The 57,671-nt window shown below is 55.5% G+C and carries 51 protein-coding genes and 1 pseudogene (2 of these 52 cut by a window edge); 39 read left to right on the top strand and 13 right to left on the bottom strand.

Annotated elements, in window-relative coordinates:
• From HZB60_12605 to HZB60_12595, 3 genes are all read left to right on the top strand, one after another.
• Positions 1-66, top strand: partial view of a T9SS type A sorting domain-containing protein gene (locus tag HZB60_12605; GenBank protein ID MBI5060606.1) — the end only. Its footprint begins 948 nt before the window's first position; 66 of the gene's 1,014 nt are visible here — the last part of the coding sequence; its start codon lies off the left edge, out of view; the stop codon is at positions 64-66.
• A gap of 354 nt (positions 67-420) precedes the next feature.
• Positions 421-2,994 carry a right-handed parallel beta-helix repeat-containing protein gene (locus HZB60_12600; protein ID MBI5060605.1) on the top strand — a complete coding sequence of 858 codons (2,574 nt, stop codon included), beginning with the start codon at positions 421-423 and terminating at the stop codon, positions 2,992-2,994.
• Positions 2,995-3,467: 473 nt separating this feature from the next.
• On the top strand, positions 3,468-4,910 hold the full coding sequence (locus HZB60_12595) for a T9SS type A sorting domain-containing protein (protein ID MBI5060604.1): 1,443 nt from the start codon (positions 3,468-3,470) through the stop codon (positions 4,908-4,910).
• Positions 4,911-5,011: 101 nt separating this feature from the next.
• On the opposite strand, the gene HZB60_12590 is transcribed toward HZB60_12595, so the two are convergent.
• A complete protein-coding gene (locus tag HZB60_12590; GenBank protein MBI5060603.1) occupies positions 5,012-7,336 on the bottom strand; it encodes a sodium-translocating pyrophosphatase in 2,325 nt (774 codons plus the stop codon).
• A 1,068-nt stretch (positions 7,337-8,404) separates the two neighbouring features.
• Here HZB60_12590 and HZB60_12585 point away from each other — a divergent pair.
• The 7 genes from HZB60_12585 to HZB60_12555 all read left to right on the top strand — a co-directional run bounded on the left by HZB60_12585 (position 8,405) and on the right by HZB60_12555 (position 19,232).
• The gene (locus HZB60_12585; GenBank protein MBI5060602.1) at positions 8,405-10,105 is read left to right on the top strand and encodes a T9SS type A sorting domain-containing protein; all 1,701 of its coding nucleotides are present in this window, start codon (positions 8,405-8,407) and stop codon (positions 10,103-10,105) included.
• 20 nt (positions 10,106-10,125) lie between these two features.
• Positions 10,126-11,946 carry a T9SS type A sorting domain-containing protein gene (locus HZB60_12580; protein ID MBI5060601.1) on the top strand — a complete coding sequence of 607 codons (1,821 nt, stop codon included), beginning with the start codon at positions 10,126-10,128 and terminating at the stop codon, positions 11,944-11,946.
• Between the two features lie 117 nt (positions 11,947-12,063).
• Positions 12,064-13,860 carry a T9SS type A sorting domain-containing protein gene (locus HZB60_12575; GenBank protein MBI5060600.1) on the top strand — a complete coding sequence of 599 codons (1,797 nt, stop codon included), beginning with the start codon at positions 12,064-12,066 and terminating at the stop codon, positions 13,858-13,860.
• A 72-nt stretch (positions 13,861-13,932) separates the two neighbouring features.
• Complete coding sequence (locus HZB60_12570; protein ID MBI5060599.1) at positions 13,933-16,830, top strand: T9SS type A sorting domain-containing protein; 2,898 nt, start codon at positions 13,933-13,935, stop codon at positions 16,828-16,830.
• Positions 16,831-16,833: 3 nt separating this feature from the next.
• The gene (locus tag HZB60_12565; GenBank protein MBI5060598.1) at positions 16,834-17,490 is read left to right on the top strand and encodes an ATP-binding cassette domain-containing protein; all 657 of its coding nucleotides are present in this window, start codon (positions 16,834-16,836) and stop codon (positions 17,488-17,490) included.
• Positions 17,487-18,332 carry a hypothetical protein gene (locus tag HZB60_12560; GenBank protein ID MBI5060597.1) on the top strand — a complete coding sequence of 282 codons (846 nt, stop codon included), beginning with the start codon at positions 17,487-17,489 and terminating at the stop codon, positions 18,330-18,332. The genes HZB60_12565 and HZB60_12560 overlap by 4 nt, the downstream gene beginning before the upstream one ends.
• Before the next feature lie 6 nt (positions 18,333-18,338).
• A complete protein-coding gene (locus HZB60_12555; protein MBI5060596.1) occupies positions 18,339-19,232 on the top strand; it encodes a DMT family transporter in 894 nt (297 codons plus the stop codon).
• Between the two features lie 423 nt (positions 19,233-19,655).
• Here HZB60_12555 and HZB60_12550 read toward each other — a convergent pair whose 3' ends face one another.
• The 7 genes from HZB60_12550 to HZB60_12520 are packed head-to-tail and all read right to left on the bottom strand — an operon-like array spanning position 19,656 to position 25,991.
• Positions 19,656-20,834, bottom strand: coding sequence for a cation:proton antiporter (locus tag HZB60_12550; GenBank protein MBI5060595.1), 1,179 nt, complete (start codon positions 20,832-20,834; stop codon positions 19,656-19,658).
• Positions 20,835-20,857: 23 nt separating this feature from the next.
• A complete protein-coding gene (locus HZB60_12545; GenBank protein ID MBI5060594.1) occupies positions 20,858-21,244 on the bottom strand; it encodes a hypothetical protein in 387 nt (128 codons plus the stop codon).
• 37 nt (positions 21,245-21,281) lie between these two features.
• Entirely contained in the window at positions 21,282-22,739 is a 1,458-nt protein-coding gene (locus tag HZB60_12540) for a trehalose-6-phosphate synthase (GenBank protein MBI5060593.1), read from the bottom strand.
• A 19-nt stretch (positions 22,740-22,758) separates the two neighbouring features.
• Positions 22,759-23,556 carry a trehalose-phosphatase gene (otsB, locus tag HZB60_12535; protein ID MBI5060592.1) on the bottom strand — a complete coding sequence of 266 codons (798 nt, stop codon included), beginning with the start codon at positions 23,554-23,556 and terminating at the stop codon, positions 22,759-22,761.
• Entirely contained in the window at positions 23,553-24,797 is a 1,245-nt protein-coding gene (locus tag HZB60_12530; GenBank protein MBI5060591.1) for a glycosyltransferase, read from the bottom strand. The genes otsB and HZB60_12530 overlap by 4 nt, the downstream gene beginning before the upstream one ends.
• Positions 24,772-25,455 (bottom strand): hypothetical protein, encoded by a 684-nt coding sequence (locus tag HZB60_12525; GenBank protein MBI5060590.1) that lies wholly within the window; start codon positions 25,453-25,455, stop codon positions 24,772-24,774. The genes HZB60_12530 and HZB60_12525 overlap by 26 nt, the downstream gene beginning before the upstream one ends.
• A complete protein-coding gene (locus HZB60_12520) occupies positions 25,452-25,991 on the bottom strand; it encodes a MarR family transcriptional regulator (protein ID MBI5060589.1) in 540 nt (179 codons plus the stop codon). Before HZB60_12520 ends, HZB60_12525 begins: the two co-directional genes overlap by 4 nt.
• Positions 25,992-26,291: 300 nt before the next feature.
• Between HZB60_12520 and HZB60_12515 the strand changes: the two genes are divergently transcribed.
• From HZB60_12515 to HZB60_12505, 3 genes are read left to right on the top strand one after another with little or no spacing between them, the layout of a single operon-like run.
• Positions 26,292-26,600 (top strand): hypothetical protein, encoded by a 309-nt coding sequence (locus tag HZB60_12515; GenBank protein ID MBI5060588.1) that lies wholly within the window; start codon positions 26,292-26,294, stop codon positions 26,598-26,600.
• Positions 26,601-26,607: 7 nt separating this feature from the next.
• The gene (locus HZB60_12510; GenBank protein ID MBI5060587.1) at positions 26,608-26,721 is read left to right on the top strand and encodes a hypothetical protein; all 114 of its coding nucleotides are present in this window, start codon (positions 26,608-26,610) and stop codon (positions 26,719-26,721) included.
• A gap of 4 nt (positions 26,722-26,725) precedes the next feature.
• Positions 26,726-27,049, top strand: coding sequence for a hypothetical protein (locus tag HZB60_12505; GenBank protein MBI5060586.1), 324 nt, complete (start codon positions 26,726-26,728; stop codon positions 27,047-27,049).
• Positions 27,050-27,651: 602 nt separating this feature from the next.
• Here the strand turns inward: HZB60_12505 and HZB60_12500 are convergent.
• Both HZB60_12500 and HZB60_12495 read right to left on the bottom strand, forming a co-directional pair.
• Positions 27,652-28,419 (bottom strand): zf-HC2 domain-containing protein, encoded by a 768-nt coding sequence (locus HZB60_12500; protein MBI5060585.1) that lies wholly within the window; start codon positions 28,417-28,419, stop codon positions 27,652-27,654.
• Positions 28,416-28,970: an RNA polymerase sigma factor gene (locus HZB60_12495; GenBank protein ID MBI5060584.1), complete on the bottom strand. Its 555-nt coding sequence runs from the start codon at positions 28,968-28,970 to the stop codon at positions 28,416-28,418. Before HZB60_12495 ends, HZB60_12500 begins: the two co-directional genes overlap by 4 nt.
• Before the next feature lie 200 nt (positions 28,971-29,170).
• Between HZB60_12495 and HZB60_12490 the strand changes: the two genes are divergently transcribed.
• From HZB60_12490 to HZB60_12400, 19 genes are all read left to right on the top strand, one after another.
• On the top strand, positions 29,171-32,398 hold the full coding sequence (locus tag HZB60_12490) for an efflux RND transporter permease subunit (protein MBI5060583.1): 3,228 nt from the start codon (positions 29,171-29,173) through the stop codon (positions 32,396-32,398).
• Between the two features lie 21 nt (positions 32,399-32,419).
• A complete protein-coding gene (locus HZB60_12485) occupies positions 32,420-33,598 on the top strand; it encodes an efflux RND transporter periplasmic adaptor subunit (GenBank protein ID MBI5060582.1) in 1,179 nt (392 codons plus the stop codon).
• Positions 33,595-34,974, top strand: coding sequence for a TolC family protein (locus HZB60_12480; GenBank protein MBI5060581.1), 1,380 nt, complete (start codon positions 33,595-33,597; stop codon positions 34,972-34,974). The genes HZB60_12485 and HZB60_12480 overlap by 4 nt, the downstream gene beginning before the upstream one ends.
• A gap of 105 nt (positions 34,975-35,079) precedes the next feature.
• Positions 35,080-35,703: a Crp/Fnr family transcriptional regulator gene (locus tag HZB60_12475; GenBank protein ID MBI5060580.1), complete on the top strand. Its 624-nt coding sequence runs from the start codon at positions 35,080-35,082 to the stop codon at positions 35,701-35,703.
• Positions 35,704-35,879: 176 nt separating this feature from the next.
• Positions 35,880-36,926 carry a cytochrome P460 family protein gene (locus HZB60_12470; GenBank protein ID MBI5060579.1) on the top strand — a complete coding sequence of 349 codons (1,047 nt, stop codon included), beginning with the start codon at positions 35,880-35,882 and terminating at the stop codon, positions 36,924-36,926.
• Between the two features lie 223 nt (positions 36,927-37,149).
• Positions 37,150-37,623, top strand: a complete 474-nt coding sequence (locus HZB60_12465) for a hypothetical protein (GenBank protein ID MBI5060578.1) — start codon at positions 37,150-37,152, stop codon at positions 37,621-37,623.
• A gap of 48 nt (positions 37,624-37,671) precedes the next feature.
• The gene (locus tag HZB60_12460; protein MBI5060577.1) at positions 37,672-38,247 is read left to right on the top strand and encodes a fasciclin domain-containing protein; all 576 of its coding nucleotides are present in this window, start codon (positions 37,672-37,674) and stop codon (positions 38,245-38,247) included.
• 669 nt (positions 38,248-38,916) lie between these two features.
• On the top strand, positions 38,917-39,666 hold the full coding sequence (locus HZB60_12455) for an NAD(P)H-hydrate epimerase (protein MBI5060576.1): 750 nt from the start codon (positions 38,917-38,919) through the stop codon (positions 39,664-39,666).
• A gap of 168 nt (positions 39,667-39,834) precedes the next feature.
• Positions 39,835-40,611, top strand: coding sequence for a TVP38/TMEM64 family protein (locus HZB60_12450; GenBank protein MBI5060575.1), 777 nt, complete (start codon positions 39,835-39,837; stop codon positions 40,609-40,611).
• A gap of 16 nt (positions 40,612-40,627) precedes the next feature.
• Entirely contained in the window at positions 40,628-42,136 is a 1,509-nt protein-coding gene (locus HZB60_12445) for a mercuric reductase (GenBank protein MBI5060574.1), read from the top strand.
• Positions 42,133-42,795: a TIGR04283 family arsenosugar biosynthesis glycosyltransferase gene (locus HZB60_12440; protein ID MBI5060573.1), complete on the top strand. Its 663-nt coding sequence runs from the start codon at positions 42,133-42,135 to the stop codon at positions 42,793-42,795. The genes HZB60_12445 and HZB60_12440 overlap by 4 nt, the downstream gene beginning before the upstream one ends.
• Positions 42,792-43,328 (top strand): DUF547 domain-containing protein, encoded by a 537-nt coding sequence (locus HZB60_12435; protein MBI5060572.1) that lies wholly within the window; start codon positions 42,792-42,794, stop codon positions 43,326-43,328. Before HZB60_12440 ends, HZB60_12435 begins: the two co-directional genes overlap by 4 nt.
• A gap of 236 nt (positions 43,329-43,564) precedes the next feature.
• Positions 43,565-43,897 (top strand): carboxymuconolactone decarboxylase family protein, encoded by a 333-nt coding sequence (locus tag HZB60_12430; GenBank protein MBI5060571.1) that lies wholly within the window; start codon positions 43,565-43,567, stop codon positions 43,895-43,897.
• A gap of 31 nt (positions 43,898-43,928) precedes the next feature.
• The gene (arsS, locus tag HZB60_12425; GenBank protein MBI5060570.1) at positions 43,929-44,960 is read left to right on the top strand and encodes an arsenosugar biosynthesis radical SAM protein ArsS; all 1,032 of its coding nucleotides are present in this window, start codon (positions 43,929-43,931) and stop codon (positions 44,958-44,960) included.
• Positions 44,911-45,561 carry a TIGR04282 family arsenosugar biosynthesis glycosyltransferase gene (locus HZB60_12420; GenBank protein ID MBI5060569.1) on the top strand — a complete coding sequence of 217 codons (651 nt, stop codon included), beginning with the start codon at positions 44,911-44,913 and terminating at the stop codon, positions 45,559-45,561. Before arsS ends, HZB60_12420 begins: the two co-directional genes overlap by 50 nt.
• Before the next feature lie 16 nt (positions 45,562-45,577).
• Positions 45,578-45,823 carry a peroxidase gene (locus tag HZB60_12415; protein ID MBI5060568.1) on the top strand — a complete coding sequence of 82 codons (246 nt, stop codon included), beginning with the start codon at positions 45,578-45,580 and terminating at the stop codon, positions 45,821-45,823.
• A gap of 30 nt (positions 45,824-45,853) precedes the next feature.
• The gene (locus tag HZB60_12410) at positions 45,854-46,111 is read left to right on the top strand and encodes a hypothetical protein (protein MBI5060567.1); all 258 of its coding nucleotides are present in this window, start codon (positions 45,854-45,856) and stop codon (positions 46,109-46,111) included.
• Positions 46,112-46,265: 154 nt separating this feature from the next.
• Positions 46,266-46,985, top strand: coding sequence for an AhpC/TSA family protein (locus HZB60_12405; protein ID MBI5060566.1), 720 nt, complete (start codon positions 46,266-46,268; stop codon positions 46,983-46,985).
• 29 nt (positions 46,986-47,014) lie between these two features.
• Entirely contained in the window at positions 47,015-47,386 is a 372-nt protein-coding gene (locus HZB60_12400; protein MBI5060565.1) for a hypothetical protein, read from the top strand.
• 726 nt (positions 47,387-48,112) lie between these two features.
• Here the strand turns inward: HZB60_12400 and HZB60_12395 are convergent.
• The 3 genes and pseudogenes from HZB60_12395 to HZB60_12385 all read right to left on the bottom strand — a co-directional run bounded on the left by HZB60_12395 (position 48,113) and on the right by HZB60_12385 (position 50,653).
• Positions 48,113-49,411 (bottom strand): annotated as a pseudogene (locus HZB60_12395) (IS1182 family transposase).
• Positions 49,412-49,501: 90 nt separating this feature from the next.
• Positions 49,502-49,888: a hypothetical protein gene (locus tag HZB60_12390; protein ID MBI5060564.1), complete on the bottom strand. Its 387-nt coding sequence runs from the start codon at positions 49,886-49,888 to the stop codon at positions 49,502-49,504.
• A 147-nt stretch (positions 49,889-50,035) separates the two neighbouring features.
• Positions 50,036-50,653, bottom strand: coding sequence for a T9SS type A sorting domain-containing protein (locus HZB60_12385; GenBank protein MBI5060563.1), 618 nt, complete (start codon positions 50,651-50,653; stop codon positions 50,036-50,038).
• Between the two features lie 111 nt (positions 50,654-50,764).
• Here HZB60_12385 and HZB60_12380 point away from each other — a divergent pair, with 111 nt between their 5' ends.
• From HZB60_12380 to HZB60_12350, 7 genes are all read left to right on the top strand, one after another.
• On the top strand, positions 50,765-51,064 hold the full coding sequence (locus tag HZB60_12380) for a hypothetical protein (GenBank protein ID MBI5060562.1): 300 nt from the start codon (positions 50,765-50,767) through the stop codon (positions 51,062-51,064).
• A gap of 229 nt (positions 51,065-51,293) precedes the next feature.
• Positions 51,294-51,791: a hypothetical protein gene (locus tag HZB60_12375; protein ID MBI5060561.1), complete on the top strand. Its 498-nt coding sequence runs from the start codon at positions 51,294-51,296 to the stop codon at positions 51,789-51,791.
• Between the two features lie 19 nt (positions 51,792-51,810).
• The gene (locus tag HZB60_12370) at positions 51,811-52,203 is read left to right on the top strand and encodes a hypothetical protein (protein MBI5060560.1); all 393 of its coding nucleotides are present in this window, start codon (positions 51,811-51,813) and stop codon (positions 52,201-52,203) included.
• Positions 52,204-52,214: 11 nt separating this feature from the next.
• Positions 52,215-52,490, top strand: coding sequence for a hypothetical protein (locus tag HZB60_12365; protein ID MBI5060559.1), 276 nt, complete (start codon positions 52,215-52,217; stop codon positions 52,488-52,490).
• On the top strand, positions 52,447-55,035 hold the full coding sequence (locus tag HZB60_12360; GenBank protein MBI5060558.1) for a hypothetical protein: 2,589 nt from the start codon (positions 52,447-52,449) through the stop codon (positions 55,033-55,035). Before HZB60_12365 ends, HZB60_12360 begins: the two co-directional genes overlap by 44 nt.
• 348 nt (positions 55,036-55,383) lie before the next feature.
• Positions 55,384-55,575 carry a hypothetical protein gene (locus HZB60_12355; GenBank protein ID MBI5060557.1) on the top strand — a complete coding sequence of 64 codons (192 nt, stop codon included), beginning with the start codon at positions 55,384-55,386 and terminating at the stop codon, positions 55,573-55,575.
• Between the two features lie 784 nt (positions 55,576-56,359).
• A protein-coding gene (locus HZB60_12350) for a hypothetical protein (GenBank protein ID MBI5060556.1) crosses the window boundary here: on the top strand, positions 56,360-57,671 show its beginning. The gene runs 2,399 nt beyond the window's last position; only the first 1,312 of its 3,711 coding nucleotides appear in the window; the start codon lies at positions 56,360-56,362; its stop codon lies off the right edge, out of view.

Genomic DNA, 57,671 nt, shown 5'->3' with positions numbered 1-57,671 from the left:
TCCTACTATGCCCGCGTATCGCGGGGGTCCGACGTGAACACGATCCGCATGAGCCTGCTCAAGTAGCAGTCGTCGGTCTCCGTTGTCCCCAGCCCACTCTGTGGCGGGACCAGGGGCCTATCCTGAGATAAGGGTGGTAATCGTGCTTGCCCGCCGGGCCGGGTAAAGTCATCGCAACCCGGCCGGAAACAGTAACCGCGGCGATTCTACAAGCGGGCGACCCATCCGGGCCGCCCGTGTTCGATCTCGGCTCTCCCCCAAAATCTTCGATTCGGGGGGACCAAGGGGGGGTCCGCCTTTCAGGTTTCAAGTTTCACGTTTCGAGTTTGTCTCTCCCCCTCTCTTGACTTTCAGCCATTCCCGCGCTAACTTGAGCAATCAAGGTGTCCGTCGCGTCCATTCCAACCCTGCGAACCGATCATGAAGCACTTCATAATCTTATTCGTCTGCCTCTGCGCCAATATCGCCTCCGCCGTCACGGTCGATGGCTTCTGTTATCTCGAAGGTCAGCAGAGCCACGCGGGCACCAAAGTCAAGTTCATCAAGGTCAGCCCCTCCGCCGTCACGGACTCGACCTTCACGCAGGCGAATGGGTTTTTTGCGAAGAACGTGGTGCCGGGGATTTACCATGTGGCTTATGTCCACGACCCGTATCGCAGCGACAGCCTGTACAGTCAATTGTATATCATGGACGCAACGCTGGCCAGCCACACATTGATTCGCCCCCTTTCAGGATCAATCAGCGGAAGCATTGGACCAGGCTACTATAGCGTGATTGGAAACGTGGTGGTCGGTCCGTATAGTTCTGTTTCGATCGCAGCGGGAACCATCATAGATTTTGACAGCGCCTTTGTCTTTGATGTCTATGGCTTCTTGCACGCGTACGGAACAGTGTCCGATTCTGTCCACTTCACTTGTGACCTGGGATTGAATCTGAACCGATGGCGCGGGATTAGACTACTTTCCGACAGCAACCAGAGTCATTTCGACTATTGCGTGTTTGAAAATGCTCTGCGTACCGATAGTGGAGGTGCAGTCTATATCCGAAACAACCCCCCAACATTCACTGACTGCAGCTTTCGCAATAACACGATGTCGGGAGTCAGTTATTTCACTGTAGGGTCAGCCGTATACGGACGCCACTGTTCACCTACATTTGTACGTTGCATGTTTGCGGCCAACACTGGGCCATATTCAGGCGCTGCGGCGGTATACTTCGTAGGTGGCGCTTCGGCGTTTTTCGATTCATGCACAATCTCAAATGGGTCCGGGGGCGGGGTAAGTATGAGCGGCGCATCAGTCGGCTCGTTCGCGGGGAGCCAGTTCATTGATAACACCGGTGCCGCAGTCTCGTTTGATGGAGCTGACTTCTTCATGTATGATTGCGTCGCCTCGCACAATGGCGGGGGTGTAACAGCCAGCAGCCTGAGTATCGACGTTCAGCGTCTATCATGCACGTCGAATCAGGGCACCGGATTGACAATCTGGGGCGCGTCCGGTCAAGTTGTAGACTGCGATTTCTCATCAAATTCCGGCAGTGGTATTCGATGCGGAGGTGTCGGGCTGACCGCTGAGTTCTCACGGTGCCGGATCTCCGGAAATAGAGGCACGAATAGTGATGGCGGAGGCATTTGGTGTTATGAAGGCTCTCCATGCTTCCGTGACTGCCACATTGACAGCAACAAGACGTTGTCCAGTTATTCTGGAGACGGCGGAAAGGGAGGGGGCTTGTACTGCGCGGATGGCGCTACACCGAAGTTTGACCAATGCACATTTTTGCGGGACTCAGCCAACGGGTTCAACAATTCGGGTTCGGGAGGAGGAGCCTACAGTAAGGACTCCCGGCCTTCACTTACGAACTGCACAATAGCCAACTGCTATTCAAACAATGCAGGACATTCCATTTACACAGAGACTACAACCTATGTGAACAGTCCGAGTTTCATCGCAAATTCTTGCACACTTTTCGGTCACGGAGTTGACGCAATCTACTTCATTTCAGGCTCCACCTGCCAGATAGCGTACTGCGACTTCTACGGTAACGACTCGCCATTTCGGCCTCGATTTGGCCCATCGGATATGCCTCCCGCCATCGGCCTAAAACTCGTCACCAATGCCAACGGCGACAGTGCCGACATCTACGAGAACATCTTCGAAGACCCCATGTTCGCCGATACATCAAACGGCGACTACTCGCTGCTGCCCGGTTCGCCCTGCATTGACGCGGGTGATCCTGAATTGCCGCGCGATCCGGACTCGACCATCGCGGATATCGGCGCGTCGTTCTTTATGCAGGACCTGAGCGTGTGGCCGGGAGCGCTCGCCTTCGGCAGCATTCCCGTCTTGAACAGCGATACGCTCACCGCCACGCTCCGCAACATGACCAGCGAGAGTATCATGGTGTTCGGTTTCTATTCCAGTGACTCGGCGGCGTTCATCGCCTACGGCAGCGACAGCGGAAACGTGATTGCGCCCCACGACAGCCTGCAAGTCCACGTCGTCTTCACGCCGACCGCGCCCGGCGGTTACGCGGCGACACTGGTGATTGCCTCGGATGCCCCGATCAACAATGTGCTGACCGTCGCGCTCTCCGGTGAGGGCGGCATCACGCCTCCGGCGGTCGATGATGTCGTGCTGCAAGTCATGGGCAACGACGCGCACGTGTGCTGGTCGGTCGTGGATTCGTCGGAGTATGGTAGCCCGATCAGCGTGGACGCGTATCTTGTCTATTTCTCCGAGCAGTTCGTCGGCCCCTTCTACTTTCTCGGCCTGACCACCGATACCTGTTACGTGCACGCGTACGCCGCTCAATTTGCCAGCGCCATGCACTATCAGGTGAGCGCGTTCATCGGCAATATTGGAGCAGTGCAGCAGATCGTCGCCGAGCACGACGGCACGATCACCCGCGACGAACTGCGAACGGAACTCGCCTCCGGTCTCTGGCGCTTTCCGCCCGAAGCGCGCGCCGTCATCGCCCGTCGATTGAGCAGATAAGCTCGTCATTTTGATCGCGGCGGCACATCTCTTGAGTATTGATGTGCCCCGCTCGGTTTCCAGTTACCGATTCATAGTCTCTCTTTTCGGAACGCACAGCGGGCGACCCATCCGGGCCGCCTGTGCTCGTTCTCGGCTATCCCCCCAAATCTTCGATTTGGGGGGACCAAGGGGGGGTTGAGTTTCTCCTCGCCGAGTTACGAGTCCGCAGATTCCACGGGCTCGGCTGTCTTTGAAAGACCTCGCGCACTTGACAATCTTGAAACGATGTCGTATTGTATCTCTGTAATATGCCTACCATTGCGGACAAGATCTGTCCGCCTTCGCATGATCTTCCGGCAGTCTAATCTTATCAGGAGGTTAGCATGAGAGCAAATGCTTTGCGGCAGGGGAGGACGACAGCCGTAGTTTTGGGACTTGTGTACTTCCATTTCGCCGGTACCACGCTTGCAGTTTCCTGGACCAAGTAGAAGATGCGACTCAACAGTAGCATCTCAGGGTTCTGCCTGTCGTTGCTGTTCTGCGTGGCCTCCGCACACGGCCAACCCGCAATTGACACTCTGTGGACCCGCCACTACGGCTCCGAATTACGGGATTTTCCGGGCGCTCTTGTCCGCCTCTCCGATGGCAGCTTCTTGATGGTCGGATCCGTCGAGAACAACCTCGGCCATGCGGACAGTGACATGCGAATCATTCGTGCCGATTCATCTGGAACCCTGCTCTGGATGCGGCAACTCGGTGACCGATCCAGAGTGGAATCGCTTTCGGAAATTGCGCTCACGCAATCGGGGCGGGCCGTCGCCTGGGGCGGCTCGACGGATCTTGCTTTTCAAGACCCGCTGGCATTTCTCACCGTCGTCAGTGATTTCGGTGACACGCTGCAAACTGCTTACTTTCCCACCACAATCGTGGTCAAGCGGATTCTACCACTGTCGTCGGGAGGTCTCGTATTGGCGGGATCATCACTTGCCAACTACGACTCCACTGGCTATGACTTTGCCCTTGAGTTTGTTGATTCTGCGTTTTCGATCGTTCGCCAGAGGGTTTTCGGCGGTGCTTTCGATGAAGACCTGCACGATGCAATTTCGCTGCGTGATCACGGACTTCTGCTGGTTGGTTCGGGGATGTCTTTCACCCCTGAGCACAACGGATCGTGGATAATCCGGTGCGAAGAGAACGGAGATTCGCTGTGGTCGCGGGTACTGGGTCGGCCTGAGGTTGGTGGGGCGATCAATGCCGCGATCGAGACACCAAATCATCAATTCAGTCTTGCCGGGGAAGCCCTCTGCTACTACAGTTCAGGCTGGCTGAACCGAATTGCCTCCAACGGCGACACGCTTTGGTCACGCTGCACCTATGTTGGCTTCATTCCCACCGATGCAATCGCTACCGCCGACAACGGAATGATCATGGTTGGCTGGCGCGGCGGTCCCACACAGGGACTGGTCGTCATGCAAACGAATGCGAACGGTGACTCCGTCTGGTCACATTTCTATCAGGACCTTGGTGGTCTCGACGCGCGCATGGTGCCACTGCCCGATGGTGGCTTCGCTGTCCTGACATCGAGCTACTCCGACGCGGCTTGGATTGACTTTCATCTGATGCGTTTCACCGTCGGCAATTCAGCGGCGGAGCAGTCCCCCTCTGTGTCTCACAAGTTCGATTTGCTGCCGAGCTATCCCAACCCGTTCAACTCCGGCACGGTTATCGAGTACATAACCGAGACAGACGGCGACGTTCTGCTCGAGGTCTTCGATCTCACCGGTCGCCATCTGCGCACGCTGGTGAACGACCGGCAACCCGGCGGTGCCCATCGCGTCATGTTCTCTGCCCCGGATCTCCCGTCCGGCGTCTATTTCTATCGCCTGCAAGCCAACCAGCAAGTCAAATCCCGCAAATTGCTGCTCATCAGGTAGCGAAGAGACCTCCTTCGGAACGCACAGCGGGCGACCCATCCGGATCGCCCGCTGTTTCTTATTCCCCCGTTCACCGGAAGGCAGGGGGGCGTCTCGGTCTCTCAGTGTCTTTGCACCGCCTGCGATTCTTCGCCACCGGTTGCCAGACCACCGCGCTTTGAGAACATGATTGCGCCCGTGAGTACCAACAGCGCGACCACCGTGGCCACATAGCCACCGGTCTCGCCGTGCATCGTGACCGTACTCGGTGCAATCAGAATCGCGACGAGGTTCATCACCTTGATCATCGGATTCAGCGCCGGACCCGCGGTATCCTTGAGCGGATCGCCGACCGTATCGCCGATCACGCCGGCCTTGTGCGCTTCGCTGCCCTTGCCGCCGAGATAACCGTCTTCGATCTTCTTCTTCGCGTTATCCCACGCGCCGCCGGCATTGCTCATGAACACCGCCATGAGCTGTCCCACCAGAATACAACCCGCAAGGAACCCGCCCAGCGCGTACGCTCCCAGCCAGAAGCCCACCAGAATCGGCGCAAAGATCGCGAGTAATCCGGGTCCCAGCAATTCCTTCTGCGCTGCTGCCGTCGCAATCGCCACGCACTTCGCATATTCCGGCTTGCCCTTCTCGCCGACGCCGGTATATTCCCAGATGCCCGGAATCGTCTTGAACTGCCGCCGCACTTCTTCTACCAGCAGCACCGCCGCCCGCGATACCGCGCGAATCGCAAAGCTGGAGAATAAGAATGGAATCGCGCCGCCGATCATCAAACCAATGAAGATATTCGGCAGGTTGACCTGAATTCCCGTGACCAGAATCGCCGGATCTTTCACCGCGACTGTATCGATAAACGAACGATACAAGGCCACCGCCGCGATCACGGCTGTCGCAATCGCAAAGCCCTTCGTCAGCGCCTTCGTGGTGTTGCCGACCATGTCGAGCCGGGCCACGATATTATGCGCGGCCTTGTTCTCGCTGCCATCCGCGTTTTTCAGCGCGCCGGACATCTCGAACACGCCGTTCGCATTATCCGAAATCGGACCGAACGTGTCTTCCGCGAGCACGTAGCCTGTCGTTGCCAGGAGTCCCAGACCCGCGAGGGCAATCGCGTAGGCCGCCATCGCCGGATCATGGAACAACGCATAGGCCGCGAAGATCGTCGCCGCGATGGAAACGATCGCCCACACCGATGATTCAAGACCTTCCGACAGACCGGACAGGATCAACGTGGCCGGACCCGTCTTTGCCGCCGTGGCAATTTCCGTCACGGGCTTCTTCTCGGCGGCCGTAAAGTACTCTGTCAGCTTGCCGATCACGACGGTCAAGATGATCCCGAAAAACGTCGCCAGAAACGCATAGAACCAGAAGTCGCCCACAATCGCCGCGAGCGTGACGTCAGCGCCCGCCGGAATTGCCGGCAGCCCCGAGCCAAACGTCCACTTCGCGACGCCGAGGAAACCCAGCGCGGCGATGCCCGTCGAGACGTAAGCGCCGAAATTGATCGGCTGCATCGGATTCATATTCGGATCATCCTTGCCCTTCACGGCGAGGATTCCGATAATCGACGCGACCACGCCCACCGCGCGCACGAGCAGCGCGTAGATCACGAGCTTCAGCGTGAACACGCCCGTAAATGAACCGGCCGCCGTCAGCGCACCGAAGCCGTTGGCCTGCAGCGTGCTGCCCACCGCCGCCGCCAGAATAATCGCCGCGACCAGTGTCACTTCATAAGACTCGAACACGTCCGCGGCCATCCCGGCGCAGTCGCCGACGTTATCACCGACGTTATCCGCGATCGTCGCGGCGTTGCGCGGATCATCTTCCGGAATTCCTGCTTCCACCTTGCCCACGAGGTCCGCGCCGACGTCAGCCGCCTTGGTGAAAATCCCGCCGCCGACGCGCATAAACAATGCTGCCAGCGAGCCGCCGAAGCCGAAGCCAACCAGCACGAACATCGCGTTTTCCTGAAACACCATGAACGTGATCGTCGCGCCTAAGAGACCCAGTCCGACGGTGAACATGCCCGACACCGCGCCCGCCTGGAACGCGATTTCCAGCGCATTTTTGAAACTCGAAAGCGCCGCATTGGCCACGCGCATGTTCGCTCGTACGGCGACGCCCATCCCCACATAACCGGCCATGTACGATGCCGCCACACCCAATAGGAAGGCCACGGCCACGCCCAGTCCGAGCATCGTCTCCTGACCGGGCAGCAGTTCCGCGTACTGGTTCTGGTAGAGGAAGAACAGGCCGATGCCGATAATGACGACCAGCGGAATCATCGTCTTCACCTGTCGGGCCAAATAGGCCATCGCGCCCTCTTCGATGGCTTTGGACACTCCGCGCATTCGTTCACTGCCGGGGTCGTGCGCCATCGTCTTCCGCCACCAGTAGGCGCCGAACGCGAGCGCGAGAAACGCTCCGCCCATCACAATATAGAGCGGTAACCACGCGTCTTCGCCGAACGGCAGCTGGATCGCCTCGCCGCCGTGACCGCCGCCATTGTGTGCGGGCGGCGGCGTACTCGCCTGCGTGCTGGTGCCGTAATTGTAGCCGCCTCCGGTCTGCGCGAGCAGTGTCGGACCGAACGCGGCGAAGCCTGCCAGTGCCAGCGTCAGCACGCCCAGCAGCCACGTCCGCTTTCTCTTGGTCTTGGAGTTTCGAGTCTTGACCTTGGATGTCATAGGTTGGTTGGGGCCTTTTCGTGTGTTAAATGTTTTCGCTTAGAATCATTATTGATATCGCCCTGCATCCTGTTCGATGTGCGCGGGGCGGAACCCGCGCTTCTCGCTATCTGCACAGTCAACCCTATACTTTCTGCACGCCACCGCGCATCCCCTGCGCGCGGCCTTCCAGTACTCGATGCGCACAAAGACATAAATATATACCTATAATACACTTGCTTGGTGAATCTACCCCGATGGATCATGGCCCGTATCGTGCGTAGTCAACGCGTACTGGCCAAAGCACTCGGTCCCTTCCCCGCACCGAGTCTTCTCCCGAGCCGGCCGGCGCGGATAACGGCTTCCGTAACCCGGCCGCGATCGGGCATTCAGCGCGCATCCCGCCTTGACTTTGACAACGGAAAGTGGGATAATGCAATAGCAGATCGTATCCCGCTCAAATCATATCAAATCGAATGGTGCCAAGTCAATTAAAACTACAAATATAGCATTCCGGCTCATTCAGGGCAAGAGAATAAACTCACAAACTTCAAAAACTCGTGGCGTAGTTCGGCAAACCTTGAGGTCTCCACGATGAAGCCTAAGCTATTATTTTTAGTCATTTTGGGCGCATGTTCGGCGCTGTCGGCACGGGCCAACGAACCAACCCGGTCAGCACAATTGTCAGCCCGCATTGCTCCCATCGATTCCCCTCCCCCTGCTATAGCATCGCCCGTCCTCACCCGGCACTCTTCCCTCGACGAACCGCTCGGCGACGTCTTCATTGCGGGGACGACGTGGTATGATCTGCAGCACAACGGCTCGTGCGGGAGGATGATCGCGGTCGACCCGGCGGGTGACGCGCATGTCGTGTGGATGAACGGCCTCGCCGCAAACCAGTTTCCACGCCATGTCTACTACAATGTCTGGCGACGCAACGCGCAGCAGTTCGAGTTTGTCGGCGGACAGATGGTCGACTGGTTCTCTCGCGCAGGATTCTGCAACATCGCGCTGGACCGCGGATTATGTCCTTATGTCGCACTGCACGAGGTTCGTCCCGGGGCAAGCGGTACAGTCGTAACGGTTTACCCATGCGCGGGCCAGCCATTCGCGTGCGATATCGCATGTGTGCCCTCGGTTTGCGAGACTGATCCCGACTACTTTGACAACCTCTGGCCAAAATTCGCGATCAGCTCGGACAATGCTGTTCACCTTGTGACCCTTGGATCCGGTTGGGACGAATTGCTACTGGTGTATTACCGAGGGGTCCGTCCGTCGGAACTGGACACCATTGTCTGGCAGCCTGTCGACGGTGACCTCAGGTATCGCGTATTGGGCAACACGCCTGTGATCGCACATGATGTTGTCGCCTCCCGTAGGAGTGGTCGTGTCACGATCGGATGGCTACCATGCCCGTCCCGGATGGATGAATGCTATCAGTGGCGGAATGATGTCATCCTGAAGGAGTCATCGGACAATGGTCTGACCTGGTCCGACACTATCAACATCACGCTCTTCGTCTCCGGCGACACGTCTTGCCTTAACGCCACCCACGACACGTTGGTCTGCAATCGCGATTCGATGCGCGCCTACACCGATCTTAGCTTGCTCTTTGACCAAAGCGATGTTCTTCACGCGGCCTTCACGACTCGTGCCTACTACGATTTCTACCCGGGAATGATCGGCCCGTTCACTTGGATCAATCGTTCTCTGCTCTGGCACTGGAGCGAAGCCACCGGACAATTCAGCCTGATCGCCAACGGCTGGTGGCCGTGGCCCGAAGAACTCATGGACGTTGGCGCGTGGCAGCTCTATGTCCAGCGACCGAGCCTCGCCGTGGACGAGAGCAACGGCTATCTCTACTGCGCCTACATGCAGTACGACACAAACTGCTACTCGGACCAGTTCTTCCCCATGGCCGACGTGTGGATCAGCGTTTCCACGGACGGCGGCTCGCGCTGGAGTGTCGGCACGAACGTGACGCGCACCTGTCCGGGAGAACTCGTTCCACCTCCCGGCAGCATGAACGAGCGCGAACCGACCCTCGCCGAAACCGTCACCGACGGTGTGCTGCATCTGACGTACGTGCTCGATCATGACGCGGGCGCTGTTCTGTACAGTGAGGGCGTCGCCACGTTGAATGAGTTCATCTACCAGCGCATCCCTGTGGATTCGATTCCCACGACGCCGCTGATGCCGCAGTATCCGCTGCACTGGGACTCGACGGGGTTCTATGCAGCAGCGGCGCAGGAGCGAGCCATGCCATCGCCACGGGAGTTTGCACTGACCGCAGTTTACCCAAATCCTTTCAATGGCACGGCCACGATCAAGTTTGAGCTTCCCCGCGCACAGCAGGTGAGTCTCCGGATCTTCGACATCACAGGTCGAGCGGTTACAACCCTTCTGGATTCCCGCCTGACTGCCGGGGCACACGAGCTCCGCTGGTCGCCGCACGCTCAAGCCTCGGGGATATATTTTGCTCAGCTCCGGTCCGTGAACAAGACCCTAACCGCCAAACTGCTCTACATTCGGTAACCGCTAACCAGGACGGCACCATGAGCTACGAACGAATTATGGTAATCGGGATGTCAATCCTGGCCTGCGCGGGAGCAGCAATCGGCCAGCCGATCGGTCAGACAAGTATTCCCGGCGGCACCTGGTGGGACAATCAGAGCTTTGGCACTCAACCCCGGGCAATTGCCGAAGACGAATACCGTAATAAGCACACGGCATGGTCCTATCGAGCCGATTCCGCGGGTTGGCCCACGCGGCACGTACTTTATAGCGGTTGGAACGAAGACCGTCAGGTCTGGGGACCGGGAAACGGCTTCGGCATCGACTATGCGTCGCACGCCGGACACGCTCAAGTCTGGTACACCGCTCCGTTCTGTCCCATCATCACCTACGACGGTGCGTACGGCCCCCATACCGTGTCAACCAATCTACTCTGCTTGGAAGTAACGGATGGGCCGGTGCCGCCGCGCCATTGGGATTTCGTTGAGGACGTGACCAATCCGCGATCGTGCGTTGACATGATCGGCAACCTTCATCTGTTCGCGACGACAACTCCTGATATCGAGACCATTTGGCTCTGGTATGCGCGTGGTCAAATCCTGCGAAATGCTCGGCACCAGGTCGTACGTGTAGATTGGGATGTTTATGCTGATAGTCTGGAGTATCAGGACTTCGGTCAAATCGATCAGCCGTGCTACGCGATGGCCGCGGCTCGACATGCTCCCCGCGTCGCCCGAGCCTGGCCGCGCCCCACGGGCAGTACACCATACCGCTACGGATTCGATCAGGATCTTGTCATTCAGATCAGCGAGGACGGCGGCGCTTCATGGTCGGATACCATCAATGTAACTTCATTCGTGCCGCCAGACACCGCGTGCAGTTCGGGACACTTCGCCGAGTGCAACCGCGATACGTTTCGCTTCTGGCGAGATATCTCACTGCTCTTTGATGAGCACGATCAGCTGCACATTTCGTTCGTCACCAGCCGATTGAGCTTCTGGGACAACGGCGAGTTCTCGTTGAACACGAACGGCTTGACGTCAATGATCTGGCACTGGTCGGAAGCGACCCATCAGGTCAGTTTCATGGTAAACGGCTGGAGCTTCTACTCCCGCGAGTTAGGTGACTACTGGGACCGTGTTGTTCAAAGACCATGTTTGTCAGTCGACGAATCGACCGGTCGTCTATACTGTCTGTACCAGACGTTCGACACGACGGCACAAAATGTAAACCACTATTGCAGTGCCGACCTCTTCTGTTCGGTCTCAACCGACGAAGGCGTGCGATGGAGTGTCGGGACCAACGTGACTCGAACGCATCCGGCGGGGAATCCTGTGCCCAACGGACAAAGCCTTTTGGAACGCGATCCGAGCGCGACGGAAGTGGTATCAAGCGGCTTGCTGCATGTGCAGTACGAACTGGATCACGAGGCGGGCGACGCTAATGAACAATCCTTGCCTCTGACGTGGAATGAGATCATCTACCAGCGCATTCCCGTGGATTCGATTCCCACGACTCCGCTGATGCCGCAGTATCCGCTGCACTGGGACTCGACGGGGTTTTATGCAGCGGCGCAGGAGCGAGCGCATCCAACGGCAGCTGAATTTGCTTTGGTTGCTCCCTATCCCAATCCCTTTAACTCGACGGCGACTATCGAGTATTCACTCGCATTACGCGCGAGCGTGCGGCTGGCGATCTACGACATTCTGGGCCGTGAGGTCGCCGTGCTGGTAGACGACGAGACGAATGCCGGATCGCACCGGCACACATGGGACGCGCGGGGCGTCGCCAGCGGCCTCTACTTCGTATCGCTGAGGTCGGGCGATCAGGCTCAGACACGGAAACTCATGCTGTTGAAATGATTCTGCGTCCCCCCGGTCCGCCGGGAGGAATCAAGGAGATCTTCTTCGGCTTACCGCATTTCTGCCTTTCCGAATTTCCAAATTTTCTTCTCGCCCTGCTCACCTTGCGGAGGTTCTATGAAACGGTTGCTCATCATTTTGTGCATTGCGGCGCCGAGCTACGCGCAGCCCATCGGCACGATTGACACCGCCGGCATCACCATCAACGACGTTCAGGCTTACGGCTCACCGGGCCGACGCATCGCGCTGGATGACAGCGGGTATGCGAGCGTCGTCTGGTATGGCACGCTCGCGAATTCACCGCGCCCGCTCTGGAACGTTTGGTCTCCGCTTTCGCAGGACTTCCTGTGGCCGAACGGCATGCCGATCCTCGAAGGGCGCGGCGGCGCACCGCAGGTCTGTGTGGACGATCACGGCCTTGCGTTGATCTCCTCGCACGAGCTAAATACGTCCTATGTGAATTCCACGGTCTGTCTCGACTATCTGCCGCATTTCGGCGCGTTCACGTGCACGGGCGTTGGGATTCCCGAAATTGATTTGTACAACACCCGGCTCGCGGTCCACCTGAGCACGGCGCACCTTCTGGCGATGGGGCAAACACACGATCCGGATCAACCGGCCACACTCCACTACACCCGGGGCACGATCGAAATTGATGAGCAGCACAGCGGAATAGGCGTGGACTGGGATCAGCCGCTTTCGATGGCCACGACGAGTTCGAACGGATATGCGCTTGCGGCGGCTCAGCGCCATCCCTGGGTCGCGGTCGCCTGGCACACCCCCGGTCCGCTAGACAGCACGCGCTTCAGCAGCATGTTCAACCAAGATATCCTCCTTGAGCGGAGCATTGATGCCGGTGGAACTTGGGGTGAGCCACTCAATATTACGCAATTCGCCGAGCCGGACACCGACTGTGCGTCGGGGGACACCCTGATTTGCTGCATCGACACCTTTCGCGCGTACGGCGATATCGACCTGCTCTATGACGGAAGCTGGTGGGATGCGCTGCACGTCTTGTTCACCACGGCGTCCTACTATGCGCTCTGGCCGGACGGAGAACCGACATCGTACATTAAGCGATCCACGATCTGGCATTGGGATGACCAACATGAGGAGTACAATCTGGTCGCCGACGGCTGGTGGCCGTTCACAGATCCGCTCATCTATGACGGTGTCAACCAGTTCAACGTGCAGCGGCCGTCGCTGGCCATCGATCCCGTCTTAGGATGGCTCTATTGTACGTACATGAAATACGACACCAACTGCACGTCGGAGCAGCTCTACCCGATGGCGGACATTTGGATTTCCATGTCCACGAATGGCGGTCGCAGTTGGTCTGTCGGGACCAATGTTACGAATACCTGTCCCGGGCAGAATGTCCGGGCTCCCGGCAGCATGAGTGAACGCGATCCGTCGTTAGCCGAGTACGTCACGGATGGTTTCCTGCACCTGACCTACGTGCTCGACCACGACGCCGGAAGCGCGTTCTCTAATGAAGGAGTGACCACCGACAACCCGGTTGTCTATCAGCGGATCTCAACCTTCGACATCGACCGCTTGCCGCTCATGCCGCAGTATCCTCTTCATATCGACTCCACCGGCTTTCCGTGGGTGCCCGATGACCACGCGGTTGAGCACGAGATCGTCCCCACGGAGTCTGAGTTGTCGGCGCCCTACCCGAATCCGTTCAACGCGAGCACGACGATCTCGTACGACCTCTCAACTCCCGCGCACGTGCGCCTCACGGTTCATGATCTGTTGGGTCGCGAGGTCGCGGTCCTGTATGATGGCGCGGCACCGGCAGGCAAACACCGGCTGATCTGGAACGCAGGCAACTTCTCCAGCGGCCTCTACTTCGTTTCGCTGCGATCCGGCGATCAGGCTCAGACACAGAAACTCATGCTGTTGAAGTAGCGGGGCTGCGCAACTCGCCGCTCTTGCATTTCAGCATTCGCTGCCGGCACGGTTCAACTTGCGGAGGACCCCATGCGTGGAACTTTCTTACTACTGCTTTGGATTTCGCTGTGTTCAATCGCCGTCGCCCAACCGTCCGAACGTTATCAGGCGGGGACGACGTGGTCACCGCTGCAATGGAGCAGTTCGGTCGGTCGAATGTTGGGCACCGGCCCTGTCGGCGATGTGCAGGTGGGCTGGACGAACGCGCTGACAGCGAGTCAGTCGCCACGACATGCCTACTGGAACTTCTGGGACCTCGGAATGCAGTCGTTCACAGCTCAATCCGGAGTCCAGATCAACGCCACATCGCGCGCGGGTTACTTGACGCTGGGGGTGGACACGGAAGGGTTCGGCTATCCGGCTTTTCACCAGTTGATCGGGCAGGGCAGCCCGCATACGGCGGTCGGCATCGACTTCCTTCCCGGCGCGGGCGCGTTTACGGCGATCGAAATTCCGCATCGCAGCGAGCAGGGGAATGACCTGAGTATCAGTTGGCCCAAGATCGCCGTCGCTCCCGATCGCACGCTGCACGTCGTCTCCTCGGAAGGATCACGTATCTTCTATTCGCGTGGGACGCCGGTTTTCGATGAATCCGGCTTCGGGATGGACATCGCCTGGGAACCTGCTCCCGGCGGCGGCGGATTTCTCCCGCTGGACAGCGTTTCCCGTCAATCCTGGGATATCGCATGCGGCAACGTCGCGCCGCTTCGCACCGCCATCGGTTACACCAAACCCACGCACTTCCCCGGCGTCGCGGATCACGAGTTGTCCAACGACGTATATCTGCGGATCTCCAATGACAGCGGCTTCACCTGGCAACCGCCGCTGAACATCACGCAGTTCGCGGCCCCGGATGTCGCGTGTTACGACGACTCCGATGACGGCATCTGTTGTACTCGCGACACCCTGCGCGCCTTCGGGGACTTGAGTATCCTGTTCGATGATGATGGCTACATTCACGTGGCCTTCACGACCGTTCGCTACTATCAGTGGAATTACGAGGGCTTCCCGCAGCCGAATGCCAATGCCGCGCAGATCTGGCATTGGAGTGAAGCGACCGGCGAGATTGGCTTGGTCGCTGAGGAATGGCTGCCCGACGTCCCGTACAATCTCGGCCCGCATCGGGCGATGGTGCACAAGCCCAGTCTCGCTCAAGATTCCGATAGTGGCGATCTCTATTGCTCATACCTAAGGTACGACACGACGCAGGTTTCCGACGCCGGCATGCTGAACGCGGACATCTGGATTGCCCGCTCCTCGAACGGCGGATCGCACTGGTCCATCAGCAACAACGTGACGCAAACGCTGGTGATTCCGGAAGCGCCCAACGGTGCCAATGCCAGCGAGCAGGATCCGTCGCTGGCCCTGCGCACGTCCTGGGGAAGACTCGTTCTCTTCTATCAGTTCTATCGGGGCAACATGTACGAGGGTGGCGAGTTAGGCTCGCAGTCGATCCTGTACATGCAGCGCGTTCATACCGATCTGCTACCGCCGAATCCGCTGCTGCCGCCGCGTCCGTTTCACGCCGAGATCGTGGATTGCAGCCCGCATGTCGCCGAGCATTTCCTGCCTATCGGCCTGCACGAGCTTCGTACGAACTATCCCGCCTGGGACGTCGTTCGGATCGGTGATCTCGATCGCGACGGCGATGCCGATCTTGTGGCGACGTCCTACGACGGCAATCTGATTGTGTGGTGGGAGAATGTGGACGGTGAATTCGCGCAGCGCTTGCTGTCCAGTCAGATCGCCACACCGAATACGCTCGAGCTGGCCGACCTCGATGCCAACGGCGGTCTGGATGTGGTCACCACCTCCTACCAAGGCGGCGATCTCGTCGCCTTCTGTAATGACGGGGCGGCCCAATTTACGGTCTGCAATCTGGTTGACGATCTGGTTCACCCGCTGCGGGTGACCTGCACGGACTGGCTGGCGGACGGTGATCTCGACATCGTCTGCTCCCTCGGCGATCACGCGCACATCCTGCTGCTGGAGCGACTCTCCGGTGGCGACTACAATGTGGCCGACCTGCTGAATCACGTGAGTTGGCAACCACAGACCATCAGCGGTCTCTTTGATGTTGATCAGCGCGGACTGAGTGAATGGCTGCTGGTATCGCCGGGTGAAGGGTTTATGTCGTTTCAGAGTAGCGCGATCGTTCCGATCGCACCCGTTCGCCGGCCGTTCGCCGACCATCTTGGATGGATCAGCGCGACCGCGACGGGCGATCTGGACAACGACGGTCGCGCGGATGTGATCGCGGCGTCGTCATCGCGAGGCCGCATCTCCTGGTGGCGCAACCGTGCCGCGGATACGAGCGGCAACGTGACGCTCGATTTCCACCAGATCACGCGCAACCTGCCGTGGGTGAGCGACATATCCGTCGTTGATTTGAACATGGACTCGTACCCGGACATTCTGGCCTGCGCGAGTGAAGGCTATGACGCGGCGTGGTTTGCCAACGATGGCCGCGGCCGGTTCACGCGCCACGACCTTGATCTCGGGCTGGACGGCTGGCACTCGATTCGCGCGGCCGACCTCGACGGCGATACGGATATTGACGTGATCGCGGCCGGGAGCGGCGGAATCCGCTGGATCGAGAACGGGGTGCGCGTGCATGGTCAACCCGCTCACCCGCTCACGACGGAGACCGCGGTGCCGCTGGTTAACCGCTTGAATCTCGCTCCCGCGTTTCCGAATCCGTTCAACTCGTCCACGGAAATCCGATTCTCGCTGCCGGAGCAAACGGATATCAAACTACGAGTGTTCGACATCCTGGGTCGGGAGCGCGCCGTGCTGATCGACGGCGCGCAGGCGGCCGGAGCACACGGCTTGCGGTTTGCTCCCGTCGGACTCGCGAGCGGCCTCTACTTCCTTTCGCTGGAGACGGCGCAACGGACGTTGGTCAACAAACTGTTATATCTCAAGTAATCTATGGCGTCTTCCGTCATCGAACTTTCCGGTGTGAACGTAAGATTCGGCCAGCGCCCGGTCCTGGTCGGGCTGAGTCTGGTGGTCGAAAAAGGTGAAATGGTGATTGTGGAGGGCGTGACGGGTTCGGGCAAGACCACGCTGATGCGCGTGTTGCTCGGCGCGCAGCCGCTGGCGGCGGGTTACGGCAAGGTCGCTGGAATTCAACTTGGCGGCGTCTCGCGGGTGGAACTGACATCGCTGCGGCGGCGGATCGGCATGGTGTTCCAGTTGCCGCGCTTTCTGGACCAGGAGACGGTGCTCACCAACGTTTCGCTGCCGCTTGCGATTGCCGGTGAGACCAGCGACAAGTGCCGCGGCGAGGGCACTCGCGCATTGCTCGATGCGGGTCTGGCAGCGGCGGGTCGCAAGCAAACTCAACAGCTTTCGGGCGGTGAACAGGCGCGTCTGCAGATTGCCCGCGCACTGATTCACCGCCCGTTGGTATTATTGGCGGACGAGCCGTTCGCGCATTTGGATCCGGAGTCGGCGGCGGAGGCCGAAGCGTTGCTGTCGGCCGCCCACGCTCGCGGCACCACCGTGCTCGTCACGACTCACCGGCAGACGAATCTGGCACAGATCGCGCGCCGGTTGCAGTTGGACGAAGGGCGGTTGAAATGAGCGAATTCCGGCTGGCGCTGAAACTCGGTTGGGGCACGTTGCGCTCGCGTCCCACGCTCACGCTGCTGGCGATTGCCTTGTTATCGCTGAGTACGGCGATGCTGGGCGGCATCGCGGGGACGGCGTTCCTGCTGGAGCGCTTGCAGAGTGAGTTTCTACGCGCACTGACCGTGGAGATTGAACTTGCCGATGGTTCGCGGACCGCGCAGGACCATGTGATGCGCGGAGTGGAGAGCTGGCCGGGTCTTGAATTTGTTCAATATGTGCCGCCTGACATCACGCTGGCCGAGATGCAGCGGGAGACTGGTGACGACTTGCTGGCGTTGTTCGGTTACAATCCGTTTCCGCCGATCGTGCGGGTGCGGTTTGGCGCGGCGACGCTGGATCTGCTGGACAGTCTGACGACATCGGCGAAGAGTTGGCCGGACGTCCGCGGCGTCTTCTATCCGCGGCGATTGTGGAGCGATCTGGGCCGGATGGTGCAGCGTCTGCGCGGCGAATTCGGGCCGTTGCTGGGTGTGCTCTCCCTGGTCGCGCTCGGTCTGGTGGGTCTGTGTCTGCGGGCCCAGATTCGTTATCGTGCGGCGACGTGGGAATTCTTGCAGCTGATCGGCCTCTCCGATCGCACGTTTGGATTGATTTTGCTGGTGCAGGAACTCGCGATCGGCGTTGCCGCCGGCAGCTCGGCGATTTTTCTGTTGAAGGTCTTGACCTGGTTCTATACGTGGCTGTTCCTGCGTTCAGTGGGGTTTCCGGTCTGGTTCTACCTGCTCTGCCTGATCACCGCGGTCTCCCTGAGCCTGATTGCCGGGCTGGTGAGTCCCCGCCGGTTTCGCGGTTAATCCCTGTTGGCCACGATTCCGCACTTCGGCGAGTTGCTTGCTTTGAGCACCGCATTGATTTGGGCGTTTGCCGTAATTCTGTTTAAGAAAAGCGGCGAGACGGTGCATCCGATCGCGCTCAATTTGTTCAAGAACGTGCTGGGCGCGGGGTTGCTTGTGCCGACGATTTGGCTGTTCGAAGGCTCGTTTATGACGGGCCTTTCTGTTTCGGAAGTCAACTTGCTGCTGATCAGCGGGGCGTTGGGAATCGGGATCGCGGACACGCTCTTCTTCATGAGTCTGAATCGACTCGGCGCGGCGCTCTCGTCAATTGTGGATTGTCTGTACAGTCCGCTGGTGATTGCAGCGGCGATGATTTGGCTGGGGGAGCGATTGAGGCTTTGGCAAGTCGTGGGCGTGGTGCTGATTATTTCGGCGGTGCTGGAGGCGACGCACACGAAGCAGGCGGATCATGCGGTGCGGCGGGGGTTGTGGTGGGGCGTGCTGTGGGGCGTGCTGGCGATGGCATTCATGGCGGTCGGGATCGTGATGGTGAAGCCGCTGCTGGAAACCAGTTCGCTGTTATGGGTGATGGAGATTCGACTGCTGGGCGGGATCGCGACGCTGCTCGTGATCCTGTTGTTCAATCGGGAACGGCTGGCGATTCTGCGGTCCTTACTTGTGCGAGGCGGTTGGGGATACATGGTGAGCGGCTCGTTTGTGGGCGCATATCTCGCGTTGTTCACGTGGCTTGCGGGAATGAAGTACACACAGGCCTCGCAAGCCTCGGCGCTGAATCAAACAAGTAACGTATTCGTGTTTGTATTCGCGGCGATCTTCCTGAAGGAGCGAATGACGAGGCAGCGGGTGATCGGGATCGGTCTGGCGGTGGTAGGGGTGTGGCTTGTGACGTTTCTGTGAGGGATGAAGGGTGAGGGATGAAGGATGGATAATAATCGATGAAGACGGAGATGGGGTGCAAAGTGCTTTTTGACCAAACAAGGCCTTACTTGCTGAAAACTTGAAACTTGTGCAGTGAAATCGAGGGGTCTGGTTGGCTGATGAAGCGGTCATCTCGGAGTATATCGGTTTAGGCTTAGCATAATATACGAAAATTTGGTCAAAAAGTCAATAGCTGTGCCTTAAAATGTACAATTGCTTGAGCACTTTGGTAGTTGGACTGGTGGCGGTGGTTGTTCCGGACGGGGCACATGGAGACACCACTGGTGTCTCACTGTTAGTTGTAAGCGTGGGTTGGACATAAAAATAGCTTGAGGACCTCAGGAGAAGCAAGATTCCGCGAACACGCGATCGATCATGTCGGTTCCGGTCGTGGCGATTCCTTTAACCGGCCTTCGCATCCTCGGTGATCTTTCCCGCCCGGTCCAGCTCGGGAGCAGGCAGCTTGAACACAAATGTCGGCAACACCGTGTTAATCAGCGCGTAGATGATGATCCCGCCGAATAACTCGTTGCTGAGCTCAAAGCGATCACGCAGAATCTCGGCGATCACAATGGAGAACACCAGGGTCGGGATGATCGCCACGCTGATGCGCAATCCGCGGCGCAGGTGCTCCCCGAGCGCGATGCGACGATGCAGCGCGGTCATCAACAATCTGAGTGGGACAATGGCGGCAAGACACAGCAGTCCAATGCCGGCTGCCCGAAGGCTGAGATCGGCTTGCTGGATGTGCAAACCGGCCTTGAAGAAGTAGACCGGGATGAACACCGAGGCGAACACTTCTACCGCGTGCAACATGTTGTCCGACACGAGCGAGGGCAACCGCAACCGGAACCGTTGCGCCACGACTCCCACAATGAACGCCCCCACCAGGTAATAGACGCCGAGTTCACGGGTGACGTACGCGCTGACCAGGGCGACCATCAACAGGAAGGCAAATTCCGACTTGGGCGCGTATCGCACGACGGTCTTCGCAAATAGCCAAAAGACCACCGGGACGATTACGATCAGCGCGACCAGCGCGAGAATCGACAGGCTGAATTGTCGAACACTGAACGACTGCAACACGACGAAGAACACGCCCAGGGCAACCAATTCCGCGCCTAATGCAAGCGATCGGATCCAGAACCTTTCCTGCTGAGTGGTCGCAAACGAACTCAGCGATTCGAGAATGAACCCGGTCGAAGGTGTAAGCAAAGCCAGAGCAACCAGAATTGCCGTGCGGAAATCGAGGGCCGTGGCCAGCGTCACAATCGTCGCCACCACGAGCAAGCCGGCGAGCATCAGGACAACATGTTGCAGCAGGATGCGACGTTCCGCCTTCATTTCCTGGAAGTCCACGTCCAATCCCGCGAAGAGAAACAGTGAGATTATGCCGAGCGACGCCAGCATTTCGACGGTGGCATCGGCGCTAAACATGTGGAGGCCCATTCCGGCACCCAGCCCGAGCAGCACGCACGTAATCGGGGTGGGCACCCGAAATCGCTTCAGAAATTGCGGGACGACAAACAACGAGAAGAGCAAGACGACGTACTGCAATTCAGGTGTGAGGGCAAATGTCACGTGGTGCCTATACCGTGAGGTGATTATCCATGCCGTGGTGACCGGTGTTCGCGCTCGCGATGTTCGCCCAGCGCACGGTTATCTTCGCCCGCTTCGGCCGCGGCCAGCGTGACGGTCACTATGACCACGGCGATCAACGCTCGTCCGAGGTGCGAAGCGGCAGGCAACTCGAAGTCGGCCGTCAACAGACCCAGGTAGAGCCCCGCCAGCGCTCCCCAGACCGTCACGAAGCCCTTCAGACCGTCGAGCATAATCTCGTCCCCGCTCCACGCTGATCGCAGTGCGAACGTGTGTAAGCGTTTGAGCACGATCCGCTCAATCGCATAACCCAATACGCATCCCGCCGCCCCGGCTGCCAGAATGACGACCACGCTGTGAATCCAACTCGGGCTGGAGAAATTAAGTGTCATGATGGATGGTAACGTGCCTGAGTGCGGGGTGCCTGAACTAATCGATCGCCCGGGCAGCGTGGGTGACGCTGTCCCGCGCCGCTGTGGCCCTCAGCTCGGCCAGAAAATCATCCGCCCACTTGAAGACGTTATCTCGGCGTACCAGTCGCCTTAGGTTCTGCATGCGTCGAACGCGATCCGCCGTAGCCATCTCAAACGCGTGATGAATCGCCGCTGCCGTCATCTTCTTGTCGAACGGATTGACAATCACGGCCTCGGTCGAAAGCTGGGCTGCCGCTCCCGCGAATTCACTCAGAATCAACACGCCGGTGCCGGCAGCGTTAGCCACACAGTACTCCTTTGCCACGAGGTTCATCCCGTCCTTAAGCGGGGTGATTAGCGCAATGTCCGCGGAGTGAAAGTAAGCGAGGAGTTCGGTCTCGCAGAGCGTCCGATACATGTATTGGATCGGAATCCAGCCCGGCTGGGTGAAGCGACCGTTGATCTCTCCAATCAATCGTTCGATGTCCTCCTTCAGCGCCTGATACCGCAATACGTCAGTGCGGCTGGGAACGATCACTTGGAGCAAAGTAATCCGCCGGCGGAGCTCGGGATAGGCGGTGAGCACCTCGGCGAACGCTTTGAGCCGGCGGGGAATTCCCTTTGTGTAATCGAGACGGTCAATGCCCAACACCAGTTGTTGGTCGCCGAGGTGATGTCGGATCACAGCAGCCTGTTGGACGACATCATCATCCCGTGATCGCTTCGCGAATCGGTCATAGTCAATGCTGATGGGAAACGCGCCCACGATCACATTTCGCTGCAGGATGTTCAACCGAATCCGGCGCCCCGCTTTGTGCACCTTCGCGGCGGGAATCAAGGTCTGAACACAGCGCACGAAGTTGCGAACATCGTGATCGGTTTGAAAGCCAATCAGGTCAAAGCGAAGGAGGCCGGCCAGCAGCTCGGCCCGCCAGGGAATCTTGCTGAAGCCGTCGACGGAGGGAAACGGAATATGCAGGAAGAATCCGACTCGGTGCGGAATCTCCAGTTCGCGCAATTTGGCGCCGACCAGCAGCAGTTGATAATCGTGTACCCATACGACGTCGTCGGGCTGAATCTGCGCCGCCACGGCCGCAGCGAATTTGGCGTTCACGGACTCATAGGCCGGCCAGTAGTCCGGATCGAAATTGCAGAGCCAGATGAAGTCATGAAACAGCGGCCACAACACTTCGTTCGAGAAGCCGTTGTAATAGAGATTAACCTCCGTCGGCGTCAAATCAATGCTGTGCAGGTCGTATCCCGCATCCACCCCGTGCTGCCGGACCACCTCGCGGACCTCGCCGTCTCCCTCGCAGCCCGGCCAGCCAAACCAGACACTGGGGTGGCGACGGATCACGGGGCGCAGGGCCGTCACCAGCCCTCCCGCACCTCGCTCGACGTTGACCCGACCTGAGCCATCCCGGTTCACCACCACAGGTAATCGATTGGATACGATAAATAGACGATGGGTCATCGAGTTCACGGGAACCTCCTTATCTGCCGGCCGGAGTCGTTGGACACCACATACGCAAGAAGTCCTGCACCGCTTCGCAGTTAGCCAAGCGCCCCGCCGCAGCGGTTCGCAAACCGTAGCCGCCGACCCTGAGGCCTAATCCCCGCCCCTTCAGCGCTTCGAACGCATCTTCATCCGTGTCGTCATCCCCGATGTACACGACGAAGCTGTCATTCGGCTCGGTTTTCAGCAGTTCGAGCAATGCAGTTCCTTTGTTGAAGCCCGGTGCTCGAAGCTCGATGCCACCGTTGAACTCGCGTAGCTCCAATCCATATTCGAGGGCGATCGGTAGCCACAGGCCTTTGATGGTCTCTTCCCCAACGGACTGCTCCAGCGCACCTCGTGAGTGAAAGGCGAGACTGGCGACCTTGCGCTCGAGCTTGGGTCGATAGGTCGTGTCCTGAGCGCGCAGATACGCCGCCTCAAGTCCGTCCGACTGCGGCGACTCTGGCAGCCGCCTCACTATCCCTCCGCCTGCCCTGCGTAACTCCCAACCGTGCGCCCCGGCCATTTCGATTTCCAATGGACCCAGCAGCTTCAGTAGTTCTGAGATGGGGCGTCCGGACAGCACAGCCACGCGGGTTGAAGCGTCGCGGGCAATGGTGGTCACGAGCTGCTCCGTCCCCGGCAAGGGTCGGGCTTTCATCCGCTCGATCTTGAACGGAGCCAGCGTTCCATCATAGTCCAACCCCAGAAAGCGACGCGGAGCCCGTCGCACTCGATCCCAGAAGCCGGGAATCCCTTCGACGGGCTGCGCGGGTGGCTTCACGAGAATCATGATGCCAACTCGATTTGTCCGGGGACATTGTTCATGACCGCAACCATGATGGTCAGGTATTCACGCAAATGGCGCGTCAACAAAAAATTGTGGCGGACGAACTCGTGCGCTTTCAGCCCCATCTCTCTCAGTCGATCACGGTTGTCCAACAGGTAACGAAGTCGTAAGGCGACTCCTTCGGGCGTGCTGACCAGAAATCCCGTATGATGGTCAATCACCTGCAACCGGATTCCGCCGGCGTCTCCACCCAACACTGGTTTATGTTTCCACATTGACTCCGTTACTGTGAGTCCGAATCCTTCCTTGAGCGACTTCTGAACTGCGACATCCGCCAGGCGCTGCAGCGCGTTGATCGTGCGGTGTGCGTCAGGGGGCAGCAGGATGACGTGAATGTCCGGATCGTCACCGGCCGCCGCCCGAACCTCCGACAGTACGGTCTCGCCCTCGGGGTCGTCGGTTGCACCGCCCCCGGCCAAGACGAGTTGTAGGCCGGGAACCTGGTGTTTCGCGAGTCGATAGGCTTGCACCACCCCGAGTGGATCTTTGAATCGATCGAATCGTGAGATCTGGACAATTAGCGGGCGGCTGCGATCGATGTCATAGCGATTGGCGGTCGCATTGATTTCGGCGTTATCCAAGACCGTATTCTTCTCGCTCAGGGGATCGATGCTGGGCGCGATCAGAAACTGCGGATGACCAAGGGGTTGGGCGAAAGTCGCCAGCGACCAGATGCTTGCATCATAGGCCTCGACAAACTGGCGCAAGTACTTCCAGATCGTGCGCTGCGGCCTGCTGACATCGATGTGGCAGCGCCACACCCACTTGCCTTTCCGAGCTGCAAAGCTCTTCAAGAGCGGTGCCGGCTGGGGATCGTGGATGAAAACGATGTCGGCGGACTCCAGCGTGGCTCGCAGCCGTTCGGCATTCTCCTGGTTCACCTGCTCGAATGCGCGCAATTGCCGCACCGATGGTTCCACGGAGTTGCCTTGCAGCCCGTTGTGGAACTGCTTGGTGCAGGCATAGAACTCGCTGTTGCCGTGCACAACCTCCCACTTGGCATCAATCCCCAGCTCATTCATGAGTGGCACCAAACGCTCGAGGATTTCGGCCACTCCGCCGCCTTGCCGCGTACTGTTCACGTGCACCATGTGCAGCCCTCGCAGCGGGGCGGCCAGTTGCCGCAAGTGCGCTACGGACTCCTCTCCGGCAACCGCGCTATACTGGTCGAGTTTGGCGACCATCGATTCCTCCGGCGAAATAGTCTCGACATGAGTTTGTCAGGCGATCACGCAGCTCCGCCAGCGTGCAGAAGTAGGGCTCCACATCCGCGAGGGCTTGGATCAAACCGTCGTAGCCGGGCCAATACGTTGTCAACCAAGTCCGGAAATCGTCCATCCTGACGAACGGCCGGCGGCGGGCATCGATAAAATGGAAGAACACGCTTCCCAGAGTCAGCCGCGGCATCGCGCTCGCGAATTCCTCCGGTGACGCGATCCGAATCGTGGAATCGAAAATGACCGTTTGGGCAAGCACAAATGAGAACGGGTATTGTGCCTGCACCCACGAGACACGATCATCGCTGGCCAGCCGCTGTTCGATAATATCGACAACGTCGCGCCTGAGCTCTTCCAGATCGGGATAGTCCGTGGGATCAAGAACCGCAAGCTGTTCTGAAAGCACAGGATCGTGCAGCCCATGGCGGACCCACGACGCGAGATCGTTTTGGTATTCCGGTTCGTCGAATCGCGGCTGCAGGCGGGTACCCCAGAAATGATGATAAACGCTGGCGATGGGTACCGACTGCAGATGCGTGGCGAATTCTCGCAGACTGCGGGCGTGTTTGCCGGTGGACAAGGCAATGAGTGAGCAGTCCTTGACGCGAAAAGGCTCCGTGTTCATCGGTGGCTCTGCTGGGGAGTGGGCTTTCCTGCCGTCGAGGCGGACGGGGCCTGGCTTTCGTCTCCGAGCGGCGCAATCGAGAGCAGCGGTGCGGGTTGTTCAGGCGCGCCGATCATCTTCGCGACACGTTGCAGCGACGCGAGAATCTGGTTTTGCTCCCAGCGGTCGAGTCCGGTGAACTCCTTGATAAATTGCTCGTGGAGCAATGCCGGCGAGTGCTCGATCGTCCGCTCGCCCTCTTCGGTCAAGCTAATGAAGACTTCGCGTCGGTCGTCCGCATTGATCGATCTCACCACGAGGCCTTTTCGCTCCAGGCGGTCAATAATCGCCGTGACCGTCGCGTGACTGAGGTGAACACGGCGGGCGACGTCGCTGATGGGACGCCTTCCCGCAGTCTTTACGGCCTTCAAGACGATGATTTGTGGGCCGGAAAGCCCGTAGTCCCGCAGCAGCTGTCTGTAGTGCAACTCCAGTGCGCGTGAGATTCCGCGCAGCGCGCTAACGACCTGATCGCAAATGGCTTCATCCGCCGTCATTTCTGGTTCCTCGGGTTGATGCGAATAATATAATGTGCACGAAGTAAAAAGTCAACCGTAGGAAATGTCCATTTTCATTATTCTATTAATAATAATAAGTTATCGTTTGTCAGTATATGATAAAGCCAGAATTATAATAATGTCGCCATTATAATATTGCAATTTAGACAATACTGCTGACCCCACTGTAGGTAGCACGCCTCGCGAACGCCCGATGAACTGACCATAGGGTGCGGAGCCTTGAATGTAGCACATACGCCCACGGCATCATTCCGCGGGCGTTGTTGGTCCGGCTGCAATGTGACACTACGGTTCTCGATTGCCGCGCCGGCGGCGGTGCGGGCGCTGGAGCAACAGGTGGCGGATCTGCAGCGGCTGGTGGGAAAGAAGGAAGAGCAGATTGAGTTCTTAATAGAACGGCCCGCCGGCAGGAACCATAGAGCGTCGCCCAAGCCATTGCGTCCAAACGCGGGAGTCTCACCGCGCAAGAAGGATGTGCGCTGTTGGATCGGCCGCGCAGCGCCTGCTACTACCGGTCGTCCACGGCGGACGATGGCCCTGAAGGAGCGACGGCCCCCCCCCCCCGCCGGAGCTGATCCATCACCGTGATCGCGGCATGCAGCATGCTTGCCGTGACTACACCGATCGGCTGCAGCAGCACGGGATCACGATCAGCATGAGCCGGAAAGGCAATCCCTACGACAATGCCGTTGCTGAACAGCTTCATTAAGACCTTGAAGGAAGAAGAAGTCTATCTGTCCGACTACCGTACGCCGGAAAAGGCACGAGGGCAAATCCAGTGCTTTATCGAACTCGACTACAACCAGGAGCCGTTACCCTCGGCGCTCAGCTACCGTCCGCCCGTCGAATCCGGACTTCAATACAACCAAGCCGCCCCCGCCGCCCAGACTACTCGGATCCCGTGGCTAAAAATGGGAGTAGCCCAGTCTATAGAGACAAATCGTAGACAAAATCCTTGTCACCAGTTCTCAAAATATAGACTTGCATCGGTTCATCCGATCAACATGCAGGCAAACAACAAGCCCGTAAGTCATTGACCTACGGGCTTTTAGCTGGTGCACCCACCAGGACTTGAACCTGGAACCCACTGATTAAGAGTCAGCAGCGCATGGTTGATATTATTGATCTTAAAAACCGAAAAAGACGAATTTGGGACAGTCCCGATTCAAAGGCGATGGGGAGCGATCTGTGGTTCGTCGGCAAGACGTCACAATCGGCAGACAATTGCAATCTGCCGGGATTATTAGCGAATCAGTTGGCATACCGGTTCTGCAACCGAAGGGGATGTCCACATTGGGCAGCCCCTGGTTCATGTGCGGCTATTCTGCCAGGAATTGGCAAAACAGCATGGCTACTCGTTGGGTGCGGCATGACTCGGCCCGCAGTGCTGTTCGGACTTCCAGATGTGGGGCAACCTGACTCCTTCACTGCACAGTACCCACTTAGTGGAACCTTCCTTACGTCGGCAACGTACGCACGTTTTCAAGTGCTCTTGAAACGCCATTCACATTTTGGGGCGAGCAATAGGGCTTCCCAATGGACATCTCTTGCGCTGGAGATTAGCAGCGAAGTCAGCGGTTGTGCTCCGGATGTTCCGAAACCGGGAATGAGTATCCGGACTCTTGTCATCTAGCGTGTATTAGTTGACGCAGATGCTCTCAAGCAACTGTTCGAGACTTTCAGGATTAGTGTCGCCCACTGCACACACCAACTGATCACCGACGGGACGACCGCATACCGCGAGACCGCTGGCCGTGCCTTTCCAGAATGCCCCTTCACGTATCAGTGAACTGCGGGGAAAGCGATGCAGCTCAGAGGTGGGGAGGACGAACACAGAAACCGGTTCACTCTCCTGATGAAATACGAGCAGCGCGGTGGGCACGTGATTCAGGTAGCAAGTCCTTCCTCCCACCAAGCGACACCGTTCATCGGGCGCCGAACACTGATCAATTCGGACTCCCAGTTGTGACTCAAAGAAGCGGCTGACTTCCGCAAACTCGCTGCTCTGCAGAGATAGATCCATCTCGCCTCTGACGTATTCGTGATAGTCTGCCGTGATCAAGTCCAGAAGGCTCGATGCCCGCATGAATTTCTGGTACAGCAACCCGCCTACAGCCAGAACTGCAACAGCCGCTGCCAGCAAGAATTGCCTCCGAATGCTGGTGCTGCGCGAAGGTAACCGTTGCGAGGGTAGAGACTCAAGAGCGCGATGCCATACGGCATCATCGGTTGGTTGAGGTTTGAGAAGGCTCTTTCGAAGAGCTGCACGAAACCTCTCCTCGGCCATGAGACGATTGCGGCACGGAGCACACGAGTCCAGATGATCGGAAATCGCGCGCATCTGTTCGGGACTCACGTTAGAATCGAAGTAATCCTCGACATGAGAATAGACTGTTTCACAGTTCATAACGTTCCTCCGCCTTCCCGATCTCGCGTCGCCAGTTGAACGCGCACTTTGCGCTTGGCTCGGGAAAAGAATCCCATTACACTTCCTTGTGGCATAGACAATACCGATGCCGTGTCCGCGATACTCAATCCGGCCACAATTCGCAGAAGCAGCACGGATCGCTCGCTTAGCGTGAGGCTCTTGACAGCAGCAGAAACATCGTCGCTGAAATGCAAGCTGAGGTCGGGGGCATCACTTAGCCAATCTTCCTGCCGAGTCGCGTCGCGCAGTTCCGCCTCAATATTCAGTTCTTCGATCGGCTCGGGAACGAGCAACAATTTCTCCCGAGTGAACTTTCGGTTGACGTTGAACACGACAAAAGACGCGATCTGGAATATCCAGGCGCGAAAATCCGTTCCCTGCTCAAAGCTGTCATACTTCTCGAATGCCGTCAGCAGGATTTCCTGCAGAACATCTTCAAGCAATGCAGATTTCCACAGACTGTGACGGCAGAAGGCCAGCAGCTGCGGTCGAATCGGATCCAATTGTGCAATGAAGTGGCGCTCGCTCAAGTTTGGCTTTCGGACCCTTTATTGTTAGGACAGGGCTCTGTCACCCTTAATATAATGTATTGAGCAACAAGAAATCATACTCGACTGAATTCCCTCTCAATGTCAACGTAACATAATAAAATACAAAATAGTATGATTTCATCGCGCGTTTAACATTAACTGACTGTCACCCACTCAATGTTTCTGCTAAGGACGATCTCTTGGTTAAATTCGCTCTCCGAAACCCATACATCGTTTTCGTAGCTGCTCTGGCCATTGTGGTTATAGGTATGACCTCTTATACGAAGATCCCGGCGGATCTCTTGCCGATTTTCAAGACTCCAGCAGTTCAGATTGTCACTTTCTATCCGGGCATGCCCCCCGAAATCATGGAACGCGATATCATGAGCCGGATTGAGAGGTGGACAGGGCAGTCGGTGGGAATCGAGCACCAGGAGGGCAGGTCCATGCTCGGCGTTTCGGTGGTCAAGGACTTTTTTCGCGAAGGCATCAGCCTCGAAACAGCAATGAGTCAGGTGACCTCCTATGCGATGAGCGATCTCTACTACCTTCCGCCGGGTACGGTTCCGCCAATGGTCATGCCGTTTGATCCCACCGCCTCGCTTCCGCTCTGCCTGGTCAGCGTCTCATCACCGGGGATGAATGAGAAGGAACTGTATGATGTCGCATACTTTGAGCTGAGAAACCGTCTGCAGTCCATTCAGGGCGTGATTGCCCCGGCTGTTTATGGTGGCCAGCTGCGGCGCATTCTCTCTTACGTGGATCGGGAAAAGCTGGAGGCACGCGAACTTTCGCCGATGGATGTAGTGCGCGCACTGCAGAAACAGAATGTTTTTATTCCGGCGGGCAACATGAAGATCGGCGATCTGGACTATCAGATATTCGCCAATTCGATGGTTCCCGAAGTGGAAATGCTCAATGACATTCCCATCGCGATCCGGGACGGCGCACCGATCCTGCTTAGGGATGTAGCCCGGGCGCAGGATGCCTCTCAGATTCAAAGCAACGTCGTGCGCATCAACGAAAAGCGGCAAGTCTATATTCCCATCTACCGGCAGCCCGGAGCCAACACGATTGAAATTGTCAATTCGATACGCGGCAGTCTGGAACAGACGCTCGCACGGCTACGCGAGTTCAATCCCAAGGCAAAGGATCTCTCGCTTGACGTCGTCCTCGATCAGTCAGTTTATGTGCGTAACTCGGTGAATAGCCTCCAGACAGAAGCACTGCTTGGTGCGTTACTGGCGGCTGGAGTGGTTTTCCTGTTCCTGCGTCGCTTCGGCATTACGCTGATCGCGTCTCTCTCAATACCGGTGTCGCTTTTGGCCGCCGTCATAGGACTATTCTATACAGGGGACACGCTGAATGCCATGACCTTGGGCGGACTCGCGCTGATCGTCGGCATCGTTGTTGACCAATCCATCGTCGTCATCGAGAACATTATGCGGCGGATGAATGATGGGGAGGACCTCCACCATGCCGCGTTACATGGCACAACGGAGGTTGCCCGGCCTGTGCTGATCTCGACACTCACGTTTATTACGGTCTTCTATCCCGTCGTGTTCCTGACCGGCATGGCGAAGTTCTTGTTCGCGCCGCTGGCCATCGCCGCTGTGTTTGCGATCATTGGTTCCTATCTGGTGGCAATTACATTGATTCCTGTGCTTTGTGTGCGATTCCTAAAGCTTCAGTCGGCGCATGATCACAAGGAGTTCAAGCTTGCCCGGCGCTACGCTGAGACCGTAAAACATATTCTTAGCCGAAGGCGCGCCGTTTTTGTGACGGTAATCGCACTAGGTGTCATTACCCTTGTGCTCGGGAGTTCTCTTGGTCGCGAGCTTTATCCTCCGGTGGACGCGAAGCAGTTCCAGATGCTCGTGCGGCTGCCGTCGGGAACGCGCATCGAACACACTGAGGAAACGGTGCGTGCGGTGGAGCGAGCAGTCATAGAGTTGCTCGGTGAGCCCGATCCCGCATACCCGAAGGAGGAAAAGCGTCCGGAGTCAAACTTGCGCATCCTCATCTCGAATATCGGTGTGCTGATGGACTGGCCCGCAGCCTACACGCCGAATGTCGGCCCGATGGACGCTTTCGTGCTGGTTCAACTCAAAGGGAAACGTGGCTATCCATCCACCTTTGACTACGTAAGCAGGTTGCGTCAGTCACTGCGTGAGAAATTTCCTGATGTCGAGTTCTCTTTTGATACCGGCGGGATGCTTACGGCAGCCATGAACCTCGGCGAGCCTGCACCGATTCATCTGCAGGTTTCGGGCAGTAATTTACACACGAATTTCAACATTGCAAAGTTGATCAAGCAAGAGATAGAGCAAGTGGACGGCGCGACCGATGTCCGCATCGCTCAGCGGCTTGATTATCCTGTGCTGGACGTGGATATTGATCGTTTGAAGTCCGCATATGCAGGTATCAACGTGGAAGACGTGATTAAGAACCTGGTGACCGCGACCAACTCCAGCGTCGGATTTAATCCTGCTTTCTGGATTGACGAGCGCAACGGCAATCACTACTTCATCGGTGCTCAATATGCTGAGGCAGACCTGACATCGGTAGAGACCTTGCTCAATATCCCCGTAACCAGCCCCGGCGGGCGAGAAGCCGTGCCACTGGGAAATCTTGTTAAAATCGAACGCTCGACAGGTCCTGCGGTCATCAATCACATGAACATCACGCGCGTTATCGACGTGTATGCTGCTGTTAGACCCGGTTATGACATCGGCTCGGTGGTAGCAAAGATCGAGCAGCGGCTCGCGCGCTCCGACGCGATCAAGCCGGCAGAGAAAGAGTCGGCGCGCGGTGTGTATTATGCCGTGGAAGGCGGCGAGTTTGCCGGGCTGGGATATAGTTATACGATGACGGGCGAAATGCACACCATGCGAGATGCATTCGGTCAGTTCGCGACGGGGCTGTTGATCGCCGCGCTGCTTGTGTATCTGGTCATGGTCGTGCAGTTTCGCTCTTTCGTAGATCCGTTCATTGTTCTCTTGACCATTCCGCTGGGACTCATTGGAGTGGTCCTGTTCCTCTTCGCAACCGGAACGGCGCTGAGCATCATGTCCTTCATGGGAATCATCATGATGGTGGGAATCGTTGTCGCGTATAGTGTCTTGCTTGTGGATTTCGCCAATCGCCGAATGGAACAGGGTGCATCAGTGGAAGACGCCATCACGGACGCTGCGAGGGTGAGAATCCGTCCTATTCTGATGACCGCGATGGCTGCAACTCTTGCCCTCACGCCAATGGCAATTGGCGGGGCCGGCGGCGAGGCTAACGCTCCGCTTGCACGCGCGATCATTGGCGGCGTTCTGGGCGCCACGGCGCTTACTCTCTTTGTCACACCAGCGCTATATGCGGAATTCAAACGCAGCAGGAAAACAACCGCGACTGCATCTCAGGAATCAGCTACGGCTTAGCTCACCTCAGCGTATACCAACATGAAAAAATACTGGCCAACCCTTAGCATTCTGCTGATCCTCATCCTGGCCGTGACGTCATGGCGACTTTGGAAGCAGAACCAAGCCTTAGAGCATTTCAATCCGTCCTCCGTCGGCTCGCACGCGGTGGCGGAGGTATCTATTGCTCAATGCATCGTGGGTGAGAACGATCGCCCCATAACGCTGACCGGCACCATCGAGCCCTACGAGCAGGCCGTTCTTTATGCGCGCGTGACGGGCTATATCAGCGATGTGAGCGTGGACATCGGCGATGAAGTCGCAGAAAGCCAAGTTCTCGCCGTTATCTCCGTTCCCGATCTTGACTCGAAGCTCAAGAGTTCCGAAGCAGAAGTTGTCGCGGCTACCGCGCGAATCGAGAAGACACGGGCCGACTCAACGCTTTTGGGACTTATGGCCGGGCGTGTATCCAATCTACTGAAATCCTCACCCGGTGCCGTGTCCGATCAGCAACTCGCGGAAACACTGCAGAAGTACGATCAATCCGTAGCTCAATTGCATGTTGCTGAAGCTGAACTACAGGTCGCCCAGTCCCGACGCGATGAGCTGCAATCATTCGCGCATTATTCTACGATTCATGCTCCGTTCCGTGGCACAGTAACGCGCCGCATGGTGGACGTTGGAAATCTTGTCACCAGCGGCTCCATGCAGTCGCCGATTGTCGAGATTATGCGCAGCGACTTCCTGCGGCTCAAGATGGAAATTCCGGATTATGCTGCCCCGAGAGTGAACGTCGGTCAAAGTATTTCGTTCTACTTAAGCTCGGCTGAGGGAAGGATGTACGAAGCAAGTATCACTCGTATCGCCGGGGCGCTTTCCTCTTCGACGCGCACGATGCGAGCGGAAAGCGACCTCAGCAACACAGCGCGCGAATATCGGCCGGGGATGTTCTGCACGGTATTCCTTGTGCTTCAGGGATCAGAAGATGACATCCGCATTCCCTCACGGGCTCTGAGGAAAGAAAAGAAGGAGCTATTTGTTCTGACTGCCGAAAACGGGAGAGCCAGCAAGGTTCCGGTAGAACTGGTCTATGACGATGGCAAGGAGTGCACGGTGAAGTGTCAGCTTTCCTCGGCGACGCCGGTGATCATTAGCGGTCCCGTTACGCTCGCAGCTGGAGATTCCGTGCGAGTAGCTTCCAGCGGAGGTTCGGCTTCGTGATGAATCTGATCAGACGCTTTCCCGTTGTTGCTACGGTTCTTGTGCTTTCCTCGCGTGCAATCGCCCAGGATGCAGGGGTGATGAATGTGCGCTTACGCCTCGATTCCACGATCTTTGCTGACCACAGTGCCCCCCAGAGACTTGTTACGATCGATGAGATCCTGGAGCGGGCGGACGCAGTCAATCCGCAACTGCTCATGCAGCGCGCGCAAACAGACGTGGCTCGCGCCCAGAGCTACCAGTCGAGCCTTGACTTATTTCCTGAGTCCTCGCTGGGCGTCCTGCAGAAGACAGTGGACGGCACCGCCCAGGGTACGGGCGGCGACTTGGTTGATGTGGACTACCGATCCTATCAGAATTCAGTGTGGTTTGGATATCGCCTGAACGTCGCATCTCAGATCTTCAGCGCCCTTTCCGCACGAGATCTTCTGCTTGAACAGAGGATGAATTTGGTGACAATTCGCCAGCAGGCTTTGGCAATTGCCGTTCACCGTTACGACAACCTGATGGTTGCGGCGGTCGGACTAAGCGCTGCAAACCGCTCGCTGCGGGACCACTTGCAGGTCCTTGACATCACGGAGGAGCGCAAAGCCCTCGGTTTAAGCAGTGATTTAGATGTGGCAAAAGCGCGGTCGCGTGTCGGCTCCTTGCGACGGTCTGCCGCCGAAGCACACCAACTCTACACAACGTCGAGTACGAGTTTGGCGGTGTGGGTTGACATTCCACCGGAAGAACTCGTTTTACCCGGCAGTCCGGAAATGTATCCCATCGTGAATTGGGCTGATACTTCAGACTCGGAATTCGAGTTATCCAACCATCCCCGCGTGGTCGCAGCGCGCCATGCCAAGAACGCAGCCGGGCAAGGTCGGAACGCTGCCATCGCTGATCTCCTATTGCCTGAGGTCGATGCACGTATCATAAGCACTGACCTTGGAATTGTCCGCGACAGCTTGACATCTCGGCATGACGCTATTGTTCTGCTGAACTGGACGGTCTCTGCAGGAGACTTGGCGAAGATCCGCGGCACACAGGCCAAGGCTCGCAGGGAAAAACTGGCGTGGAAACTGACACAGCAGGAGATGGTTGGTGCGTATGTGTCTGCACGTTTCGGGTTTCTGGATTCTGAGGAGCGTCTCACGGGTGCGAAAGATGCGCACGATGCTGCAATTGCAGCTCAGGCAGCCGCGCTTGCCGCTTATGAAAATGGCCTGATTTCCATCATCGACGTATTTGACGCGGAAGATCAGTTGGCACAAGCATCTCTCGATTTAGCCCTCGCGATTGCCGATGCGGACAGCAGGTGGATAGACCTCCGACTGGCACAAGGCAACTTGACCAAGGAGGCCATCATTGAAAAAGTCGCTGAAAATCACTAACTTGAGGAAGTTTTCAGCGCACTCGACAGGAGATTCGAAATGGGACATGAGCCTCTCTGGTACCTCAAGAACTTCAACATCTTCAATGGAATGTCTGAGGCAGACATGGAATCAGTTGAGACCATGGTTCAGACCGATCATGTACATCGAGCCGATCCTGTTTATCTTCAAGGCGAACCGACTCATTGGATCTACTTTCTGAAGGAGGGGCTTATCAAGTTGTCCTTCATCACAGAAGACGGGAAAACAGCGACGGTAGCCCTGATGAAGCCCGGCGAAATCTTCGGCGAGCTTGATCTTGTGGATCGAGCAGACGCACAGACTCAAGCCGTCGCCTTGGAAGACAGCTACCTGTGCCGGATCTCGCGTGAGTCGTTTATGGAGATGGTCAAGTCACGCCAAGACATGATGTTATCGGTCAACAAACTCTTGGGATTACGGATGCGTCGCGTGGAAGCTGCGATTCGTGACTTGTTGTTTCTTGACGTCCCGTCCCGGATCGCGAAACTCCTTTTTGGACTCGCAGAGTCTGATGGACAAAAGGTCCCGAATGGCACACGAATCAGAATCCGCCTAACGCACCAGGAGATCGGACATCTGATTGGTGCCACAAGGGAAATGGTGACGACTGTCCTGGGCAGATTCGAGAATGACAGCCTGGTGATCCAAGATCGCCGCCGCCTCATTTTACCCGAACCCGAGCGCTTGAGAAAGGTCTTCGAAAAATAGGTGACCGGGTTGACTGGCTGCTGCTATGACTCCCGCCGAAGCAATTCGGCGGGCTTTGTTTTATGGAGCGGCGATCCCTCAATCTCCAGCATTTGTAAACCAGTTCACTGAATAAGGCGGGCGTAATCCTTAAGTTCTGGGCAACTAACAAACCAATCTTCCGCAAGAGGACTCAGATGAATCACTGCATTTTTGACTGTTGTTCACCAAAACGCACCAATGGACTCTGGATACTGGCGGTCGCATGGTTGATCGCTGGACTGATCTTATTCCTTAGCGGATGCTCTGACGACGATAAAGGCACTCAGCCCGTGCCTGACAATGGCTACGAGGCGCAGGTTCAGGATCTTCAGGCATACGTGCAATGGTCGAGGGCAGATTACACGACTTTTCCCACGAACAGTGCATCACTCGGAGAAGCGCACGAAGGCAATACTCCGGAGCGCGTCAGAGAGGTCTGGGCGAGTCAGAATCTCAGCATCAGCGATTCGACTTATCCCCGCGAGACAATCATCGTCAAGGAAACTCACGGATGGACAGATAGCGGCGACAAGATCTGGCCCGCCATGGGTGGCGTTCTCGCAATGGTCAAACGTGGCGGTGAGTTTAACCCGTCAGGCGGCGGGTGGGAGTACTTCATCCTGAGTAATGATGCCTCGCAAATCATGGAGCGAGGTACTAATGTGATGAACGGCATGTGCATGGCCTGCCACAATGCGGCGTCGTTTGCCGGGGGCAAGGACTACGTGTTTGCGCATCCTTCTGCAACCAATGTGATACCCGACGGTGAGGAATGGGACTTCATTGCCAATCGCGAGACGTGGGATCGAGTGGACAGCACATTTGGACCGGATCCTTTTCTCTCTGGTATGCATGGACAAACAGAAGATTTCAGTCGAGAGATCTATCGCTGGCAGCCCGCTGCACGCGCCGTGAATGGGCAGTTTCCTGTCGGCACCCTCCTGCTGAAGGTCGCATCCACAATTGACAGCACAGGCCATCGCAACTACCCGATGATGGGCAGCGTCACCGGCATGGTGAAGCGCGGAGCAGGCTTTGATTCAGCCAATGGGAACTGGGAATGGTTCATGTTCTCCCACGGAGATTCGAGTGTCGTGCGCGGAAACGGAACGATGATGAATATGTGCGTGGCCTGCCACTCGGCAGCTAATTCGGGAGCCGGAGCCGACTTTGTATTCCGTCACCCGCATCTTGGGAACTGAACGCAGGTATCAGTGTGACGCAAGTGCGTAAGCACCGATTTCCTGTCGGCGTGAGGCGCAAATTGTAAACCAGTTTACAGTTGGATCGATATCATCACTCTAAAGCCTCCCAAAAAATGATTAAACTGTAAACGGGTTCACAGATTTCGAAACTCCAGAAGGTTAGATTATGGTCGTCAGATTGAGACTGACACACTAACCAAACAATCGAAAGGATCTCAACATGAAGAAGTTCAATCTCACCTCCGCAATCATTGCTGGATTGCTTGCTACGGCGGCCATGACAATGCTCCTAATCATCGCGCCCATGATGGGCATGCCGAAAATGGACATTGGCGGAATGCTCGCCATGTTCATGGGTGTCCCGGTCACGGTCGGCTGGATCGCCCATTTCATGATCGGTACCGCACTGGCGATCGGCTACGCGCTGTTTTTTGTGCGTGCAACGTCACTAAGCGGAACCAAGGGCGGCCTGTTATACAGTGTGATTCCCTGGCTGATGGCGCAGATCATTGTGATGCCGATGATGGGCACTCCCCTGTTCAGCGGATCAATGGTCCTTGCCGGAGCCAGCCTGATGGGGCATCTTCTTTACGGAACGGTCTTGGGATCAGTCTACCGCTGTCAGCATGAAGGCCGGAGCATTGAGTGCGCAAGGCCAATCCGCGTCGCCAAACACTCCCCGATAACCTCATAGTCAATCTCGAACAAGAACAAATTCAACAAATCTAAAAGGAACATGACCATGACAACAACACGCAACTTCTTAGCCCTCGCGCTCATCATCCTCTCCGCGAATGGGGCATTTGCCCAGAGCTGTGGGCTCGGCTCGGGATCTTCCTCTGTCATGCCCGCCGCTGCTCAGGGCGCCGCAAAATCTTCAGTGGAACAGGATATCATGACTGTTATCAAACAGGAGTCATCCCTGATGATGTTTGCGAAGTTGCTGAAGGATACGGACCTTTCAAATGCCCTCCAAGGGACAGGCCCATTCACCGTCTTTGCCCCCAATGATCCGGCTTTCAGCGCATGCTCTAAGGAGGACCAGAAAGCCATGGGTGACAAGATGATGTTAGCCACTGTACTCAAGTATCACGTAGTCTCTGGTCAGGAACTGACAACGGCGGATCTCGCAGAGATGAACGGACAGGCACTGAAGGCTCTGAGCGGCATGGATCTTTTGGTCACAGCCAAGAACGGGAAGATTTCCGTGGGAGACGCCAATCTGGTTGGCCAAGAGATCAACGCGTCCAACGGAGTGATCTACATTGTGGATACTGTCAATATGCCCAAGATGGGCGCCACAGACGTGAAGAAGTAGCTCCACATCATCAGGCAGGCATCTGCGCTCTGAGTATCCATCAGGGTGCACATGCTTGACGATGACTGGATGTGTCGCAAAGAACTCTGTTTATCCATGCGAGAAGATACGGAACAACTGACCGGACTACGCAGTACTTTTACCAGTCGGAGTTGCGCTCGCTACTTCGGAGACCCAACGTATCCCGTTCTTGGCCTCCGCAGTTCAAGACTGCTGCACATCAACAAAATGAGTGACGCATGAAGATCACTTTCCTCTATTTCGATGGATGTCCTAACCACGCCCCCGCACTTGCCTCTCTCCGAACCTTTCTTAGCGAGGCTAAGGATGAATCACCGATAGAAGTGGTTCGCATCAACGATGAGCGGCAAGCTGCGCTTCATTACTTCGTGGGCTCGCCTACAATCAGGTTTGAAGGGCAGGATGTCTTTCCGTCTGACGACACAGACTATCGGCTTGCATGCCGTGTGTACCCCACCGATACAGGTTTGAGTGGAGTGCCCACACTTTCTATGCTTCAGGATGCCTACACTCGCGCACGCCGCATGAGTTGAGCCGGAGACGGTAGTACTCCAGCCATGGTAGAAGTAAAGCAGTCGAAATAGAATGTTGCTTATGAACAAGTATTTGCCTATCTTAAGTATTGTCTATCTTGAATAATACTCAAAGATGTCGGTTATGAACGGGCCGATTCACGGACACCTGCCCATGCTTACAGCCTCCCAGATGGCGGAAGTAGACCGCCTGATGATAGGGGAGTTCGGCATCGTGCTACTTCAGATGATGGAGAGTGCCGGTCGCCATTGTGCTCGACTGGCCCGCAAGCGATTCTTGGATGGTGACGCCGGAAACAAGCATGTGGTGATCTTGGCCGGGACGGGCGGGAATGGCGGCGGTGCCATGGTCGCTGCGCGTCATCTTCATAACTGGGGAGCTTCTGTTCGAGTGGTTCACGCACGTCCATCGGCAGACTTCAGTCCGCTGGCGCACCATCAGTGGGCGACATTAGACAGAATGCATGTGCAACAACATGCAGGCATCGATACGGGAGACTTAGCAACCTCTCATCTTATCATTGATGGGCTTATCGGGTACAGCCTCCACGGTGCGCCACGCTCCGAGGAGGCGAGCCTGATAACATGGGCCAACAACAGCGGCAGACCGGTGCTTTCGTTGGATGTTCCCTCCGGAGTTGATGCAACCACGGGAGTTGCCCACGGTCCCGCGATCAAAGCCTCCGCGACATTAACGTTAGCTTTACCGAAAACGGGACTGGGCGTATCGCCGGGACGTGAACTCGCCGGCCAACTGTTCCTCGCGGATATTGGAGTGCCGTGGGAGCTCTATGAGACACTTGGCATCAACATATCCGTGGCAAGATCTGTTTTCAATGAGACTGAGATTGTCTGTTTATCGTAATCTGTTCTCTAAGTCAAACACTGCCTATTGAAGAGTAGTTTGCCGAGTATCTTAGGATCTGTTTCTCTTGTGAACTGTTTTGCAGAATAGAGGATCAGGGAAGTCTATATTATCTCTCAAGATAAGATCCAAATTGCGAAAATGGAGGGATGAAGTCAGATCTACCCTATGAACACTAATGCAACGGAACACGCATTGAAACATGCAACAGCTGGCTCTTCGGTTCTCGCAACGCAACGGGTAGCGAGCTGGAAGAATCCCAAACGGTACATCATCCTGGTGATTCTTGCGGCAGCCGGTTTTGCTATCTGGAAATTACCCGTTGCCGCCTGGTTTCTCGAGATGGTGGGATGGATACAAGGTCAGGGGGTCGTTGGCTATGCCGTTTACGTAGCGGTTTACACCCTTGGCGCGGTTCTGTTCTTCCCTGGATCGGTGCTCACTTTTGGCGCAGGATTCGCATGGGGAGTCGTGCTCGGTACCATTCTTGTTTCCGTAGCGAGCATGACAGGGGCATCTGCGGCATTCCTTATCGGTCGTTACCTTACTCATGATTGGGTCGAAGGCAAGGTGGCCGGCAATGAACGATTCCAGCGTATCTATTACGCGGTGGCTAACCGGGGCTTCAAGATTGTGATTCTAACCCGGCTCTCGCCGCTCTTTCCGTTTTCCTTGCAGAACTACGCATACGGATTGACGGGAGTGAGTTTCCGCGACTACTTTGTTGCGTCTTGGATCGGCATGCTGCCTGGCACAATCATGTACGTTTACATCGGCTCGCTCTTTACGGAGTTGGCCCAACTCGCATCGAAGAATCGCCCCGACGTTTCAGGGAGTAAGATCTTCTATATCATTGGGCTGGTAATCACCGTAGTCGTCACTGTCTACATTACTCGAATCGCTCGCAAAGCACTTCAAGAGGAAACAACAAGTGCCTCCGTATGAAGAACATCTCCGCACGCTGGAGCTTGATCCACCCGACGAGTTTAACAAGCAACTGGCTGAAAACACTCATCCTCAGAACTGGATAAACCCAAAGCCGAAATCAATATACGATGCCGTTGTCATCGGAGCGGGGACCGCAGGGTTAGTGGCCGCGTCCGGTATATCGGGCCTTGGCGGCGATGTTGCTCTTGTAGAACAGCACTTGATGGGAGGCGACTGCCTGAACTACGGTTGCGTTCCTTCGAAAGCGCTCATCGCTTCGGGGCGAACCGCCGCACTTCAGTTGCATACCGCGGAGTTTGGCGTGCCCGATCACAGCGGACACCCTGCGGATTTTGAGGAGGTAATGCGCCGTATGCGAAGGCTTCGCGCACAAATCAGCCGGCATGACTCGGTCGGACGCTTTAGCGAAAAAGGCATTGACGTATTCCTTGGTCATGCGCAGTTTGTGGATCATCGAACGGTTGAGATCGGCGGACAAAGAATTCGATTTCGCCGCGCAATTATTGCCACTGGAGCTCATCCATTTGTACCACCCATTCCGGGGATCGAGAATGCGCCGGTCTACACCAATCTGACTCTCTTTAACCTGACCGCCAAGCCTGATCATTTGCTTGTGATCGGCGGAGGGCCTATCGGCGTAGAAATGAGTCAGGCGTTTGCCAGAATTGGCGTGAAAGTCACATTGGTTCAAGGGTCTGCCCGTATTTTGCCGCGTGACGATTCAGAGGCGGCGGCTGTAGTTGCTCGTTCTCTGATCAATGACGGCGTTGACATTCTCTCTTCAACGAAGCTTTCGAGGTTGAGCACCAGCGCCTCAGGAACTGAAGCCATTCTCGAAATATCCGACGGACAAAGATCCGTCAAGACCGACGCCATTCTTTTGGCAGTAGGTCGTCAACCTACCGTAAAGAATCTCGGTCTCGACGCGGCTGGCGTGGTATTCGATGAGCGAAAGGGCATTTCCATAGATGATTTCTTCCGGACCAGTAACCACTCGATTTTTGCGATCGGCGACGTGGCCGGCTCATTCCAGTTCACACACGCGGCGGAAGCAATGGCGCGGGCGACTATTGCCAATGCGTTCTTCTTTGGACGCCAACGCCTGAGCCGCCTGAACGTGCCGTGGACGACATACACTTCACCAGAGCTGGCAGGAGTAGGGATGTCTGTCGATTCCGCGCACAAGAAATGCGGAGACAAGGTTCAACGTATCCGGATAGATTTCAAGGATGTGGATCGCGCCATTCTCGATGGAGAAACGGATGGATTTCTGAAAATAGTATATGGGAAACAGGGACTGATTCTGGGGGCGACCATCGTCGCGCCTCATGCCGGAGAGATGATCGGTGAAATTGTGGCGGCAATGAACCGGAATGTGCGGGTAGGATCCTTGGGACAGACAATCCATCCATACCCAACATTCAGCGAGGCTTTCAAGCAAGCGGCGGACGCCTATCGCCGCACGTTATTGACACCATCCGTGGCAAAAATCCTGCGTTGGCTTCTGCGAAGACGGGCATGACGCTCAGCATTATCATTCCGACATTCAATGAAGCGCTGATGCTTCCATCGGTTCTCGACCACTTGCTGCGGCTTCAAGATATCGATGAGATCATTGTGGCAGACGGCGGAAGTACTGACACGACGCGCGAGATCGCTGCGGCGAAAGGCACAATAGTCCGCGTTACGGAATTGGGTCGAGGAACGCAGATCGACGCGGCATGGCGGATTGCCACAACGGACATTATCTGTGTTCTCCATGCGGATTCGCTTCTACCACAAGAAGGTCCCGCAAGAATTCGCAGTGCTTTGTCCGATCCGAAAACATCGTTAACCGCATTTCGGCTTTCTTTCAACACAACGAGATTGGATCTAAAAATAGTCGCATGGGCAGTTAACTTGCGATCTAACTGGCGGAAATTGCCATACGGCGATCAGGCACTTGCATGTCGCAGACAGGATCTTCAGGACATGGGCGGGCTTCCCCATTGGCCTTACCTTGATGATGTATATCTTGTTGAGGCGATGCAGCGGCGAGGTCGCATCGAATTGCTGCCCTGCCATGTTGTGACGTCCGGCAGAAGATATTCGAATTGTGGCACATGGAATACGGTACGGCAGCACAGAGCCATCATGTCGCATTGGCGCGAGCATCACAAACCTCCTGAGTTTAATAGATGACCTTACGAACTTCATTCCTCTTCGCAATACTGATAAGCATGTACAGGGAAGTGTCCATAGAAGCTTTGGCATTTGATCACACATACACCGATCGGAGTGCTCTGCTTACGTCAGGTGTGGTGAACGGCCGCATTGACTATCCAGCCAGCACGGTAAGCCAAGCCACTTTGAGAGACTCTCTGGAGCAGGCTGGTGAAGTCGAACGGTCTGAGTTCGATCGTTGGAGTCAGTCTCAGCAGCTCGCGTTCTTGGTCCATATCTACAATGCGGCAACCATCGAGCTAATCATCGAGCATTATCCGGCGAAATCAACTATAGACATCGGCGGTATGTTCAGCTCTCCGTGGAAAATCGCGTTTGTGGATTTGCTGGGCCAAGTGGTCTCACTGGACTATATCGAGAAGAACATGCTCCGGGACAGGTATCGGGAGCCTGGCATTCACTTCGACATGGTTTGCGCATCAAAGGGCGGTCCAAGCCTGCGCAGCGAAGCTTGTCTTTCAGAGCGCCTCAACGATCAACTTGACGTTTAGGCCAGGATATTTCTGCTGATGTAACCTGAACAGAACCGCTATGATGCGACAACGAACACGCTGTACGTGTCGCCGATCTTCAAGCGGTACAGCTCCGACTTCGAACAGGCCCCCGGGAGTGTGTTGCGTTTGGTCGGAAAATACATTGCCGAATCAGCCAACAAGAACAAACCTGCATCCATAAAATGCACAAATTGTGACTGGTCACTCGACAGCAACTAATCATGGGACATCTGATGGGCAATTACTACAATCCTGACGACCTTGGCAAGTTCGCAAACATCGGAAAGGGCAATAAAGAGCTTTGGGAAAAGTTCAGCGAGTGGTATGGATCCGTTTTTGCAGACGGTGCGCTCTCTGGCCGCGAGAAGGCGCTGATTGCCCTCGCCGTCGCCCACGCCGTGCAGTGTCCTTATTGCATAGACGCTTACACGAACGACTCGCTGAACCGCGGTCGCTCTGAGGAAGAAATGACCGAAGCCGTGCATGTCGCAGCAGCCATACGCGGCGGAGCGTCCCTGGTTCACGGGGTTCAGATGCGAAACATTGTCGAGAAGCTCTCGATGTGATGACATTCAGGAATCATCAGTGAGTGTAAGAATGGCAAGTCTCAAGTCACAAATCAAAGTAAACCCGCCGAATGTATCCGAGCAAATCAAAATGCTCGACGGAGCGATCCCGATCCGATTCGATGACAAGCTTGCCTCGGCAGGATTGAAAGCACTGCATGCGGAGAAGATTTCAACACTCCAGGTCAATGTTGGGCGGTTATGCAATTTACGGTGCAGACATTGTCATGTCGATGCAGGACCGGACAGGCGCGAGATCATGCCGCGTGAAGTGTTTCAAGAGTGTCTCAACGTGCTCGACAAGACCGAGATTCCTGTGATTGATCTCACGGGCGGAGCGCCGGAATTGAATCCAAACTTTCGATGGTTCGTCGAAGAGGTGAAGCGACGCGGAAGACACGTTATGGATCGTTGTAATCTGACGATTCTCGCGACGGCACCCATGGAGAGTCTTCCGGAGTTCCTCGCGCAGCACGAGGTTGAGATCGTCGCGTCCCTGCCGTTCTTTCTCCCCAAGCAAACTAATGCTCAGCGTGGCGAGGGCGTATTCGAGAAATCCATCAGGGCTTTGCAGAAACTAAATTCACTTGGCTATGGGCATGATGGGTCGAATCTGAAACTGGATCTCGTCTATAATCCGGTTGGAGCTTTTCTGGCGCCTCCCCAAAGCGGTCTCGAAGAAGAGTTCAAACAACGTCTGCTCAAGGAGCACAATATCCGGTTTCACAGGCTCTTCTGCATCAATAATATGCCAATTAACCGCTTTCTCAATTGGCTCATAGACAGTGATAATTACGAAGGCTATCTGGAGCGGTTAGTCACTGCCTTTAATCCGCATGCCGCTCAGGGCGTCATGTGCAGATCGGGGATCTCCGTGGACTGGCGAGGGTTCCTCTACGACTGCGACTTCAATCAGATGCTTGATCTGCGAGTGAATCATGGTGTTCCCAGTCACATTCGGGACTGGTGCCCGGAGTTGACAACTCGTGTCATCGAAACTCGGAATCATTGTTATGGCTGCACAGCAGGATCTGGATCAAGCTGCACCGGCGCAACAATCTAACTGCGCTCTGGTCTGCCTTGCCCGGTTGCCGGAGTTCGGCAAATGTAAGAAACGACTTGCCAAGGAAGCTGGAGAATCAGAGGCCTTTCGCATCTATTCACTTCTTGTTTCGAAATTGAAGGACTTGATTGCGACGCTTCCTGCCGGAATCAAAGTGCAAGTGAGATTGACGGAGCCGTGCAGCTCAGATGAATTTCACAAGACTTTTGGTCAACGCCCAAACTGTTCTGTGCAATGCAGCGGTGATTTGGGCAGTCGAATGCTTGAGGGTGCTGGAGCGGCTTTTGCGAGCGGTGCGACAAAGGTGGTGATCGTGGGCAGTGATGTCCCCGGTTTGACCAGCGAAATCATCGAACGGGCATTCTTCGAATTGAACCGCTTTCCGCTCGTCATCGGCCCCGCGCAGGATGGCGGCTATTATTTGTTAGGAATGCGTGAGGTCAGAACTGAGCTGTTTGCGGACATCCCATGGGGAAGCCCTGAAGTTCTTGAGCGAACGCAGCTGGCTGCGCGCTCCATTGGGCTGCCGTATTCTGAATTAGAAGTTTTGCGCGATGTGGACACCCTAGCGGATTGGGAAGCAGTCAAGAATACATTGTAATACACAAGGGTTATGCATGCCATTCATCAACACCATTGAACCAGACGATGCGACGGGTGACCTTGCCGAAGTTTACGCTTTGGTTCGTCATGGACGGGGATCAGTCGCCAATATCTATAAGCTTCATAGCCACGATCCGGAGCTTTTGCGGTGTCATCTTGACACCTACAAAGCAACGATGTTTTCCACCGCGGGCCTGACGCGCCTCGAACGGGAAGCTATGGCGGTGGCTGTCTCTTCCAGCAATGGCTGCCACTATTGAATTCATCATCACAGCGACGCGTTGCGTCGCATGGGCGCTTCAGAGGATTTGATTAGTGCACTTAAGAACAGCGAATCACTCAGCGAACAATCACAACGAGTTCAGCGGATGGTGGAATTTGCGCGCAAGCTTACTTTGAAGCCAAGCACCATCGGCCGGGACGATGTGAACGCTTTGAAGTCAGTCGGTATGTCCGACCTCGAAATCACACAGGTCGTCCAAGTAACCGCCTACTTCAACTACGTGAATAGATTGGTTGACGGCCTCGGTGCTGAGTTAGAAGAATGAACACGGTTTGAGCCGGGAGGTGCCAGAATCTAATGAAGGGTGATATGTGAAAGCTTTGGTTCTGCACGGCCTACCTCCGAATGCATACAGAGCGCAGATGGAAAATTGGGCCATCCGTTAGGGTTAATGATTCAAACTGAAGGAGCCAACTGGAATGCGTCATGTTACAGTCGCGATCATAGCCCTGCTGTTCATGAGTATAGTGAGTAAGTCCCAAGATCTTCCGGATACTCAAGCACACCTCGACTTATTGAAAGCCAAGTTTTCGGGTGCGGCACCGACTGACAAAGCCAGGGTATATGAAGCTGGGATTGATAGCGTTAGACTGAGCGGCGTTGTCGAGAGTTCACTGAAAGTGGGCGTTACCGCGCCTGACTTTGAGCTGCCTAATGCTGCATCAAAACCGATTCGACTTAGTGAATTGCTTAGAACTGGGCCTGTCGTCTTAACTTGGTATCGTGGAGGCTGGTGCCCTTACTGTAATATCACTCTCCACGACTTGCAAGTCGCGTTACCCGAAATACAAAAGGCCGGTGGCACTCTCGTTGCCGTCAGCCCGGAGATTCCGGACAGTTCTCTTTCGACGCTGGAAAAACACGCGTTGCAATTCGAGGTACTAAGCGACGCCGGTAACGCGGTGGGACGTGCCTACGGAATTATCTATAAGATCCCGTCGTCCATTGTGGATCAATATCGGGGCAGGCTGGACATCCCCGCATACAACCATGACAAATCTTGGGAGTTGCCATTGGCAGCCACTTACATTATTGACCGAAATCGCATCATCCGCTGGGCGTTTGTGGACGCAGACTACCGCCGACGTGCTCAACCGTCAGACATTGTGGCGGAACTGAAAAACCTCCAACTCAATTAGCAGAGCAGTGATCGGTCATGTCATCTAACATGCTTAGTAGAAAATACCTGGTATTCAAGTCCGCGCTGGCGGGCATCTCCTTGGTCATCGTCGCCGGCTGCACCGACCACAATGCGTCAGAAGATCAAGCAGCGTTGTCGCTCGCTGTTGGCGATAGCACTATCACTATTCCGGGTGAAGCCATTGCTTTTGCCGATGAGCACTACGACATTGACACTTATTGGCTCCGCGAATTTCAAATCGGATCCAGCACCACCTGCTGTCTCTTTCCATTTCAGGGGCCGCTGGAGCGTTGGAAGAACCTTGTATGGTCAGACCGAGCGGTGTTTCTCGGATTTCCTTTCGAGCATGATGCACGTACCCAGGATCGTGCCCGATTCTACTACCAGAGCGGAACGTAATTCAGACAGTACGGATACGGGTGGGAGGATATCTTTCCGTCTGGAGCCAATTTGTCTACAGCGACAGGAGGCTATATCTGGAATGCTGAACAGGGAACGTTTTGGTACGACGGACTTCCTGAACTGATGTACAGCTACCGGTCCATGGGGGTCATAGAGAGTACGCCGCGACTCTGAAGGAGTTCTGACCTGATGCTCGCTTCCGTAGCAAACTACCGCGTGCAAGCGTCTGCATGCAGGTACACCCGGTGGCCCCGCAGAGTAACATCCAATTGATCGGCTTTACTTGGCACCGCAGATAAATAGCCCGTCCAGCGCCACGGGCTGTCCACCTGGCGCTGTCTTATCAACGAGAACCACCCCGAGTCGTTAATAAGCGGATCGGGGAGCGCCGTTAGTGCTCTTTTCGTCAATAACGCGAAGACCATGTGCTTGCACCGTTTGCGAGATCTTGCTACCGTAGCAAGAATTTGTGAGTTTGTTGCTCAATTACTGGACTTAATAGGCATCCAGAGAAACAAATACAGGCTCGTAAATGCCTTCAGCTTACTGACAAACCCCGTCATTTCTGGCGGGGTTTGTTCTTGGGGAAGGTCAGGTTCGCTTCCGCGGGTGAAGGGGAATGGGTTGGAGCGCCGGAGGGGCGAGCGCAGTAGCGGATGTTTGCAGGATGTGAAGCAGGATTTTGAGGTTGAAAAGTGCGATCCGGAGCTTTCCGCCCGCGAGGAGGGCGATCTTCTTGATATTTTGGGCGATCGCGCAGAGCAGCGACTGCTCCTGGACTTTCGCCACGCCGCGCATCCGTGCATAGCGATGGCCGTGCAGCTCTTTGGCATCGGCGAAGCTGCGCTCCACCGTCTGCTTGCGCTGCTGATAGATCGCCTTCCCGCGCTGCATCAACCGATGACCGCCAATCCGCTCCTTGCTGCGCTCCCACACGTGCCGCGTCAGCACTTTCACATGGTTCTGACTCTGCGTGCACAGATCGAGCAACGGACAATGCCCGCATAAGTCCGGATCGGACTTGTACTCACGATAGCCGTCACGATTCGTCGTCGTGTAGCGCAGCACCTGACCCGCCGGACAGACATAGTGATCCGAACGCCGGTAATAACGATACTCCCGCTTGTAGAAGAAGCCCGGGCGATGCGCGCGCCCGCTGTAGCCGATCACGCCGTAGATGTGCCGGTCTTCTAATCCTTTACAGATCGCGGCCGTGTTGTAGCCCGCATCCAAGCCCACCGCCGCGACCGCGAACCCGAACTGCTCCCGCTGCCGGTCCAACCGTTCCAAATAGGGAATGCTGTCGTGCACACTGGCGGGAGTGACGTAACTATCGGTAATGATGTTATGCTTGCCGTCCACCGTGCGGTGATCTAAATAGAAGAACCCCTTGGGCTTGCCGTCGCGCACCATGTAGCCGCTCTCCGGATCGGTCGTGCTGAGCTTCGTCTCCTTCAGCAGCGGACCGCGTTCGGTCGGCTTCCGCGCCGGCTTGCCGTGATCGAGCCGATCCTCGTCAATCGCCACGTCCAACTCGTCGAGATAGCCGCGCGTCGACTTCTGCACCACCCCTTTCTCGAACTTGTGCTTGTTGGCGTTGGCCTTCAGATGCGTCGAATCGGTGTACAACGTCTGGCCGTCCACCAGCCCCCGCTGCATCGCCAGCACGACGATCTCGTCGAAGATCTCCTGATAGATCGTACTCTCGCGAAACCGCCGCCGCCGGTTCTGCGACAGCGTCGAACTGTCCGGCACCTTGTCCTGCAGCGTCAACCCCAGGAACCAGCGGTAGGCCACGTTCACCTGAATCTCCGCGACCAGCTTGCGCTCACTGCGGATGCCGAACAGATAGCCGATGAACAGCATCTTGAACAACACCACCGGATCAATCGGCACCCGCTCGCGGATAAACGTAAAGTCCACCGACCGCTCAGTCTTCCGCAGCAAATGATCCGCCGGAACCAGCGTATCTATCGACACGAACTCCAGTTCCGTCGGCTCCCCACCCGTCTGATGCCCGATAATAGACAAAATCCCCGCAATAATGCGAGGACTTTGCCAACAGCCTGAGCGGCTAATCAGCTTAGCCGCGCCCTCCTGTCTGCTATTCGCTTACAGTGCGCGCGCGATTCGGAAGTTTCCACCACGATTGACCTCGCCGTAGACCACGGTACCATTCGGCATCACTGCGCGAACACGAACACGATCATTCCAGTCACTGCTTGTCGGGTAATCGGGGCGGAAGTTCCCGATTCGTCCACTCCATTCGCGCACATTTGGGCCGACCTGAACCAGCGTGTAGTCATAGGATTGACCGCCGTTGTTAGACAGGCCAATCTGGAAGTGCTGCGGCGCCGGGCCTGTGTAATCCCAGCAGACGGTGAACACTTCGTTCATGCGCCAAGTCAGCGGACAATTGGGGAACGTCACGTTCGGACCGGCAACAGCTTGGACGACTGCGGCGAAAAGCAGGGTGGCGAGAATGGCAAACTTCTTCATGGGGTTCTCTCTTTCTGTGATGAGGTTGGTATTCCGTGGAAGCCTCGTGGCCCCCTTACACAGAAGTAGTTTGGGCACAGCAGTGAATCTTACACGCCAGCCGAACTCATCTTGCCGCCAGAGGAATGTGCGCCAGAACCTCAGCTCCTACTTCATCAAGACGACCTTCTGCGTGTTGTTCTGTATGCCTTGTCGCATGCGCACGAAATATACGCCAGAAGCAAAGTTTGCGGCATCCCAAGTTACCAGATGGGTCCCGGCTAAAGCCGGTCCATCAAAGAGTGTGGTGACCTCTTTGCCGAGAGTGTTATAGACCTTGAGGGACGAGAATCCCGGGGGATCGACAGAGTAGCGAATCGTCGTCATCGCGTTGAAAGGGTTAGGATAGACTGATATGTCCATCGAGAGTGGCAATTCTTTGTGTTTAGCAGCGGAAACAAAGCAATCTGTGTTCACAAGCATAACTGCGGCCTCCAATGGGTCGATCACCCCCGCCACAGCGACTTGTAAAGGAGATGCTTGTCGTATACAAGCGCCAGCACTGAAATACATGCCCTCAAAGCTCTCCTCTTCCATAGGCTCGAGATTCTCGTCTATCATTGACAGCCTGCACTGAAAAGGGGCCGCGATACTTGCCGTTATGCCGGACAGAACATATCTGCCTGGGCCACAAGGCAAGATTTTGTAGGCCATTCCACTTGAGTCTGGAAAGTCAATTGGTGATCCCATGATAAAGCCGTCTAACGTTGTTCGGATGAGCCTCATCTTGGCTCCAAGAAATGTTCCGCTTGTAGAAGTGTATCCACAGACAATTATCCGATCTTGCTCAAGAAGCGCACAGCTACACCCACACCCACTGCCCGCAAGCGAAAACTGATGGCAAAAGATCGTGCCAAGCGATTCAAAAAAGCTCGCGAAACGTATATTCGTTACAGTCTCTTTACTTTCGAGGATGCGGAAAAAGCCGCGAAGTACTGGTTGCGCAAGGGAGTCTCAGTCCGATGTGAACAACACCGCGTAATTTTGACGACTGTGGACGGCACGAATCTTGAAATAGATATTCTGGAAGACATGATCACAATCATGGGAAATGACGGAGCCGGATACTTCGATTCTGAAGATGTGGAATCGATAATAGCTGCGCTCAAATGTTGTTTTAGGCAATTCGCAAATTAAACTTCAGAACTCGAAAAGAAAGTCAAAATAGATGGCTTTCCCCCTTGCGAAACGCAGGTGGTTTTGAGTATACTATGTATATAGATAGAATCGTAACGGTTCGGATGAAAATCAATGACGGAAATGAAGATGGACAAAACCACGCACTTTGTCACCACGATTTCATCCGAACGGACTACCGTTCGGAATTTTTCGTTTTGAAGACATTAACCAATAAGGAGAATTACAAATGTCATATCTGATTGAAGAACAAATCTCGCCAAGAACTGCTACGAATGAGCAGCTTCAAATCGTCGCCCAAGCGGCACACCAACTTTACACAAACATCTTCCCAGGCAGCGGCGTTCTGTATTCGTACACACCGAACTTTCACTTTGTCTGGTTCGGAGCTCCGCTCAATGAGCCCGACATCCGTGCCGGTTTTGCAATCGTGGATCTTGATGACAAAGATCGCGTGCTTTGGGAATTATATCAGTCTGAAGCACTTGACGCTTATCCCAAAGATCTATGGCTTATGATTGCGAATCGGGTTTGGGAGTCCGGACTATCACAGTGCCAGGAATTTCCGCACTTCAAGCCGCTAGATCGGAAGCTGCTCGATGGGATTTCCACAGACGGCAAGCGTAACTGCGTCCGTCACTACATGTTCGATATCCTCAATTACTATAAGGACGACTACCACAGCGGCGTCTACAACCGGACGCATTATCTAAAATACTATCTATAAAACAAGGAGAACAATAACTATGAATCAAAATGAATTGCTTAAGCCTCAGACTGAAGTTCAGAACAACACAACTGGCTCCGCAGGTGAATTCCGTGGGCCGTTGACAAAAGAAATTGCAGCAGAAGCCCGTAGACGGGTGCGAAGTAAGGCACCGGAGCTTGACCGCTTTGGTTTGGATGAAGCGTTGCGGGTTATCAAGTGGTGGATGAATGCGGGAGCGGTATTGTCATTTGCTGACTATAAACTCAATCTTCACGTGCTCGATGGAACCGTGTACAACCTGCGATGCGGAGACGATCTTCATCAGGTCGTTGAAAACAGTATTGGTGACTTCGCAGACTGGAGTATCGGACGAGATCTATTTGATGGAATCGAATATCTTGCGCTGGAATTGACGCGCAACAACTACTAAGGAGAACGAGAATGAAGACTAAAGATTTTGGCTTAGCGGCGTTATTTGTCGCGAAAAAATGTGCGCTATTAGCGTACGAAATGGACAGCATGAGCCAGATGTGGTTCACATTTAACGATGACAAGACGGTTCGCGAACTTGAACAGAGCTTTCACTGCAATGCAGCGACTGTTCATGCGCAAGATTATTTGGCGGCACAGAAAATGTTAAAAGCACTAATTTATGATAATAGGAGAACAAATTATGAACATAAACTCGGACGAGTTGACTACAGTATCACAAGATAACAGTGACGAAGCTGGGATATTAGAGATTGCAGAAGTTGGTAATAAAGTGGGGGGTCAGTGTGCCAGCTTTTCGCTGACCCTTTCTGTTTCCATGGTGGAAGTGAGATCGAAATCGGCGGGAGAGAAGGTCGTAGATTTTCAGGTGGAGGAATTTGACGCTGAACGTGGCCGGGAACGCATCGAGACCGTGTTGCGATCCCGGAATTACTCAACGAACGTTTGGCATGGCACTTGTTCCAACCAGAATTACCAGGGAATGAGGGGTGTGATTCTGGACTTTGACAGTGGCATGGCTATTGAAGAGGCCCGAAAGGCTTTTGCAGAGTACAATCACATCATCCACACAAGTTCGTCGCATCAAGTGCTGAAAAATGAGATGATGGCAGATCGATTTCGGGTGATTTTGCCCTTCGCACCTGGGGAAGTTCGCTTCGCGTCGCAAAGTGAGGCACGGGGTGTTTATCGGAGGTTACTGAATACCTATTCGCAGGCGGATCCCAGTTGCAAGGAACCGGGGAGAAAGTACTTTCCGCATAGTGCTGAGAAGGGTGCACCCTTTGAGTGCTTTGTCAATTCGACGGGAAGGTATATCGAGATTGAACCGGAAGCAGTGGATGATCCAGTCGAGTGCGATACTTTGTTTGTGGCTCGAGGCTCTCATGAGCTACATCCCCAGCGTGAATTGGAACGCATGCTGAAGTTCGACCCGTTCGTGAAATGGTGCATTGAACGTGCGCAAGAGGGGATCCCAGAGCCACTTTGGTACGCGATGATTTCCAATCTATGCAGATTTGAAGGCGGGGCCGAGGTGATTCACGAAATTAGCGCCAGGGACCAGACACCAGGGCGTTACAGTGTGAGTGGAACAGATTGGAAGATCGAGCACGCGCTCGATGCTTCCGGACCTTTGACGTACGAGAAGATTGTGCGGGATGGGTGGCCGGGAGGGGTTCCGTTGAAACCACGATCACCTGCCGGATGGGGAGTGATTGGAAAGATTCGGGACCGGCTGGGCTATGGAGAAAAAGGCGAAAAGAGACTGTTCGCGCAGGATGAGGTGATCATCGGTATCGATGGCCAATGGCGGATTACCGAAGTGAGGGAGTTCCGGCATGATCCGCCGGCTGGGCATAGTAAAGTGCCGGCAGTGTGTCCTTTCTGCGACCATGACACAGCGAGCTTAATAGCGGACAGCTTTGGCTTCGTCCAACTGGATTGTCCGGAATGCAAGCAGGTCTACCATGAATACGCAGTTCATCCGGAGATGTTCTCCTATCAAGGGGAATTGTATAGGGTTGAGATGCGATCCGATAAGTTCGTGAGTATGGAATGTTTGAAGTCCGACCACTTCAGGAACAAAGACGACTACGATTATGCCAAGAAGAAGTTGCTGACCGACCCGAAACGCCGATTTCTGGACGATGACTTTCAGATTCGACGAGTCGGTAGTGTGGACTTTCCGTGTCTTGATTACGAACTGCGAGTGGAAGACAATGCCCTGGTTTTCAAGTATCCTGCGTTGCCGATCGATGTGGCTGACAATGACTTTGTTGACGCATTTCTAGGCGGCATGTTCGGATCGTATTCTGGGTTTATCAAGGACTGGATGGCTATGTATTGCTTTACGAATTACGTTACCCTGCCGGTTATTGTCTTGACCGGTTCCCGTGGCTGTGGCAAGGGTACCTTTGCAGACATGGTCGGCAATATCTTCCCGGCGTTGGCTGGCCAATGGGATGGAGACTCAAGCCACTTCAATGAACACTATCGTAAAAAACTGTTGTTCGTTGACGAAAACCCGAACGCTGAGAAACCCACACAGTACGTCGAAATCAAGAAGTTAACCGGTAACAAGAAGATCAAGATCAATGAGAAGTATCGCCCAGAGTACTACGCACCGAACAATATTAATGTGATTATCGCCACGAATGATCCACGTCCGATGTTCTTAAAGTCTCAGGAGCAGCCGGAATCGGAAAACGTCAATAACTTCTTTATTTATCGCTGCCCGGACGTCGCTTCCACGAAGATAAACAACCAGCTGGGTGAGATGCTTCAACAGCGTTTGGGCAACTATGTTCGTACGGAGCTCAAGGATAGATTCCGGCGGTTATCAGCCGTGCAAACATCAAACAATCGCTATGGACTTTCGGCTCCCATTACTCCGTTTTCCAAGGATTTATTTGTCTCCAGTAAGACGACCGTCGAAATGGAAGCAGAGGAACTGGCACGGTATCTTGTTTGCGGAATCTATGAATCGGATCCGTATGGTGGTTCAAATTCAGAGCCAATTCAATTCAAGCCTTACGAAACCAAGGACGGTGAACTTTACGTGCAAGGCAAAGAAATACGCGACCTTGTCGGACGCCTGCGGTTTAAGGGCAGCAGCAATTACAAGGCCTACATCACGATCCTCCAAGAAGCAGGAATATTATCAATTGATTGTGATTTCCGACAGAATAGGCGATGGCTTGGATATCGGATTTTGCGTGAACCCAAGTTTTACGACGATCCTGACGATCCAACACCGACGCTATTTAAGTGATGTCGGTGATGTTTTCGACGTATTGAACCGAAAATACATCACCGCTGTAAGTTGAGTAATTGCTCAACTTATGATAACAAAGTGATGGAAGTGATGTGAGTGATGTCATTTATTAAGAATATATTTTTGATATTAGAATAGAATACAACTACTGTGGTAGGTCGCTAAAAAGTTTTTCGAAAATGTCCATCACTTTCATCACTTTCATCACCATGAGAGGAGAAATCAGCCAAAAGCTCGATCACGTTTGCATCACCTTCATCACCGACTTCACTCACTGGCATCACTAAGAATAAAACAGGAGCCGCCTACCCCTCCTGCACCCCAAAACCCAAGAAAGGAAAAAAAATGACAAACCTACTGAGATTCTTCAACGAGATGATCGAAAAAGACAAACTCGAGCGCGAGCTCGCAAAGCACCAACCGGAGTCAATCGTCAATCTCCAGATGCGAACCCAGATGCGCGATATCATTGCCGATACGCCGTCCTGGGGATTCAAAGAAATCATGGGCTCTGAATTAAGGCGACTCGGCATGTAAAACAGGTTTCGCGCGCATGCATGCGACAAAATGCCAGTAATCGCAAAAACCACCTGATTTTTAGCCGGTAGCAGACTACTTAAGACGTATTCTTTGTGCTGGAAGCGGCTTGGTAGCATCGGTCGAGGGACAGCTAAAGAAAAGCCGCGATTATTCAGCTGCTGATCGATGTAGCAGCTACTACATCCCGGCGTAGGTAATAGCCTCCCACCAGCAGTTGCAGCGGCATATCTACGTCAGCATTGAAGCGAAGCACGCCGTACCAATATACGTAACAGAGCAGGCCAACACCTGCTCCTCTGTTTTACGCCAGCGTCGTCGGATGCGTGTGAATAGCCTCGCAAGCGCGTGTCCGGCTTCGCAGAGCAGCACCGGAGGCATTCTACGCCACAGGGTGACTCCTTAACTAAAGATGACGGTCATCACCTTCTTATGCCAGAATAGAAAGCCGGCGATGACCGCCGGGGTGACCGCTTCGGAGCAGGTTCACATGCACTTGGCCCCGCCTTCGCAACGAAGAGGAGAAGCTCTCATGCGTCTGCCTAATCCTTGCACACAGGGTGTGACGAATCGGTCTTGGCGCGAATTCTGATTCGCATTCAAGCCGGCTTCGATACAAGAAAACAACAACTTATCCCGGTCGCTTTGTCACATTGCCGTCAATGTGGTAAGCGGTCCAGCCGTGGCTACAGGTCGCTCTTGTTACCTGTTTCACTTGACTTTTTCGATTCACCATGCTATACTACCTCCAGATCACTTGGGGAACCTTGGAAGCGAGGTAGACATGCCTGCCCTGACATCCTTCCTGCCGAACATTCTATCCATTCCTGACGGACGGCCTACCGATCGACGAACCACCATCGACACCTTGCTGCGTGCCGCGGCGAGGTGTTTCTTGTTGTGGGCGTGCGTCGCTCCGACAGTTGATTTCCAGATCGCTGCCGCCCAGAGTGGTCGCACAGATTACCATGCCATTGTGAACTTTCAGTTTCACAGACCGATGGCCGACATTCTTATTGCCCGGTACTTCGTCGCTACGTCGGCCGAGTGGGAATGCGAAGCAGCGTGCGGATACTGCCCACACCTTGACGACTGTGCGAGACCAGTAGTGGGTGTTTACTTCCGCCCCAACCCTCCATGTGTGGCGGGCTACTGCAACATCTTTACTCCCGGGTATTACGACGTTTGGTGCGTGTCGCATGTCCCGGGATCAACCGATGGTTGCGACTCGTACAATCAATATTGCGTATATATGGAAACACGTTGTGGAGGAAAGATCTCCGTGATGTGCGAGTTGGGTTCGGATTGCCAGTTCGTAACATGGAACGGGCTACCTCCGGGTTTGAGCCCGAATGACGGAGAGTATCTCGATTCTCTGAATCTCGATTCACTGCTAAAACAGTGCAATCCCGTCGTGGATCTATACTTCGCGAACAATCAGATAGTCGAACATTATAACGCCCGTACCGAGCACCAGGACATGCGGGAGCGAGTGATCCTGGTGTTGAAGCGTAAGCTCAATGATCCGCTCTGTATTGATCCGCCGGAACTCGTGGAATTGAGTTTTGACGACTCATATGACCCCGCTTGGCTCTCGTTGGATAACTACATTGATGTTGGCGGCTTCAGATACCAGTTCAATGAGTTTGAACGCTACCCCGCTTACTGGTACCTCCCCGGCGACGTGACGATTCCACCACAAGAATACTTGCCTCTCAAGGCTTATTACCAGGAATTCATGGCCGTAGAGAGAGTCTATAACACGCAGGTGGGAATTGAGGGCCCGAACTCGCTGATGCGCGGGACCGAAGGGAGCTATTCACTGCGAATCCTCCCGGTCGAGGGTCCGCTATACCCGCTGGCATTCGTGCGAAAGTACCAGGGAACTTCCTCATTGATCAGAGATCCCGATGGTGTTCATATTGGGAAGGCGGAAGTCATCGATGGACTCGAGTGGGAGGGAAAGCTGGTGGAGAACGGGCACGTGTATTTGGATTCCGTCTATTTCGTGAATTGGGGAAGCGGCTCTGAATGGCCGTACATGGAAGGTCGAAACGTAGCGGAGACGGGCCTTCGGCTGGATGTTGAAGTGACGC

The organism is candidate division KSB1 bacterium (assembly GCA_016214895.1).
Lineage (GTDB): Bacteria > Electryoneota > RPQS01 > RPQS01 > RPQS01 > JACRMR01.
The sequence above is the reverse complement of the archived record's forward strand: the minus strand, read 5'-3'. Positions and strand labels throughout refer to the sequence as shown.

Excerpts from the sequence above, each read along its gene's own strand:
- HZB60_12365 (MBI5060559.1), top strand. The coding sequence starts at position 52,215 with ATGAAGACTAAAGATTTTGGCTTAGCGGCGTTATTTGTCGCGAAAAAA.
- HZB60_12510 (MBI5060587.1), top strand. The coding sequence starts at position 26,608 with ATGCAGCATGCTTGCCGTGACTACACCGATCGGCTGCAGCAGCACGGG.
- HZB60_12370 (MBI5060560.1), top strand. The coding sequence starts at position 51,811 with ATGAATCAAAATGAATTGCTTAAGCCTCAGACTGAAGTTCAGAACAAC.
- arsS (MBI5060570.1), top strand. The coding sequence starts at position 43,929 with ATGGCAAGTCTCAAGTCACAAATCAAAGTAAACCCGCCGAATGTATCC.
- HZB60_12455 (MBI5060576.1), top strand. The coding sequence starts at position 38,917 with ATGTCGGTTATGAACGGGCCGATTCACGGACACCTGCCCATGCTTACA.
- HZB60_12485 (MBI5060582.1), top strand. The coding sequence starts at position 32,420 with ATGAAAAAATACTGGCCAACCCTTAGCATTCTGCTGATCCTCATCCTG.
- HZB60_12465 (MBI5060578.1), top strand. The coding sequence starts at position 37,150 with ATGAAGAAGTTCAATCTCACCTCCGCAATCATTGCTGGATTGCTTGCT.
- HZB60_12575 (MBI5060600.1), top strand. The coding sequence starts at position 12,064 with ATGAAACGGTTGCTCATCATTTTGTGCATTGCGGCGCCGAGCTACGCG.
- HZB60_12440 (MBI5060573.1), top strand. The coding sequence starts at position 42,133 with ATGACGCTCAGCATTATCATTCCGACATTCAATGAAGCGCTGATGCTT.
- HZB60_12520 (MBI5060589.1), bottom strand. The coding sequence starts at position 25,991 with ATGACGGCGGATGAAGCCATTTGCGATCAGGTCGTTAGCGCGCTGCGC.
- HZB60_12525 (MBI5060590.1), bottom strand. The coding sequence starts at position 25,455 with ATGAACACGGAGCCTTTTCGCGTCAAGGACTGCTCACTCATTGCCTTG.
- HZB60_12450 (MBI5060575.1), top strand. The coding sequence starts at position 39,835 with ATGAACACTAATGCAACGGAACACGCATTGAAACATGCAACAGCTGGC.
- HZB60_12530 (MBI5060591.1), bottom strand. The coding sequence starts at position 24,797 with ATGGTCGCCAAACTCGACCAGTATAGCGCGGTTGCCGGAGAGGAGTCC.
- HZB60_12400 (MBI5060565.1), top strand. The coding sequence starts at position 47,015 with ATGCTTAGTAGAAAATACCTGGTATTCAAGTCCGCGCTGGCGGGCATC.
- HZB60_12580 (MBI5060601.1), top strand. The coding sequence starts at position 10,126 with ATGAGCTACGAACGAATTATGGTAATCGGGATGTCAATCCTGGCCTGC.
- HZB60_12475 (MBI5060580.1), top strand. The coding sequence starts at position 35,080 with ATGGAATCAGTTGAGACCATGGTTCAGACCGATCATGTACATCGAGCC.
- HZB60_12380 (MBI5060562.1), top strand. The coding sequence starts at position 50,765 with ATGGCAAAAGATCGTGCCAAGCGATTCAAAAAAGCTCGCGAAACGTAT.
- HZB60_12390 (MBI5060564.1), bottom strand. The coding sequence starts at position 49,888 with ATGAAGAAGTTTGCCATTCTCGCCACCCTGCTTTTCGCCGCAGTCGTC.
- HZB60_12590 (MBI5060603.1), bottom strand. The coding sequence starts at position 7,336 with ATGGGCGGAGCGTTTCTCGCGCTCGCGTTCGGCGCCTACTGGTGGCGG.
- HZB60_12585 (MBI5060602.1), top strand. The coding sequence starts at position 8,405 with ATGATCGCGGTCGACCCGGCGGGTGACGCGCATGTCGTGTGGATGAAC.
- HZB60_12405 (MBI5060566.1), top strand. The coding sequence starts at position 46,266 with ATGCGTCATGTTACAGTCGCGATCATAGCCCTGCTGTTCATGAGTATA.
- HZB60_12595 (MBI5060604.1), top strand. The coding sequence starts at position 3,468 with ATGCGACTCAACAGTAGCATCTCAGGGTTCTGCCTGTCGTTGCTGTTC.
- otsB (MBI5060592.1), bottom strand. The coding sequence starts at position 23,556 with ATGATTCTCGTGAAGCCACCCGCGCAGCCCGTCGAAGGGATTCCCGGC.
- HZB60_12565 (MBI5060598.1), top strand. The coding sequence starts at position 16,834 with ATGGCGTCTTCCGTCATCGAACTTTCCGGTGTGAACGTAAGATTCGGC.
- HZB60_12460 (MBI5060577.1), top strand. The coding sequence starts at position 37,672 with ATGACAACAACACGCAACTTCTTAGCCCTCGCGCTCATCATCCTCTCC.
- HZB60_12500 (MBI5060585.1), bottom strand. The coding sequence starts at position 28,419 with ATGAACTGTGAAACAGTCTATTCTCATGTCGAGGATTACTTCGATTCT.
- HZB60_12435 (MBI5060572.1), top strand. The coding sequence starts at position 42,792 with ATGACCTTACGAACTTCATTCCTCTTCGCAATACTGATAAGCATGTAC.
- HZB60_12355 (MBI5060557.1), top strand. The coding sequence starts at position 55,384 with ATGACAAACCTACTGAGATTCTTCAACGAGATGATCGAAAAAGACAAA.
- HZB60_12540 (MBI5060593.1), bottom strand. The coding sequence starts at position 22,739 with ATGACCCATCGTCTATTTATCGTATCCAATCGATTACCTGTGGTGGTG.
- HZB60_12385 (MBI5060563.1), bottom strand. The coding sequence starts at position 50,653 with ATGAGGCTCATCCGAACAACGTTAGACGGCTTTATCATGGGATCACCA.
- HZB60_12600 (MBI5060605.1), top strand. The coding sequence starts at position 421 with ATGAAGCACTTCATAATCTTATTCGTCTGCCTCTGCGCCAATATCGCC.
- HZB60_12470 (MBI5060579.1), top strand. The coding sequence starts at position 35,880 with ATGAATCACTGCATTTTTGACTGTTGTTCACCAAAACGCACCAATGGA.
- HZB60_12360 (MBI5060558.1), top strand. The coding sequence starts at position 52,447 with ATGAACATAAACTCGGACGAGTTGACTACAGTATCACAAGATAACAGT.
- HZB60_12430 (MBI5060571.1), top strand. The coding sequence starts at position 43,565 with ATGGGCAATTACTACAATCCTGACGACCTTGGCAAGTTCGCAAACATC.
- HZB60_12410 (MBI5060567.1), top strand. The coding sequence starts at position 45,854 with ATGGGCGCTTCAGAGGATTTGATTAGTGCACTTAAGAACAGCGAATCA.
- HZB60_12545 (MBI5060594.1), bottom strand. The coding sequence starts at position 21,244 with ATGACACTTAATTTCTCCAGCCCGAGTTGGATTCACAGCGTGGTCGTC.
- HZB60_12415 (MBI5060568.1), top strand. The coding sequence starts at position 45,578 with ATGCCATTCATCAACACCATTGAACCAGACGATGCGACGGGTGACCTT.
- HZB60_12560 (MBI5060597.1), top strand. The coding sequence starts at position 17,487 with ATGAGCGAATTCCGGCTGGCGCTGAAACTCGGTTGGGGCACGTTGCGC.
- HZB60_12570 (MBI5060599.1), top strand. The coding sequence starts at position 13,933 with ATGCGTGGAACTTTCTTACTACTGCTTTGGATTTCGCTGTGTTCAATC.
- HZB60_12375 (MBI5060561.1), top strand. The coding sequence starts at position 51,294 with ATGTCATATCTGATTGAAGAACAAATCTCGCCAAGAACTGCTACGAAT.
- HZB60_12420 (MBI5060569.1), top strand. The coding sequence starts at position 44,911 with ATGGCTGCACAGCAGGATCTGGATCAAGCTGCACCGGCGCAACAATCT.